This window comes from Paenibacillus sp. FSL H7-0716 (assembly GCF_038002705.1).
GTDB lineage: Bacteria > Bacillota > Bacilli > Paenibacillales > Paenibacillaceae > Paenibacillus_AQ > Paenibacillus_AQ odorifer.
The window spans coordinates 173,014-230,684 of the sequence record NZ_JBBODA010000003.1 but is presented as its reverse complement, the minus strand read 5'-3'; the positions used below and the strand labels follow the sequence as shown (position 1 = coordinate 230,684).

At 45.1% G+C, this 57,671-nt stretch carries 41 protein-coding genes and 2 pseudogenes (2 of these 43 only partly in view); 40 read left to right on the top strand and 3 right to left on the bottom strand.

Features of this window, described 5'->3' with window-relative positions; genetic code table 11:
• From MHH60_RS05755 to sigK, 23 genes are all read left to right on the top strand, one after another.
• Nucleotides 1-1,237: the 3' portion of an extracellular solute-binding protein gene (locus tag MHH60_RS05755; RefSeq protein WP_076136310.1), read on the top strand. Its footprint begins 395 nt before the window's first position; only the last 1,237 of its 1,632 coding nucleotides appear in the window; the start codon falls outside the window, past its left edge; it ends in the stop codon at nt 1,235-1,237.
• 218 nt (nt 1,238-1,455) lie between these two features.
• Nucleotides 1,456-3,240 (top strand): glycoside hydrolase family 66 protein, encoded by a 1,785-nt coding sequence (locus MHH60_RS05750; RefSeq protein ID WP_076136312.1) that lies wholly within the window; start codon nt 1,456-1,458, stop codon nt 3,238-3,240.
• Between the two features lie 48 nt (nt 3,241-3,288).
• Nucleotides 3,289-4,875, top strand: coding sequence for an ABC transporter substrate-binding protein (locus MHH60_RS05745; protein WP_076136314.1), 1,587 nt, complete (start codon nt 3,289-3,291; stop codon nt 4,873-4,875).
• Between the two features lie 97 nt (nt 4,876-4,972).
• Nucleotides 4,973-7,972 carry an extracellular solute-binding protein gene (locus tag MHH60_RS05740; protein WP_076136316.1) on the top strand — a complete coding sequence of 1,000 codons (3,000 nt, stop codon included), beginning with the start codon at nt 4,973-4,975 and terminating at the stop codon, nt 7,970-7,972.
• Entirely contained in the window at nt 7,962-8,906 is a 945-nt protein-coding gene (locus MHH60_RS05735; protein ID WP_076119311.1) for a carbohydrate ABC transporter permease, read from the top strand. Before MHH60_RS05740 ends, MHH60_RS05735 begins: the two co-directional genes overlap by 11 nt.
• Before the next feature lie 39 nt (nt 8,907-8,945).
• On the top strand, nt 8,946-9,806 hold the full coding sequence (locus MHH60_RS05730; RefSeq protein ID WP_076119313.1) for a carbohydrate ABC transporter permease: 861 nt from the start codon (nt 8,946-8,948) through the stop codon (nt 9,804-9,806).
• 1 nt (nt 9,807) lies between these two features.
• Nucleotides 9,808-11,844, top strand: a complete 2,037-nt coding sequence (locus MHH60_RS05725; RefSeq protein WP_076136318.1) for a YIP1 family protein — start codon at nt 9,808-9,810, stop codon at nt 11,842-11,844.
• The gene (locus MHH60_RS05720; RefSeq protein ID WP_076136320.1) at nt 11,838-14,120 is read left to right on the top strand and encodes a DUF5696 domain-containing protein; all 2,283 of its coding nucleotides are present in this window, start codon (nt 11,838-11,840) and stop codon (nt 14,118-14,120) included. The genes MHH60_RS05725 and MHH60_RS05720 overlap by 7 nt, the downstream gene beginning before the upstream one ends.
• Nucleotides 14,117-14,986, top strand: a complete 870-nt coding sequence (locus MHH60_RS05715) for a carbohydrate ABC transporter permease (RefSeq protein ID WP_076099587.1) — start codon at nt 14,117-14,119, stop codon at nt 14,984-14,986. Before MHH60_RS05720 ends, MHH60_RS05715 begins: the two co-directional genes overlap by 4 nt.
• On the top strand, nt 14,983-15,975 hold the full coding sequence (locus MHH60_RS05710; protein WP_076099586.1) for a carbohydrate ABC transporter permease: 993 nt from the start codon (nt 14,983-14,985) through the stop codon (nt 15,973-15,975). Before MHH60_RS05715 ends, MHH60_RS05710 begins: the two co-directional genes overlap by 4 nt.
• An 89-nt stretch (nt 15,976-16,064) precedes the next feature.
• On the top strand, nt 16,065-17,813 hold the full coding sequence (locus MHH60_RS05705; RefSeq protein ID WP_076136322.1) for a sensor histidine kinase: 1,749 nt from the start codon (nt 16,065-16,067) through the stop codon (nt 17,811-17,813).
• Nucleotides 17,814-17,819: 6 nt separating this feature from the next.
• Nucleotides 17,820-19,442 carry a response regulator transcription factor gene (locus MHH60_RS05700; protein WP_076136324.1) on the top strand — a complete coding sequence of 541 codons (1,623 nt, stop codon included), beginning with the start codon at nt 17,820-17,822 and terminating at the stop codon, nt 19,440-19,442.
• A gap of 75 nt (nt 19,443-19,517) precedes the next feature.
• Nucleotides 19,518-20,480, top strand: coding sequence for an ABC transporter permease (locus MHH60_RS05695; protein ID WP_081382504.1), 963 nt, complete (start codon nt 19,518-19,520; stop codon nt 20,478-20,480).
• Nucleotides 20,481-20,492: 12 nt separating this feature from the next.
• Nucleotides 20,493-21,371 (top strand): carbohydrate ABC transporter permease, encoded by an 879-nt coding sequence (locus MHH60_RS05690; RefSeq protein ID WP_076136326.1) that lies wholly within the window; start codon nt 20,493-20,495, stop codon nt 21,369-21,371.
• 80 nt (nt 21,372-21,451) lie between these two features.
• A complete protein-coding gene (locus MHH60_RS05685; RefSeq protein ID WP_042125256.1) occupies nt 21,452-23,026 on the top strand; it encodes an ABC transporter substrate-binding protein in 1,575 nt (524 codons plus the stop codon).
• A gap of 122 nt (nt 23,027-23,148) precedes the next feature.
• Nucleotides 23,149-24,864 (top strand): glycoside hydrolase family 66 protein, encoded by a 1,716-nt coding sequence (locus tag MHH60_RS05680; protein WP_081389046.1) that lies wholly within the window; start codon nt 23,149-23,151, stop codon nt 24,862-24,864.
• An 11-nt stretch (nt 24,865-24,875) separates the two neighbouring features.
• A complete protein-coding gene (locus MHH60_RS05675) occupies nt 24,876-26,507 on the top strand; it encodes a glycoside hydrolase family 13 protein (protein ID WP_076136328.1) in 1,632 nt (543 codons plus the stop codon).
• Nucleotides 26,508-26,631: 124 nt separating this feature from the next.
• Nucleotides 26,632-27,681: a Gfo/Idh/MocA family protein gene (locus MHH60_RS05670; protein WP_256715160.1), complete on the top strand. Its 1,050-nt coding sequence runs from the start codon at nt 26,632-26,634 to the stop codon at nt 27,679-27,681.
• A 15-nt stretch (nt 27,682-27,696) separates the two neighbouring features.
• Entirely contained in the window at nt 27,697-28,425 is a 729-nt protein-coding gene (locus MHH60_RS05665) for a ThuA domain-containing protein (RefSeq protein ID WP_042125259.1), read from the top strand.
• Nucleotides 28,426-28,602: 177 nt separating this feature from the next.
• Nucleotides 28,603-29,589 (top strand): LacI family DNA-binding transcriptional regulator, encoded by a 987-nt coding sequence (locus MHH60_RS05660; RefSeq protein WP_256715157.1) that lies wholly within the window; start codon nt 28,603-28,605, stop codon nt 29,587-29,589.
• 221 nt (nt 29,590-29,810) lie between these two features.
• Nucleotides 29,811-34,949 (top strand): glycoside hydrolase family 66 protein, encoded by a 5,139-nt coding sequence (locus MHH60_RS05655; protein WP_076136332.1) that lies wholly within the window; start codon nt 29,811-29,813, stop codon nt 34,947-34,949.
• A gap of 121 nt (nt 34,950-35,070) precedes the next feature.
• Entirely contained in the window at nt 35,071-35,268 is a 198-nt protein-coding gene (locus tag MHH60_RS05650) for a hypothetical protein (protein WP_341161118.1), read from the top strand.
• A 3-nt stretch (nt 35,269-35,271) separates the two neighbouring features.
• Entirely contained in the window at nt 35,272-35,841 is a 570-nt protein-coding gene (gene sigK, locus MHH60_RS05645) for an RNA polymerase sporulation sigma factor SigK (RefSeq protein ID WP_445667982.1), read from the top strand.
• A gap of 219 nt (nt 35,842-36,060) precedes the next feature.
• Here sigK and MHH60_RS05640 read toward each other — a convergent pair whose 3' ends face one another.
• A complete protein-coding gene (locus MHH60_RS05640; protein WP_081389137.1) occupies nt 36,061-39,219 on the bottom strand; it encodes an amidase family protein in 3,159 nt (1,052 codons plus the stop codon).
• Nucleotides 39,220-40,126: 907 nt separating this feature from the next.
• Between MHH60_RS05640 and MHH60_RS05635 the strand changes: the two are divergent.
• Nucleotides 40,127-40,560 (top strand): annotated as a pseudogene (locus MHH60_RS05635) (sigma-70 family RNA polymerase sigma factor); the annotation flags it as partial.
• Nucleotides 40,561-40,971: 411 nt separating this feature from the next.
• Here the strand turns inward: MHH60_RS05635 and MHH60_RS05630 are convergent.
• A complete protein-coding gene (locus MHH60_RS05630) occupies nt 40,972-41,937 on the bottom strand; it encodes an NAD(P)H-dependent flavin oxidoreductase (protein ID WP_076137944.1) in 966 nt (321 codons plus the stop codon).
• 307 nt (nt 41,938-42,244) lie between these two features.
• Here MHH60_RS05630 and MHH60_RS05625 point away from each other — a divergent pair.
• The 12 genes and pseudogenes from MHH60_RS05625 to MHH60_RS05565 form a co-directional block, all read left to right on the top strand.
• A pseudogene (locus tag MHH60_RS05625) lies at nt 42,245-42,505 on the top strand (sigma factor); the annotation flags it as partial.
• A gap of 377 nt (nt 42,506-42,882) precedes the next feature.
• Complete coding sequence (locus tag MHH60_RS05620) at nt 42,883-43,041, top strand: hypothetical protein (RefSeq protein WP_248547758.1); 159 nt, start codon at nt 42,883-42,885, stop codon at nt 43,039-43,041.
• The gene (locus tag MHH60_RS05615; protein ID WP_256719255.1) at nt 42,965-43,912 is read left to right on the top strand and encodes a Gfo/Idh/MocA family protein; all 948 of its coding nucleotides are present in this window, start codon (nt 42,965-42,967) and stop codon (nt 43,910-43,912) included. Before MHH60_RS05620 ends, MHH60_RS05615 begins: the two co-directional genes overlap by 77 nt.
• 501 nt (nt 43,913-44,413) lie before the next feature.
• Nucleotides 44,414-45,046 carry a carbohydrate-binding family 9-like protein gene (locus tag MHH60_RS05605; protein WP_076098916.1) on the top strand — a complete coding sequence of 211 codons (633 nt, stop codon included), beginning with the start codon at nt 44,414-44,416 and terminating at the stop codon, nt 45,044-45,046.
• 224 nt (nt 45,047-45,270) lie between these two features.
• A complete protein-coding gene (locus MHH60_RS05600) occupies nt 45,271-46,149 on the top strand; it encodes an ABC transporter ATP-binding protein (protein ID WP_256715216.1) in 879 nt (292 codons plus the stop codon).
• Nucleotides 46,146-48,605 carry a hypothetical protein gene (locus MHH60_RS05595; RefSeq protein WP_076137947.1) on the top strand — a complete coding sequence of 820 codons (2,460 nt, stop codon included), beginning with the start codon at nt 46,146-46,148 and terminating at the stop codon, nt 48,603-48,605. The genes MHH60_RS05600 and MHH60_RS05595 overlap by 4 nt, the downstream gene beginning before the upstream one ends.
• A complete protein-coding gene (locus tag MHH60_RS05590) occupies nt 48,602-49,294 on the top strand; it encodes a hypothetical protein (RefSeq protein ID WP_076137949.1) in 693 nt (230 codons plus the stop codon). Before MHH60_RS05595 ends, MHH60_RS05590 begins: the two co-directional genes overlap by 4 nt.
• A 26-nt stretch (nt 49,295-49,320) precedes the next feature.
• On the top strand, nt 49,321-49,914 hold the full coding sequence (locus MHH60_RS05585) for an RNA polymerase sigma factor (protein WP_076137951.1): 594 nt from the start codon (nt 49,321-49,323) through the stop codon (nt 49,912-49,914).
• Nucleotides 49,889-50,866 (top strand): hypothetical protein, encoded by a 978-nt coding sequence (locus MHH60_RS05580; protein WP_076137953.1) that lies wholly within the window; start codon nt 49,889-49,891, stop codon nt 50,864-50,866. Before MHH60_RS05585 ends, MHH60_RS05580 begins: the two co-directional genes overlap by 26 nt.
• Nucleotides 50,867-50,878: 12 nt before the next feature.
• Entirely contained in the window at nt 50,879-51,529 is a 651-nt protein-coding gene (locus MHH60_RS05575; RefSeq protein WP_076137955.1) for an ATP-binding cassette domain-containing protein, read from the top strand.
• A gap of 194 nt (nt 51,530-51,723) precedes the next feature.
• Nucleotides 51,724-52,083 (top strand): hypothetical protein, encoded by a 360-nt coding sequence (locus MHH60_RS05570; RefSeq protein ID WP_143766764.1) that lies wholly within the window; start codon nt 51,724-51,726, stop codon nt 52,081-52,083.
• A gap of 307 nt (nt 52,084-52,390) precedes the next feature.
• On the top strand, nt 52,391-53,050 hold the full coding sequence (locus MHH60_RS05565; RefSeq protein ID WP_256715217.1) for a YczE/YyaS/YitT family protein: 660 nt from the start codon (nt 52,391-52,393) through the stop codon (nt 53,048-53,050).
• Nucleotides 53,051-53,105: 55 nt separating this feature from the next.
• Here MHH60_RS05565 and MHH60_RS05560 read toward each other — a convergent pair whose 3' ends face one another.
• Nucleotides 53,106-53,522, bottom strand: a complete 417-nt coding sequence (locus MHH60_RS05560) for a MerR family transcriptional regulator (RefSeq protein ID WP_036675831.1) — start codon at nt 53,520-53,522, stop codon at nt 53,106-53,108.
• Nucleotides 53,523-53,642: 120 nt separating this feature from the next.
• On the opposite strand from MHH60_RS05560, the gene MHH60_RS05555 reads away from it, so the two are divergent.
• From MHH60_RS05555 to MHH60_RS05540, 4 genes are all read left to right on the top strand, one after another.
• A complete protein-coding gene (locus MHH60_RS05555) occupies nt 53,643-54,692 on the top strand; it encodes an NAD(P)-dependent alcohol dehydrogenase (RefSeq protein ID WP_076137960.1) in 1,050 nt (349 codons plus the stop codon).
• Between the two features lie 566 nt (nt 54,693-55,258).
• Nucleotides 55,259-56,662: an ABC transporter substrate-binding protein gene (locus MHH60_RS05550; RefSeq protein ID WP_076137962.1), complete on the top strand. Its 1,404-nt coding sequence runs from the start codon at nt 55,259-55,261 to the stop codon at nt 56,660-56,662.
• A gap of 76 nt (nt 56,663-56,738) precedes the next feature.
• A complete protein-coding gene (locus MHH60_RS05545; protein ID WP_081389140.1) occupies nt 56,739-57,659 on the top strand; it encodes a carbohydrate ABC transporter permease in 921 nt (306 codons plus the stop codon).
• Nucleotides 57,656-57,671, top strand: partial view of a carbohydrate ABC transporter permease gene (locus MHH60_RS05540; protein WP_076137964.1) — the start only. It continues 854 nt past the right edge of the window; only the first 16 of its 870 coding nucleotides appear in the window; it begins with the start codon at nt 57,656-57,658; the stop codon falls past the right edge of the window. Before MHH60_RS05545 ends, MHH60_RS05540 begins: the two co-directional genes overlap by 4 nt.

Genomic DNA, 57,671 nt, shown 5'->3' with positions numbered 1-57,671 from the left:
TTATGAGGAGTACGCCTCACCGATCATGAAACGCATTATTGAAGGCACTAACGCGGGACTAAAGGAAGACGTTATGATAAACGGAAAAATGCTTGCTTTACCTTCAGCTAATCCTGAAGATTTTAGCATGATGTGGATACGGAAAGATTGGCTGGACAGATTGGGATTGGCACCTCCATCCACAATGAAAGAATTGGAGAGTGTAGCGAAGGCGTTTGTTGAACAAGATCCTGATGGCAATGGGCAAAAGGACACAATCGGCATTGCCGCTGGAACTTCCCTTTATGACGAATACAATGCAGGGCCAGGAAGTTTTAACCTGAATCCAATATTCTCTGCCTATGATTCATACCCGGGTTTTTGGCTGAAAGGTAAGAACGGAATGCCAGTTTACGGATCGATTCAGCCGGAAACCCGAACTGCGCTGGCCGCACTTCGTGAGCTGTATGTCAAGGGGCTGATTGATCGTGAAATGGGAATCCGTGAGACGGAGGCGGAGGTCGTGATCGAGGGTAAGGCAGGCATATTCTTCGCTCCTTCCTTCGGGGGAGATTGGCCAATCCCGGAAGCGCTGAAGAATAATCCGCGGGCGAACTGGCAGGCTTACGCCTTGCCACTTGATATCGAAGGCAAATTTAATGTGAAGATATTCCGGCCGACGCAATCTTATATTGTTGTGCGCAAGGGCTATGAACATCCTGAGGCTATTATCAAAATTGCGAACTTGACATTGAGAGACAGGGAGAAATATGGGGATGTTTTTCAACCTTTACAGAATATGCTCGTACCACGGGATGAAGTTGCCTTTTCGGTAAGAGCTATTCAAGACGTGATGGCCGGAAGGCAGGAGGCGGGCAATTTTCAGGGGAAGGAAGAGTATCCGATGCTGGCAAGTGATCTGGAAACTATTTATAATGTCAAACGGCCTCCTTACGATAACACCGATATTCAATATTGGAATCTACGGGACGGTAATTTCAGACGTGCCTATTCCTTGCTGGTCGGAGGAAAGAACCTGTATGATCCGAATTTGAATAAGGTTTACAGCATCTACAATGAAGGCAGGAATTCTTTCGCGAAACAATGGAAGTATCTTGCGGATGAGGAGATGGATGTGTTTACACAAATCATTATGGGGGTGGTTCCGCTGGAAACGTTCGATCAGTGGGTCCAAAATTGGAAGCTCCAGGGAGGCGAGCAGATTACCGATGGGATTGCAAAGGCAATATCTCCTTAAGAGGATCTGAAGGTAGACATACGTCGCTCATCAGGAGGGGGAATGTCGTCTGGCACTAATCATTTATCCACCTTATCTCGGGACGGATTCCTATCTTAGGAATCCGTCCTTTCCTTGTATCCTTAATATATAGGAATCGAATTGAATTGAAAGCGATTGCAAAGCTGTTTTGCGGCTGCAGCAGTATTCCTTTATTAATATGAGAGGTGTTTAAATGGATGAAATTGCATCTGGCGAAAGTGAAACACTCCCGAATTTTGCTGGCCTGCTTCATGACGCTCGCAGTATCTGGATGCAGGCCGATCAGTGAAATTTACGCTGTGCAAGTGGTAAGTCAAGGAGGGGTGAAGGCTTTAACAACAGATAAGGCCAACTATAAACCCGGTGAATCTGTGAGCTTCTCCCTCCAGTTGAGTTCGCCGGCGCCTAAGGCGGAGCTGATCATCCAGTACCGGCATTTAGGTGAGAAGATTGGCAGTCAAAAGGTGAAAACGGATGAAGGTCAGGCCTCCTGGAGCTGGACTCCACCCAAGGAAGACTATAAAGGATACATGGTGGAAGTTTTTGTGTCCCGAGATTACAAGATTACAGATCAGATGAATATTGCGGTTGACGTTTCCTCGGATTGGAGCAAATTTCCGCGTTATGGTTACTTGTCTGATTTCCCGAGTATGGGTCAGGGACAAGTGGAGAAAGTCATTGAACGCTTGAACAGATTCCATATTAATGGAATCCAATTCTACGATTGGCAATACAAGCATCATGACCCGATCAAAACCTTTGACGGCAAACCTGCGAAAGAATGGGAGGATATCGCGAGCAGGAAGATTTCCTTCAATACAGTGAAAAGCTATATCAATCTGGCCCATAGCCGAAATATGAAGGCCATGAATTATAATCTCATTTTTGGCGCTTATGAGGATGCGGCCAAAGATGGGGTCAGTAAGGAATGGGGGTTGTTTAAAGACCGCGACCTAACTGATCAGGATAAGCATCCACTTCCGGGCTGGATCAGTGATATTATGCTGTATGACCCGAGCAATCCTGAATGGCAGAGCTATCTGATTGCGAAAGAAAAGGGAGTGCTTGAGCACTTGCCGTTCGACGGATGGCATGTTGATCAATTGGGAGACCGGGGAACGCTTTATAATTCGGAGGGGCAGATCGTCAAGCTTCCGCAAGCTTACGTTTCATTTCTAAAAGCAGCTAAAAAAGAGCTGGACGTCGATTATGTCATGAATGCGGTTGATCAGTACGGACAAGGATTACTGGCGGCATTGGCACCTGTTGATTTTCTCTATACAGAGGTCTGGTCCTATCCTGAATATGGGGATCTGAAAGAGGTTATTGACAGCAATAACCGCGCCGGCAGAAATAAATTAAATACGGTCCTAGCTGCTTATATGAACTATGAGCATTCCAAATCCGGACAGGGAATGTTCAATACACCGGGCGTGCTGCTGACGGATGCAGTGATATTTGCATCGGGCGGGTCTCATCTGGAGCTTGGGGAAAATATGCTGTCAAATGAATATTTCCCCAACAAAAATTTGTCTGTGCCGCCTGAGCTTGAAGCACAGCTGATTCGTTACTACGACTTCCTCACAGCTTACCAAAACATTTTACGGGACGGGCTGAAGAATTTGGAGCTTAAGGTCTCCGGGTCGGCAGACGTTGAAATCAAACCGGAACCTGAACAAGGGAGAATTTGGTCGTTCACAAAGCACAAGGCTGATACTGATATTATTCATTTCATCAATTTCATCGGTGCGACAACGATGGAGTGGAAGGACAATCAGGCGAAGCAAGCTGAACCGCCCGAGCTTGAAAAGGTGGACGTTGTCTTCCCTGCGAAACGGAAGGTAAGCAAAGTCATGTTTGCTTCCCCTGATTATTATCAGGGCTCCCCAATCATACTAAAATTTGAGCAGAAGGATGGAAACGTATTCCTGCAACTGCCGAAACTAAAATACTGGGATCTAATCACCGTCGAATACGAATGATGGAGCTTAAGCTTCAACGAAATCAATATGCAAATTATGGAGGGTCTTATGAAAAAGAGAATAACTGTTGTTTCTTCAATCATGTTAGTTTTCTCACTTCTGCTATCCGCTTGCTCCGGTAACGCTAACACGAACTCGGCAAATGTAAACAACTCGGAAGTCTATGGTGGAAATAATCAGAATACAGAAGGCCAGGAAGCCGAAACGAACTGGACAGACGAGGATGGAAACGGCGTAGCTGACTGGCAGGAAAAGCAAATTGAACTGGATTATGCCATGCGCTTCTACGGTGAAAATGATGATACGAACCCCATGTTCTTGAACATCCGCAAATTCATGGAGAAGTATCCGAACATCACGGTTGCCCGTGATTCCCAGTTCGCCATTGAGCAGTCAGATACGGATGAACTCGAAATTCTGACGGCGAGAGCGATGGAGGGAACGCTGCCCGATATTTTCTATTCGCCGCTGGCCGCCGAATCCTATGACCGTGAGCTTACGCTTGATTTAACATCCTATCTTGACAAAGACCCGGAGTCCAAATGGATTTCTGAAAATGCGAAAAGTTTTATGACCACGTATGACGGGAAGGGGATTTATGGGATTCCGTTCCAGTCTGTGTCCGAATTCCCTGCAGTAAACCTGAATCTGCTGAAGGAAAATAATATCGCTATACCGCCTTACAACTGGACCTATGCAGATTATGAACACCTGCGTTCGGAGGTCGCCAAACTTACTCCGAATAATCCGGTGTTCCCGGGAGGCATCGGTTTTATCGACCATGGCCCACACTATTTTGACGGTATTCCAAACGGCTGGAAAGGGTTTAACTCCGAAACCAAGAGATTTGATTTCGCGAACAGCAAGAAATACGGTATGTGGCTAGACCAGTTCGCAAAGGAAGATAAGCAAGGCTTATGGTTCTGGGATTTGCCGGAAGATGTCCGGAAGAAGAAGGTTGGCGAATCTACCAACCCTTGGGCAGACGGTTTGGAAGCGGTCGGAAACTTCTGGCTGTATTCACTGAGTACGGATGTGAATGAAATGATCAAAACCCGGAAAATGGATATCGATATTTACCCGATGCCGACTGCACCTGAGAGGGGCATCACGGATCTGCATGGATATTATGACACATTAAGCTTGTCCAGCGCACTGGATGAAGATCCGGTCAAAGCTGAAGCAGCCTATCAATTGCTTAAATGGCTGACCTACGGTGAAGAGGGGTTGAAATCCCGCTGGGAATTGATCGACGAGTATATGGGTCTTCCCGAAGATGCGCCAATACGGGCGGAGGATCAGCTGATGGACTTCATTCAGGGCTGGCCGGTTACGACCAATCCTGAAGTCTTGAAGAACCACCCCCTGGTTAAGGGCTTCCCGGAAGATAGTGAATTGGCCATCTTTAACTTCCAGGCATTCCAGAATGTCGACTTCCAGCAAATGCTGTCCAATCCGGTGCCTTACCCGAGACAGCTTCCGGGCGTCGTTAAAGCTTATGATACCTTGAACCCGTGGGAAATCAGAAATCAGATCAGAGACAAAGGCAAAAAGTACAGTGATGTCGCAGCGGAATGGGATTCAATGATGAACAAAACGCTTGATGATTACCTGGGCGAGTATAACGCTAAATAAAACAAACACTGCAATACCCATAACTACCGGTTAGGCGGAATCCGATCGGTAGTTATGGTCACTTTAGTAAAACTTGACGATGTAAGGTTGTGATCAAGTGCAAACCAAGGGAAAAATCGGGTATGTAATAGCCGGTTTTGGATTCATTGCAGTGGCTGCCGGAGTACTTGCCGTCAGCTTAACGGATAACGATGCCCGAACCGTGTTGTCGCAAGCCGAATCTCAACGGAGCATAGCGGCTGTCGAGGCCTATATGACCAACAAAAGCGGTGACAGTAACTACTACAATGTTCTCAAACAGTGGACCAAAGACCAGGTTGCTGCTCCGATACTGCCTGAGAGCATTCCAATGAAGCTTGTCAAGGGCGGGCAAATCTATAGTTCTTCGCGAAGTGAAGGCTATGGCGGCGATGTCCTTTACGCTGCACCAAAGGATGTTCTGACTTATGAAGTAGAGGTCCAGGACGAGGGTCTGTATGAAATTTGGCTCGACGACTATATTTTAGAGCAGTCTACTTTAAACCCTGAGCTCCAGGTAGAGATCAACGGCAAGAAGCAGTATAACGAAATGAATGAGCTGAAGCTCGCAATAGATTGGAAAACACAGAATACGGAGCACAAGGTTGACCGTTACGGGGACGAACTGACTCCCAAGTCGGTGATCTCTGCGTCCTGGCGGTATGAAGGACTTTCTGATCCTAACTTCTTTTATACGGAGCCCATGAAATTCCATTTGAACAAAGGCAAAAATCTCATTTCGTTCACGCTGAAGGAGGGATATGTGCTGATCGGGAAGGCGTGGTTGAACAATACGGCCAGTCCCGAGCTTTCTTATAATGAATATGCGGCGGCACATGGGGCAGAGAAGCCGGTTTCAGAACCTGTTGTGACGATTGAAGCCGAAGATATCGCCGTGAAAAGCAGACAAAGCATTCGGGCCAAATATGTCCGTAATTCGAGCATTACTCCCTATTCATACAAACACCGGCTGTTGAATGTGCTGGATGGTTATTCGTTCGGAGAAAGCGGTGACAAGGTCTCTTATCCGCTTGAGGTTAAGGAAAGCGGCTTCTATCATCTGACCTTCAAGTATTCCCAAGATACCAATAACGGGATGCCGACACACCGGCGTATTGAAATTGACGGAGAAGTTCCCTTCAGTGAACTGAAGTCTTATTCATTTGACTATTCCAGCGGCTGGACGAATGCAACTCTTCAGGATGAACAAGGTGTTCCTTATGAAATATATCTGGAAAAAGGGAAACATACCCTGTCGCTGTCCATTGATAATACTCGGATAAGAGATATTTATCATGAACTGCTCAAAACGGCTGAGATGATTGATTCCACAAGCCAAAGCGTTAACCGCTTGACAGGAGGGCTTGTCGATAAACAGAGGAAATGGAATATACAAAAATATATTCCTGAAATCTCAACCTATCTGGAAGGAATTTCTGCAAAGCTTGAGGAGCAGAAGCTCGCCCTGATCGAAGAGACAGGTAATAGGGATTTACCTGCGCTGTCACAGCTTGAAGTAGCCAAGCAATTGGTGGAGGAATTTATTGGGGATTCGAATGAGCTGCCCCATTACATGGGCAAATTTATGGGCGACCAATCCTCCGCTTACGGACGGATTAAATCGGTCCTGCCTATGCTGGTGTATAATCCGATGCATCTGGACAAGATCTATGTTGGCAACAGCGAGGAATTGCCCAAGGCAGATTCCGGCTTGCTTACAAGCTCTGTCGAGAATGTTAAAGCTTTCTTCTATTCCTTTGGCAATCCCCGGTATGCAAAGGCCGGAGAGATAGATGATGACACGGTTGAGATTTGGGTCAATCAGTCCAGATTGTATGTAGAAATTATGCAGCGGATGATCGATGAGGAGTTTACGCCTGCTACTGGAATCAAGATCAATCTGTCCATATTGCCGGACGAAAACAAGATCGTGCTCTCCAATGCGGCTAACAGCACCCCTGATGCAGCGATGGGTGTCAGCTTTGGCAAACCCTTTGAATTGGCCATTCGGGGAATTATTGAGGATTTAAGGGGTTACGACGGTTTTTACAAATTGGCTGAAGAGTTCCATCCTGGAGCATTTATTCCTTTTATTTACGATGAAGGTGTTTATGCATTTCCGGAAACTCAGGATGTCAAGCTGTTATTCTACCGGAAGGATATCCTAAAATTTCTGGGTGAAGAGCCTCCGCAGACCTGGGAGGATGTAGCGGGCCTTGTCCCAATGCTGCAGAAATATGATATGAACTTCTATACTCCGCTGGGATCAAATAATTCCTTTAAGGGATTCGATACCACGACGCCATTTCTATACCAGTTTGGCGGGCAATTGTACGATGAAACCGGAAGTAAGACCGCCATCAACAAAGAAGGCGCCTACAAGGGTTTTGAATTCATGACAGACCTATTCACGGTCTATAACGTGCCGATTACAACCTCAGAATTCTTCCAAAACTTCAGAAACGGGAAGGCACCAGTAGGAATTGGCGATGCTAATACCTACATTCAATTGAAGTATGCTGCACCGGATCTTGCAGGACAATGGGGAGTTCTTCCGATTCCGGGTGTCAGAAATGATGCGGGTGTAATTGAACGCTGGGATCCTACGTACGGCTCCTCCAGCATCATTTTTAAGAACAGTGACAAGAAAAAGTCGGCTTGGGAGTTTATCAGGTGGTGGGAAAGCGCAAATGTGCAAAGTGATTTCTCTTACAATATCAAATCGACCCTGGGAGAGAAGTTCCTCTATATGACTGCGAATTTGAAGGGCTTTGCCGACAGTGCATGGCCTTCCGATTCGAAGGACGCGATCATGGAGCAGTGGGAATGGATTCAAGCGACCGGGAAGGTCCCGGGCGATTACGTGGTGGAACGTGAGATCAGCAATGCATGGAATGCGGTCGTCTTTAGTAAGCAAAATCCGCGAACGGCTCTGGATAATGCGGTCAAAACCATCAACCGGGAGCTTGAAAGGAAGCTGAAGGAATTTGGGTACATTGCTGACGGGAAATTGGTCAAACCCTATAAGGTTCCGACCATTGATAATGTAGAGAATTGGGTGAGAGAAAATGGAAAGTAGCACCCCGATTAACCGGAGATTGAAGCCTGGCCTGAGCGGAAAAACCGAAAGCCGCTTTAAACGCGTAGCAGATTCTCCTTATCTGTTCATCATGCCTTATGCCATATTGTTTTTGTTGTTGATTGTACTTCCGGTAGTCATTGCCGCGGCGATGTCATTTACGTACTTTAATACAGTTGAATTCCCTAGATTTGTCGGGTTCCGGAATTACATCGACTTGTTTACAGGTGATACGGTGTTTCTCCAGAATGCGGTGCCGAATACGCTGCTGTACGGCATTATCGTAGGGCCCTTCGGATACATGCTGGCTTTTATGCTGGCATGGATGCTGTCCCAGGTGACTCACAGAATGAGAACCCTGTATACCGTTATTATCTATTCTCCTTCCATAACAGGCCCTGTCATGATGGCGGTTGTATGGAAAGTGCTGTTCAGCGGAGATCAGGCCGGCTATCTAAACTACTGGCTGCTGAAGCTGAACATCGTCCGGGAGCCGGTGCAATGGTTGCAGTCTCCGGAGCTGCTGATGCCGATCATGATATTTATCGCGCTTTGGGGAAGCATGGGTGTAGGCTTTCTGGCGATGCTGGCTGGTCTGCTCAATATTGACAGGACAATGTACGAGGCTGCTTATATTGATGGCATCCGCAACCGTTGGCAGGAGATATTCTACATTACGATTCCGTCCATGAAGCCGCAAATGCTGTTCGGTGCAGTGATGGCTATTATCGGCACATTTAATGCAGCGGGGATGGCCGCTACACTTAGCGGAGGGACACCGCCCCCCCAATACGTTGGATGGCTGATCGTTGACCATGCCAACGATTTCGGTTTTGTCCGTTATGAGATGGGCTATGCCTCTGCGGTTACTGTAGCTTTGTTATGCATTGTTATTTTATTCAACAAGGTCAGCTACAAGCTGTTCGGAGAATAAATAAATAGTGTTTATCCTTTCGTTAGTGTGGTGAGAAGAATGGTCAAGTTCAATCCCGATAAACTGCATAAAGACCAGCTGGGCTTTCATATATTTTTGCTTGTGTTGTCCATATTTATGGTCCTTCCGATTGTGTTTATCATTAATAATTCATTCAAACCGTTTACGGAGTTGTTTGCGTATCCGCCTAGGTTTTTCGTAAGCCAGCCGACTTTTGAGAATTTCCGTCTACTGCTTCATTTTTCCGCGGAATCAGGACTTCCGTTATCCAGATACGTATTTAACAGTGTCCTCACGACAACGATTGTTATTCTGTCGACGTTAGCGGTTAGTTCCATGGCGGCCTTCGGACTGTCGAAGCTGCATTTCAAAGGCAAGGAGACCTTTAACAAGATTAACACGCTGGCTCTGATGTTTGTGCCGGTCGCTGTAGCGATTCCGCGTTTTCTCATTATTGAGAAAATGGGTGTGTTCAATACCTACTTCGCGCACATTATCCCGATGCTGGCGATGCCAATCGGTATTTTCTTGCTCAAGCAATTTATGGATCAGGTTCCGGATGATCTGATTGAAGCCTCCAAAATGGATGGAGGAGGAAACTGGCGAGTATATTGGAGCGTGATGCTGCCGATGGTGAAGCCGGCCCTCGTGACTGTCGCGATATTGACCTTCCAGGCCAGCTGGGGCAATGCTGAGAGCTCTGCCAATTTCATGAACGATGAATCCCTGCGCACACTGCCCTTCTACTTGAACACCTTGGTGGCGCAATCGGGGAACATCGTTGCTGGGGCGGGATTGTCGGCCGTAGCCGGACTAGTCATGTTCCTGCCGAATCTGATACTGTTTATAATTTTACAAAATAAGGTCATGGATTCCATGGCTCATACGGGGATTAAGTGATATGGGAAAGTGGACAATGCAAAGAACGCTGAAATTGGTGACGGTTGCGCTGATCATGGTGTTTCTCAGTACGTCACAGGCTTATGCGGCCTCGGATGCTCCCTACTTCACTTACACCAGTGACAGTGAAGGTTATACGATCCGGACGCAGGACGCCTATACGCCAGTCACGCAGATTGGAGAAATCAACGGGCAAAGACTGGATACGCCCGAGCATGTGTTTGTGGATGAGCAAGACTACGTATATATTACGGACAGCGCATTGAACAAGGTATTTGTTTTGGACGGGAAATTACGCTTCTACAAGGAACTCACAAGTGATAAGTTCTCCGCGGTCCAAAGCACATTTGTAACGAAGGATTCCATCTATGTGGTGGATGCCGGGGCAGGACAGATTTATATCTTTGACAAATCCTCTTTCGCATTCAAAAAGGAAATCAGCAAGCCGGATTCGCCGATTTTTACTGAAGGCTACGATTTTAGCCCGACCCATATCGCGGTTGATTTAAGAGGCAATATTTACGTAAGAAGCGCTGGCTCGGTCAATGGTCTGATCATGTTGAACAGGGATGGAGAATTTATCACTTTCTTTGGAGGGAATCCGTTAAAGGTTCCTTTTCTTGATCAATTGCGTTCCAGTCTTCTGACCAAGACTCAGAAAGACAAACTGGAGAAGGTTCTTCCTGACGTTCCCAGCAATTTAGCGATTGACAAGAAGGGCTTTATTTACACTGTTACATCTTCTGTGGAATCTAACCCGATCAAGAAGTTCAATGTCTCGGGAACGAATTATTATCCGGATGGTATCATCGGGACCTATTCCATGGAAAGTGTATGGGTTGGAGGTCATAACACTGTCTATTCCGTGAGCTCGGATGGCTGGATCTTTGAATATGATGCCAATGGCAATCTGCTCTTTATGTTCGGAGGGAAGGATTTCAACTCCAGCCGCCTCGGGCTTCTGAATCGGCCTGTAAGCATTGCCTCCAATTCGACGGATGAAGTGATCGTAGTCGATCAAGGGATGAAATTGCTCCAAATCTACCGTTCGTCCGAATTCTCAAGTGCGGTACATCAAGCAATGGACGCCTATCAGAACGGGGAGTACGCCAAGAGCCAGAAGCTTTGGGAATATACGTTGAAATACAATTCAACTTTTGACAAGGCGCGAATTGGTCTGGGTGAGGCTTACCTTCGGGATGGAGAGGCTGGTGAGGCCTATGAAGAATTCAAGGATGCCCAGTACAAGGCAGGCGTATCGGAAGCATTCTGGGAAATCCGCCAGTCCTGGCTGCAGAACCATCTGGATGTTATTTTCGCACTGTTACTTAGTTTATTGATTATTGGATATGCCCATAAATTTACGAACCGGAAATATCAATATTGGACCAAGATTAAGGATCGGCTGAAGGTTATCTACAAGGTCAAAGTCATTAGCGATCTGATGTTCATCTTCACCTTTCTGAGGCATCCGCTGGATGGATTCTACCAAATTAAATATCAGAACAGAGTATCCAGAAAATCGGCCACTCTGATCTACATGCTGATATTCGCCGTATTCATTCTGCATCATGATCACACCAGCGGTCTGTTTGTTGAAAAACAAGGATACTTTCTTCATCAGTTATGGATCATTTTGGGGCTTGCGGTGTTATGGATGGTTTCCAATTATCTCATTTGCTCCATCAGCGATGGGGAAGGTAGATTCAGGGATGTCTATAATGCCACGGCATATGCGCTGAGTCCAATTCTGGTTGTTTTGCCTCCGCTTGTTTTGTTCAGCAACGGCTTGACGCTGGAACAATCGGTCTTCTATCACTTGCCGATTCAGGCCATGTTGCTATGGATTGCCTTTCTGATGTTTTTTATGATCAAGGACATTCACAGCTATGAGGTTGGAGAGACGGTTAACGTCGTGTTCAAGAGTACGTTTACGATGCTTATCATCGGATTGTTCCTGTTTGTATTGTACTCGCTGGGCAGTCAATTACTTGATTTCGGGTATGACGTGATTACGGAGGCGAGCAAAAAATGGTAAAGAGATGGTTGAAATACGGAATAGTTCTTCTGATTGCAGCGGCACTCGGTATAAATTATTTAATTGGCGACAGCCAGAAGGTCGAATACGGCATAGCTGCTGCCCAGAATGATTATAAAGATATTATTGTGAATAATGCACAGCAGACTTGCTTCAATAGCGGCGCTGCCGCCGGCAGTGCCGCTCCAATTCCGGCTGCCTTCAGGATGGTGGCCGGCAACGAGAAGCTGGAGCTTTATCTGGAGGAAGAAACGGCAGCCATAGCGGTTAAGGACAAGTGCAACGGCAGCACGTGGTTCTCTTATGATGTCAGTGTGAATACGAAAGGTAACAAGTACAGCAATGAGGTTGCAGCCTATATTAAATCCGGGATTTCCATTGTCACGTATAACAAATTCACCTCCGGCCGAAGAACTATATTGGGAGATAACGCGAAGCTGACTTACCAGTACAGGGACGAGGGCTTTACAGCAACGATAGATTTCACCAAGGCTAAGATCAAGTTTGACCTTGTTGTTGCACTGCAAGAGGGAGATTTAATTATTCATGTCCCGCGCAGAAGTATCGAGGAATATAACCCCAAGCTTGGCAAGCCGGGAAACAACGACATCCGGCTAAGCGAGATTATTCCATATCCGTTTTTTGGCAGTGCTACTCATAAAGAGAACGGTTATATCGTCTTGCCTGATGGGGCCGGGGCTATTGTGAAGCTGAGAGAAATTCCGAAGTATGCGACTGGCTATTCGGCACCTGTCTATGGTCCGGATCCGGGATATGATGATACTCCGGAGTTCACACCCAGGCGTACCGTTGTGAAGCCGCTTGAACGGATAACGCTGCCGATTTATGGCATTATTCATGAGGAAGGCCGCTCCGGCTTGCTTGTGATTGCCGAGGGCGGTGAGGGGTATGCGAATTATAATTATGTATCCCGTGATTTGCAGACGAATTTCTATCAGTCCTATTTTACTTATACCTATCGTACACAGTATGCGCAGGTGCAGAGTCGGACAAATCAGGAACAATCTGTTCTCAGCTTTCAGGAGGAGCCGAATCGGTTTGAGCTGGTGCAGCGCTATGTTTTTCTGGAGGGCGACCAATCGAACTATGTCGGGGTAGCCAAGGGCTTCCGCAGCTTCCTGATCCAGCAAGACGGGCTGCTGAAACAAGATAAGGGGAGGACACACGACCAGGTTCCGATGAAAATTGATTTCGTCAATAATGAATTGGCGATGGGAACACTGGGCGTGGAGAACGTGCCGGCAACAACCTATATACAGGCGCAGGAGCTCGTAAGGAAATTGAAGGAGAAGGGTTACTCAGAGCTGAGTGTTTCATTCAAGATGTTCGTCAAGGATGAGTGGGCTTATCGTTTCACCATGATGAATCAGCTTGGCGGAAGCAAGGCGTTTAAAGAAGCCGTGGATTATTTCTCCGTGAATGATATCAAGTTCAGCCATTATGTGGACTACGCGAGATCCTGGTACGAGAAGACGAAATATACGGCGAGCAAGTTAAACCGCAAGGATATGAGCGTGCTGAATGAAAACAAGGCACAGTATAATTATCTGAATAATCCTAAGTACTATTCCTTCCTCGCTGAACGGGATCTGGAGGCATTCAAGAAATATAAGATCGGCGAACTGGCCCTGGACGGATTCGGGAATAGTCCATTTACTCACTATGATCATGGAACAGTCGGTTATGCGAATGAGGGAATGGCGTACACTGAGAAGACTCTGAAGTATTTGAATGATAATGGAATTAAAACAGGCCTGTATATGCCTGATGCTTATCTGTTCAAATATGCCAGTGATTATTACGACACGTCGATCGTATCCTCCAATCTGATTTTCATTGATGCTACAGTTCCATTGGTGCCGTTAGTCCTGAGCGGTTATATGGATATGTATTCGCCTTACATGAACTTCTCATCCAATGATGCGGAGGCCATTCTTAAGCTGATTGAATTCGGGGTATTCCCTTCGTTTGTACTGACAGGTGAATCGACGTATGAGATCAAACGGACAGGTTCAAGTGATGTCTATGTCTCGCAGCTGAAGACTCTGGAGGACCGTATTGACAATTATTATTCGGTTGTTAGTGAAGCTCTAAATAATGTAATGGGTAGTGAAATGATCAACCATACGATCATTGACGACGGTGTTGTCCTTGTAGAGTACGACAACGGCAGCAAAATAGTGATTAATTACAAGGATACAGAGTATCGCTATCAAGACGTTAGAATTAAATCAAAAGGGTTCGTGATTCTATGAAATTGAGCATAAAAACCAAGCAAGGTTTAATGGGCGTTCTCTTTATAAGTCCCTGGATTCTCGGTTTTCTAGCCTTTGTCGCTTATCCGCTGTACAGAACGATCTATATGAGCTTCTACAAGGTATCCTTCGGATCGAAGTCCGGGTGGAGATACAATTGGGTGGGTATAGAGAACTACAAACGAATCCTGTTAGAGGAGCCAGACTTTGTCGTTGAAGCACAAAATTATTTTATCGGCACATTAGTGTATGTCCCGGTTATTATTGCTCTGTCCATTATTGTGTCGATGCTGCTTAACCAGAAAATAAGGGGAAAGGCAATCTACCGGTTGATGTTCTTCCTGCCAATTATTATTTTGAATGGGAAACTGATTGAGAATATGAGCACATATGGAGGCATGTCCATCACTGCCAATCACTTCATCCTTGAGACGCTGGGGACGATTATTCCATCTAAGGGAGCTTTGCTGCTGATTGTGAATCTGTTTGAGCTGATTCTGCAGTTGATGTGGTATAGTGCAGTGCCAATCCTGATTTTCCTCGCGGCGCTGCAAAAAATCAGCAAGGATATGTACGAAGCGGCATCCATCGACGGGGCATCGCCGTGGACTTCTTTCTGGAAGATTACCTTGCCCACCATTTATCCACTGGTAAGCATATGCGTAATTTATCTGGTGGTTTTCCTGGCAAATTTTGATTTGAATCCGATCAATACCATCATTATGGAGTCCAAATTCGACGGGTCCAGACGTGAAGGCTATGCTTCCGCGCTATCCCTGCTGTATTCCTTAATCCAAATCGCACTCATACTTATCCTGTATTTTGCGACCCGCAGCAGAAATTCCAAAGAGGGGGTGGCCAAATGACTCAACAACCGGTCCAAATCAAGCCGTATAAGCAATTGAAGCAGCAAATCGGAAGACGCACGCCTCCGCTCAAGAAGTTTCTGTTCGGTATGCAGATCAGCGACGGATTCGTATATAAGGCGGCAACCTATACGATTCTGACTATCTTCGGATTTATATTCCTGTATCCGCTGCTTTATATGTTATCGGCCAGCTTCATGTCAAACGTGGACTTGGTCGACAGCACGGTGAAATGGCTGCCGAGCAGTCTGTATACGTTCAACTATGAAATGACCTGGAAGGCATTGCAGCTGCCCGGCTCATTCCTGACAACGACTATGGTGGCGGGTGCTTCGACAATAAGTGTAATCATTTCTTCCGCTCTAGTGGGCTACGGACTAGCGCGTTTCCAGTTCAAAGGGAAAAATATCGTGTTGCTGCTGCTGTTGTTCACCTATATCGTCCCGAAGACTTTGTTTTTTATTCCGCGGTTTCAGATTTTTATGGAGCTCGGTCTGAAGGGGAATCTGGGTGCGCTTATTATACCGGCATTGACCGGACAGGGAGAGCAGGCGGCTTTGTTTATTTTGATCTTCTTCCAGTTCTTCAAAATGATTCCGAAGGCGTTGGAAGAGGCGGCATTTATCGATGGGGCAGGTGCATTTAGAACGTTCTGGAGAATCGCTATCCCTATGGCGGGGCCGGCCTTTATTATCGTAGGCGTCTATGCCTTCTCGCTCTATTGGAATGAGACCTTTCTGACTTCATTCTATCTGGACGGCAAAATTCGGACGGTTCCGATGCTGCTCGGAGATCTACAGAACACTTACGGCGCTGCGGTCAAAGCCAGTCAAAGCGGAGACTTCAACCAAAATCCGAATTTGAACTTTACGGAGGCGAAGGCCTTTGCGGGAACGTTATTATCCATTATTCCGCTCGTTACCTTATATCTGATTGTTCAAAGATGGTTTGTGGAGAGCATTGACAAGACAGGGATTACCGGGGAGTGACAACAGAAGGAAGAAGGAACAAATCTGTCGGGGTCACAATAGTGGCCCTTTCTTTTTGTTGTGGAACAAACAAACAGAAAGGACGAATTATGAAAAATAAGAAAAATTCGCTCGGTGTAAGGCTTATTCAACTGTTTGCTGCTATAACGATTCCGCTTCTTTCCGTTCTTTTTGCAGGGGGATACTATGCCAAGGAAAATGTATTGGCTCAGGTATCCAGATCCTATCAGAATTTGGTCAACTCCAATCTGAAAATGATGGAGAGAAGTCTCGAGGATATAACTATTAATCTGGTAGATATTGTTGATCATGACGAGAATTTCCTTCAATTCAACCGTCCAGGGCTGAAAGATTCCGATTATTATTTTGCCCGTATGGGAATTATGCAAAGAAATCAAGCCTATCAGGCCTATTATCATAGCGTGGATATGTTCTATCTGTACTCCGGCGTCAATGATATGTTGACATTATCCAATGTATTAGGGAACACGGAGGAATATATGGATGAAATCAGAGCCTGGATCACGGGCAAGGTTCACAATGAAGATAAAATGGAACCACTCCGGTACAAATGGACAATAGTTAATATAGCCGGGGATTACTATATAAACCGGACAGTCGGTAATAACCTGAGCAATCCCAGTTATATCGGCGCGCTCATCCGAATCGATTCTATGCGCTCACCGCTGGGCAATCTGAACCTGCAATCAGGCGGTGATGTGCTTATTGTGGATAATGAAGGAAATATCTTAACCAGTTCTTCGAAATCGATGGGCTACGACTTCAAGCTGCCACACGAGAAGATGAATCAGAATTCTTCATTTTCTTATATGCATGATGGCCGAAAATGGTTAGTTGTGTCTAGCCAGTCATCCACCCTGGGGATCAATCTATCTGTGGTAATCCCCGATTCCGAGCTACTCCAGGGCTTGAATACATTCCAAATGATTATTAATGTACTGCCCTTCTTTATTTTGATCATTTTACTGGTTTACTTATATTATTTTCGCCGTATAGTCATTCGTCCGATTCTGGATTTGTTGGGCGGCATTCACCGCATCAGAAAAGGGTCTATGGAAGCCCAGCTTCCTTCTTCTAACTTGTTAGAGTTTCAAGCGCTGAATCAGGCCTTCAATACCATGGTTGTAGAAATACAAAATCTGAAAATTGACGTGTATGAGGAACGGCTAAATGCTCAAAAAGCGGAAATGAAGCATTTGCAAATGCAAATTAATCCTCACTTTTTTCTAAATACGCTCAATATCATTTTCCAACTCGCCGATCTGAAACGCTTTGAATTAGTAAAAAAGACAGTACGGCATCTGGTGCAGTATTTCAGATTCATGCTTCAGGTAAAGGATAACAGCATTACTTTGGAACAGGAGCTTGATCATCTCCGCAATTATCTTGAAATTCAAAAGATGCGATACCAGCAGTCTTTTGATTTTCAAATCACAATAGATGAAGACATCATCCTCGCTTCTATACCGTCCTTGATTGTACAGCCCTTTGTAGAAAATGCCATGCTTCATGGCATAAGTTTGAAAGCAGAAACATTCTATCTGGAAATTTGTGCAGTCAAGTCAGAAGAGAACACCGATACAATGATTATTGAAATCTCGGATAACGGAAGAGGTAGTACTCAACAAAAACTACAAGACCTGAATTCACCTGATTATAGGCCAGAAACTGATGACGGCCACATTGGTATCTGGAATGTGAAACAAAGATTGGCTATGCGCTATCAGGGCAAAGCCAACATTCACTTCAGTGAAAATGAGCCGTCCGGATTCCGAGTGCGGCTTAGCCTGCCCATTGAATATATGGAAGGAGAATGATGAGAGATGCGTTTATTGATTGTAGATGATGAACAGTTCGCTGTGGAGGGGCTTCTCTACTGCTGCGAATGGAAAGCGTATGGGATTGAAGAGGTCTTGACGGCGAATAGAGCCGACAAGGCCAGGGAGATTATGAATGAACACAGAATAGAATTGCTGATTTGCGATATTGAAATGCCGGATGAAGATGGGCTTTCACTGGTTGGCTGGGTGAGGGAATATTCTCCCTGGACGGAATCGATATTTCTGACCTGTCATTCCGAATTTTCCTACGCCAAGAAAGCCGTTAACCTCGGGAGTTTTGATTATTTGCTGAAGCCTGTTGACACAGATGAGCTGTTGTCTGTCGTATCAGGTATGATAGCAGCCAACCGTGAGAAGGAAGAGTATGCGTCCTACAACCAAATGTATCATAAGTATCTAAATTTATGGCAAAAAGAAAAGCCGAAGCGTGTGGAACGTTTCTGGCAGGATTTGTTGTCCCGCAGTATCCTGTCTTTTGGGGATTTTGTTGACCGGGAGCTGGCGGAGGCTGGCGTGGGGTTAAATTCTGACGATCTGGTGCTTCCTATTCTGATCAGTATTGAGGAGTGGTCTAAACCGCTCAGTCCGCGGGATCAGGAAATCATGGAATATGCCGTGAAGAAAGCTGCGGAGGAATTTTTTACAGAAGAGCATCAAGGGGAGGCCATCTCAGACAAAAATGGGGTTTTGTTCATTCTGCTGTATGCCAAAGACGCGATGGGAGAACAGGCGACTAGGAAGCTCAGAATTCAGCAGCTCACGGACATAGGTAAACGTTTTATCAAAGCTTGCCGGGAGCTGTTCTACAGCATCGTAACCTGCTATGTCGGCTCATTCAAACCCCTTCAAGAGCTGCCGGGAATGTGCGAAAGCTTAAAAATCATGGAGCGTGACAATATTTCTCGCACACAATCGGTGCTTTTATACATGCCACAGGACCAGATGTTATTATCACCTAATTCGGATGATATCCTGCTCAATGATTTGATCTCTTATATGCTGAATGGCAAGCGTGAGTCCGCTGTGCAGTTTATTCATAATCTGACAGAGAAACTGGAAGCCAATCCTTGCTTTCAGGGAAGAAATCTAGACGCCTTGCATCAGGATACCTTGCAGATTATATATCACTTCTTGCAGGTAAGAGGAATCAATGCGGGAAGCATAGTCCTGTTTACAGACTGGACAACCGCCCGCATACGGGGACTGCTTCAGTACAGGCATTGGGCAGAAGGGATTGTATCGGCGGTCATGGAGGCGGAATTCGAGCGGCAGGAAAAGGGCGGTGTAATTGAGCGGTCCATTCGCTACATCCAGCAGAATATAGAGGAAGAGATCTCCAGAGTCAGCGTCGCTGATTATGTTGGATTGAACCCGGCGTATCTCTCCAGACTGTTCAAAAAAGAGACCGGCCAGAACCTCATTGATTTCCTGATCTCAGTGAAGATGAACCGCACCCGCGAGCTTTTGGATACCACGGATATGTCGGTAAGCGCGATAGCGCAGCAGGTAGGATACAGTAATTTTTCACATTTCACCAAAATGTTCCGCAAGCAGTTCGACGTCAATCCTCAGGAATATCGCAAAGTCACAAAACGATTAGACTGAGGTTATAAAAACGGCAGAGCAGTTGTTGGCATCTCCTTATAATAAAGCCATAACCCAATAAGAAGGTGTGGAACTATGGCTTCGGAAAAAGCAACACTGACACAATCTGGCATCTCGCAGCGCAACTCAAAATGGAAAACCATATGGAAGTACAGAGCCTTGATCGTTCTGGCACTGCCAGGTGTGCTGTTGATGCTGATCAATAACTATCTGCCCATGTTCGGTATTTTCTTGGCTTTCAAGGACTTGAATTATACGGCAGGGATATGGGGAAGCAAATGGATCGGACTGGACAACTTTAAGTTTCTGTTTGCTTCAAACGATGCTTGGCTGATCATTAGGAATACATTGCTGTACAACATTAGCTTTTTGCTTATCAATACGATATTGGCAGTGATGCTGGCCCTTCTCCTCAACGAGGTCAAGAATAAATTTGCCTCCAAATTCTTTCAGAGCACAGTGATCCTGCCTAACTTTATTTCCATGGTCATTGTCGGCTACATCGTTTATGGATTTTTAAATCCGGAACTGGGGTTCATCAATAAATTTATTCTGGAGCCCTTCGGGATAGATCCTAGAAACTGGTATGCGGAAGCGCAGCATTGGCCTTATATTTTGACCATTGTCAACACCTGGAAGGGTGTGGGCTACTCGGCCGTAGTTTACCTCGCAGCCATTGTCGGGATAGACTCTGAATATTATGAAGCAGCCGTCATTGATGGAGCCAGCCGCTGGAAGCAAATGACGAAAATTACGATTCCGCTGATTGCTCCGATCATTATCATCATGACATTGCTGGCGATTGGCCGGATTTTCAACGCCGATTTCGGTCTGTTCTATCAGGCAACCATGGCATCCGGGATGATCAAAGAGACAACTGATGTTATCGATACCTATGTATACAGGGCGTTAATGGTTACCGGCGATACGGGACTCGCCTCCTCGGCAGGGCTGCTGCAGTCTGTTGTTGGTTTTACACTTGTCATTACCGTCAACCTGATTGTCCGTAAATTCAGCAAAGAAAATGCTTTGTTCTAAAAGGAGAAAACCATGGAAAAAAAACGAACTAATCCCTTTATCATTATTTTCCTGTCTTTGTTTAGCCTTGCCTGCTTGATCCCGTTTTGGCTTGTATTCATGATCTCGGTTGCTGATGAAGACTGGGTAACTGTTAATGGATACAGCTTCTGGCCCGGCAAATTCAGTCTTGTCGCTTATCAGTATTTGTTTGAAGATGCCGAAAAAATATTGCGGGCTTATGGCGTTTCTGCCTCGGTAACGTTGATTGGTGTTGTCATCAGTTTGTTTGTGACTTCGGCAATGGCCTATGCGCTGTCGCGGAAAGAGTTTCCGCTCAGGGGGGCGCTGAGCTTCTACATCCTGATTACGATGTTGTTCTCGGGAGGCTTGCTGCCCTGGTATCTTATCTACACCCGGTTCTTGCATGTTCAGGATACGTTGATGGCCCTTATTATTCCGGGTTTGATCGGCGGCTTCAACGTTATCATCATGCGGACATTCTTCACGAACAGTATACCGCCTTCACTGATTGATTCTTCCCAGATAGATGGTGCAGGTGAATTCCGGACATACTTCAGCATTATTCTGCCGCTGTCCTTGCCTGTAATGGCTACAATTGGACTATTCACCACCGTATCCTACTGGAACGACTGGTTTACAAGCCTGGTCTTCATCCAGAATGAGAAACTGTTCTCTCTGCAATATCTATTGACCAAAACTTTAATGAACGCTTCGTTCCTGCAGTCGATTGCGAATAAGGCTTATAGTTCCACCGCACAGGTCACAACACCGCTGGAATCCATTCGGATGGCGATGGCGATGATTGCAATCGGACCGTTGGTGCTGGTATTCCCTTTCCTGCAGAAGTATTTCGTAAAAGGTCTTACCGTAGGCGCTGTGAAAGGCTGATCCCAGCATAATGCTGGATTAGTATATGCAAGTAAAGGATTTAAAGAAAAACAGAAGTATTCCAGGGAGGTCTACTATTTATGAAGTGGTTGAAAAAGAGTTCTGTTGTACTGACATCGTTGGTGCTGACTTCAGTTGTGGCAACCGGCTGTGGCGGAAATAATGCTGCGAATTCTCCGGCGGGCACAGCTCAGCCGGAGGGGACGGCCAGCTCCGAATTGAAGCCTTACGAAGTCGTAATGGTATTCCCCGATGCGCCTCAGAATGACAATCAGCTGGTACAGGATGCAATGAATGATTATCTGAAAAAAACATATCCGGAAATGAACATGACGGTCAAACTGAATCCCATCGACTGGGGCGCATGGAGCGATAAAACAAACCTGATGATGGCCTCCGGAGATAAAATGGATCTGCTGTTTACAGCGGATTGGCTCGGATTCCAGCAACAGGTGACAAAGGGCGGCTTGCTGCCGCTTGATGATTTGCTCGCCAAATACGGCCCGGATATCGAAGCTGTTGAGAAGGATTATCATGATCCGGCTAAACGCGGCGGCAAGCTGTACGGTATCCATACCCACCAAGAGCTGGGCGGCACACAAGGAGTTTATTTGAACAAAGAGTTGGTGGACAAATACAACTTTGATCTCAGTGTCTTGAAGTCCGGAAAGGTCGAAGATCTGGAACCGATGCTGCAGACAATCAAGGAGAACGAACCGGGGATTACGCCTTTGGTAGCGCCAAGCTTTCCGCTTGAAGCTTACTATTCATCTACGAATCTAGATTCCATTGCAAGCATTGCGGTTATTAACACCGTTGGAACAGCAAAAGATGACTATACTGTAATCAACTCGTTCACTACTCCACGTTATATGGAGCTTGCCAAGCTGACCAACAAATGGTACAAGGCGGGGTATATTAACAAGGACGCACTGACACCAGGTCTGGATGCCTGGAAAAAAATTCAAGCAGGTAAAGGATTTGCATTTGTTACTGACATGGATATTATCGCTGATATGGAGATTGGCAAAGCTGCCGTTTCACCGAATGGTTCGATTAAAGCGGGCCGCGAGATGCTGCAGATTCCGCTCAATATTGACCGTCTGCAGACCGGAAAAATGACGGCAACCATGTATGCGATTTCAAAAAGCTCTGAAGATCCGGAACGCGCCATGATGCTGCTTAATCTTTTCTATAAGGACAAGGAGCTTCTGACCCTTTTCAACTTTGGTATTGAAGGAACACATTATGTGCTTAAAGACGGACAAATTGCGCTGCCGGAAGGCAAAACTACAGAAAATGTCGGCTACTACCATGATATTATGTGGCAAGTGGGCAATCAAATGCTTAACTATACACGTGTAGGCGAAGACCCGAATAAATACCAGAACTATGAGAAATTCAACGAACAGATTACCGCAAACCCTTCGCGGATTTTTGGATTTATCTTTGATCCGGAGCCGGTCAAAAATGAACTAATCTCGATCGACAACGCAAATAAAACCTTTGTTGACGGGTTGAAGTCCGGCCAACTCGATCCTGAAGAAGCTCTTCCTAAGATGCTGGAAAAACAAAAAGCAGCGGGATCAGACAAAGTAATTGCGGAAGCGCAAAAGCAGTTGGATGCTTGGCTGGCTGAAAACGGCAAGAAATAAGCAGAGTGTGATCAATAATTTCATTTGTTAAACGGATCTGACGGACAAAAGGGGCATAATGCGTTAGTTATGCCCCTTTTGATTGTAATGGATCATACAGCGAAGAGGAGTGGAGTATTCATATGGAATATTCGATGCTGACTTATATAGATATGTATCCCGATCAAGCCCAGTACAAATCCGGCCAAGCAGGCAGTATTATAGTCGAGCTGGAGACCCAAGAGGATAGGGTTCTGGAACTGGTTGTTGAGTTCTACAAATTAGAAAAGCAGGTTGCTGAAGAAACATTTGAGATCAGCCTGGAAAAAGGATTGAGACAAATTGCGCGCATTCCCCTGTTCACTGAAGATACCGAGTGGGCTGGTTACGGGGTCAAGGCTACAGTTTTTTACGATAAATTTGCAGTGTCAACAGCTTATACTTCGTACGATATTGCCGATCATTGGAGTCGGGCGCCTCGGTATGGATTCTTAAGCGATTTTCGCAAGGAAGAATCCGAAGAATTACGTGACGTCGAAAGTATGAACAAATTCCATTTGAATGTTATACAGTTCTATGATTGGATGTACCGACATGATGATCTTGTACCGCATCAAGATGAATTTCTCGATCCGATGGGTCGAATGATGTCCTATAAAGTTGTTCGTGAAAAATTGGCAGCCTTGCACGATAAAGGGATGGCGGCCTTGGCCTATGGGGCTGTATACGCGAGCCTTAAGGACTTTTTACAAGCACGGCCGGAATGGGGGCTTTATAATCGCCTAGGTGAGCCGTTTCAATTAATAGACTTATTTTATATTATGGACATTACACCAGGGTCCCCTTGGACTGATCATATTGTTGAACAATTCCGTCAAGCAGTAAAGGTAGGATTTGATGGAATTCATATGGATCAATACGGTTTTCCAAAGAAAGGGATACGTAGGGTCGAAGGAAGGGAAGAATTGGTTGATCTGGCGGAATGTTATCCGGCGCTTATTGATCGAACCAGCGCGGCAGTGAAGGAAATAAAAGCAGAGGCTGGGGTCATATTCAATAATGTGGGTAATTACCCCATTAGCAAAACGGCATCTTCAGATCAGGAAGCACTTTATATTGAAGTATGGCCGCCAATAGTCCGATTGCGTGAGCTTAAAGGACTTATCGATAATGCAAGATCATTGGATAAAGACAAGCCGATTATCCTCTCCGCTTATCTTCCCTCTTTTTACCCGAAAGCTGGACATGACAAGGAATGGGCTGAGAACGGGGCGCTACTAACGATGGCATCTATATTTGCTAGTGGTGGATATCATCTCTTATTAGGTGAGGATAATGGAATGCTGACGATGCCTTACTATCCCGATTATGCAGTGATGCGGCCTGAATTTGTCGTTGAGGTGAGACGCTACTATGATTTCATAGTGCGGTTTGGTACTTTGATACACAATACGCAATTGGAAGATGTGTCCTACACCTATACAGCAGGGGTTAATACCGAAATCACCTTCGAAGGCAGAGTGCCATTTGCACCGAATGGAGATATTGGCTCCGTATGGACCATCATTAAACGGATGCAAGGTTATCACATCTTACAGCTAATTAACCTTGTTGGCCTTGAGGATGATTATTGGGAGCATGGCAAGAAAAAGCGTCCTGAAACTCAAGATGGAGTTGTCTGCACATTGCTGATTGAACAGCCGATTGAGTGCATCTTCACAGCCAGCCCTGATGATCATAACCAAGAAGTATGTTTTTTGGATTATGAAATTGTACCTCATGGACAAGGGCTAGCTGCCAGATTTACTCTACCGTCTCTGGAGGTTTGGTCCATGGTTGTAGTGAAATTAAGCGAATAGGAGTGCGTGATATGAATAATACAAGATGGTGGCAGACAGCTGTTATATATCAGATTTATCCTAGAAGTTTTCAAGACACGAACGGGGATGGAATCGGCGATCTCAGGGGAATTATCAACAGACTTGACTATCTCAAGCAACTCGGCATAACTGCAATATGGCTTAGTCCTGTATACAAATCACCGAATGACGATAACGGCTATGATATCAGCGACTACCAGGATATTATGACCGAATTCGGAACCATGGAGGATATGGATGATTTAATCGAAAGAGCCAAGCTACATAACATTCGAATTATTATGGATTTGGTTGTTAATCACACCTCCGATGAGCATCCCTGGTTCGTTGAAGCAAGTAAGGGAAAGGACAATCCCTATAGAGATTATTATATCTGGCGGGATCCTGTAGATGGCGGCGTTCCCAATTCCCTGCGTTCGACATTTAGCGGATCAGCTTGGGAATTCGACGAAGCGAGCGGTCAATATTATTTGCACTTGTTCAGCCGCAGACAGCCTGATTTGAACTGGGAGAACAGTAAAGTCCGGCAAGAGGTATGGGACATGATGAATTTCTGGCTGGATAAAGGCGTTGGCGGATTCCGCATGGATGTGATTGATCTGGTCGGGAAAATACCGGATCAGGAAATTACAGGAAATGGTCCGAAGCTTCATGAATATCTACAAGAAATGAACCGGGAGACATTCGGAAAGCATGATGTTCTGACTGTAGGAGAGACTTGGGGAGCGACTCCAGAAGTGGCGAAGCTATACTCCAATCCGGACCGTAAAGAGCTGTCGATGGTATTCCAATTTGAACATATTGGTCTGGATCAGCAGGATTGGGGAGAAAAGTGGGATCTAAAGCCCTTGGCTGTAAGCGAATTAAAACGGGTACTGGCGAAATGGCAAACTGAATTGGGAAACGAGGGCTGGAACAGTCTGTTCTGGAACAATCATGATTTGCCGAGAATTGTGTCCCGTTGGGGAGACGACAAGCAATATCGAGTAGAGAGCGCAAAGATGTTCGCGATTCTTCTACATTTGATGAAGGGTACACCTTACATTTATCAAGGTGAAGAGCTCGGGATGACCAATTATCCGATTCAGGATATCAGCGAAGCGCAAGATATTGAGACCATTAATATGTACCATGAACGGATTGCCCAAGGGTACAGCAAAGAAGATATTATTAATTCCATTAATGTGAAGGGAAGAGATAATGGCCGAACCCCGATTCAGTGGGATTGTAGTCCTAACGGAGGATTTACAACAGGAGAGCCATGGTTACATGTGAATCCAAATTATACGGAAATTAATATGGAAGCAAATCTGAAGAATCCAGATTCAGTTTTTCACTGCTACCGTAAATTGATTGAACTAAGGAAGAATAACCCAATCGTTGTATGGGGTGACTTTGAACTAGTGGCGGGCGTGCCGGATCAAGTATTTATGTATCTCCGCAGGTATGAAGAACAGATCTGGTTAATAGCAGCCAATTTTAGTGGAGAAATAACGAAGCTGGAATTACCAGAGCTGGGGCCGGTCAAAGAAATGATTATTTGCAATTATTCTAGAGATAACGTGGAATTTAAGCAACTACAATTACAGCCTTATGAGGCATTTTCTGTCAAACTCGCGTAGGTTAACTTGCCCGGTTTAGGTTTTTGGTATTGCTGCCTTCATAATTAAATTCTTCTATATATAGAAGAATTTCGTTAATAGCATGAAACAGAGGTGGAAGATTTTTTTGAGAAAGGATAGGGTGGTGAAATTGGCAAAGCTGAAAATTGGTGTAATTGGTTTAGGTGGAATAGCAGACATGCATATTTCCGGTCTGTTGGCGAATGAAGAGGCGATCCTATGGGCGATTTGTGATTGCAATGAAGAGGTACTAGCGAGAAGGGGAGAACAATTTAATATCCCGGAAGCACGAAGATATTTGAATTACAAAGAAATGTTATCGGACCCAGAACTTGAAGCAGTGACGATCGCTACGCCGAATTATAACCATTTTGAAATAGCCTGTGAGGCAATCAAGCATCGTAAGCCGTTTGCCCTAGAGAAGCCGGTGACTCTCGATGTACAGGAAGCTGCCGCGTTGCGTGATCTGCTGGCTGAGGCTCATCTACCGCATATGATTTGTTTCAGTTATCGGTACAAATCGGCAGTAAGATATGCGAAATGGTTAATCAATCAGGGCAAAATAGGAGAGATCAAGCATGTCTACGGTCAGTATTTACAAGGCTGGGGGCTTAACGAGCGGCTTCCGCTAGTCTGGAGATTCAGAAAGAAGCTGTCCGGTTCAGGCGCGCTTGGAGATTTAGGTTCGCATTTGCTCGACCTTCAACGTTTTCTTGTGGGCAATGTAGAACGGGTGATGGCAGATGCCGATACGATTATCAAGGATCGCACCCTACTTGAAGGCGATGGCATGGGCGAGGTGGATGTTGATGATTTCTGTCATGTGCTGGCTCGGCTTGAAGGGGGAGCCTCGTCCACGATGGCCATTTCGAGATTCGCATTCGGGCGGGGAAACTTTCAGCAAGTGGAAATTTTCGGCGATCGGGGAGCGATTCTTTATAACCTGGAAGAAGAGGATGTACTATATGTTAAGTCTTCTGAGGATGGCGGCGAGGTCTTCATAAAAGTAGATATTCCTGAAGAATTTCATGTGGATCAAATGACATCTTTTATTAATCTGGTTAATGGACAGGGCGACGGATGCGACGCCAATATGGAAGACGGATATATAAACCAACATGCCATTGATTCAATTATTGTCTCATTAACTGAACAACGGTGGATTTCAATATAACGGGGAGGGCATATCATGTCTAAAATCAAAATTACAGTATGGAACGAGTACCGCCATGAAAGACACAACGAAGAAGTTAAAGCTATATATCCAGATGGTATTCATATGGCACTTGCCAACTATTTGAACACACAAGAAGATATGGAAGCAAAAACAGCGGTTTTGGATGATCCCGAACACGGATTAACTGATGAGGTGCTAGAACAAACAGATGTATTGTTATGGTGGGGGCATTTAGCCCATGATGAGGTTAGTGACGAAATTGTGGAAAAGGTACGTCAAAAGGTGCTAAATGGCATGGGATTAATCGTTCTCCACTCTGGACATAACTCCAAAATATTCCAATCTTTAATGGGTACCAATACTGGTGCTCTGAAATGGCGTGATGAAGGTGAGAAGGAGCGAATCTGGGTCATTGAGCCGGGACACCCGATTGCCAAGGGCCTTGGAGAGTATATTGAAATTAACAAGGAAGAAATGTATGGTGAACGTTTTGAGATTCCGGCGCCGGATGAGCTTATTTTTATTTCCTGGTTCGAAGGCGGAGAGGTGTTCCGTAGCGGATGCTGCTACAAGCGAGGACAAGGCAATATCTTTTACTTCAGACCAGGGCATGAGACTTTCCCGGTATACCACCAGCCTGAGGTACTTCAAGTCATTAGTAACAGCATTCGTTGGGCGGCAAAAGATGAACTTCCTAAAGTTTCTTACGGACGTGTAGCCCCGTTGGAACTTATTCCTTAAAGCGTGAACAATGGTCACCATATCATGATTATTTTGTGTCAAGACTTTGCTCTCCCTTGATAAGGAGGGCAAGTCGTTTGTTATTGAGATTAAGGGCTCAGAGGATGCAACGTTTATTTTATAAATAAATGCATTCGCAAGAAGGAGGAAAGTGTCATTACTCCAACAATTAAAGATGTGGCTAAGGCAGCCAATGTTTCAGTATGTACAGTATCAAGGGTTATTCATAATCTAGAAGGTTACTCTCATAATACTAAGCTCAATGTACTTCAGGCTGTGGAAGAACTGGGTTATTATCCTAACGGAGTAGCTAGAGGACTCATTAATAAACAAACAAGAACTTTAGGAGTGCTTTTCCCCGGCGTAGCAAGTGATTTTTTTTGTGGTATTCTTCATGGGATTGAAAAGGCTGCCTATGATAAGGATTATATGGTCATTGTTTGCAATACTGGTGAGGATGGCAAAAGAACAAAAAACTGTCTGGAGATGCTCCAGGAAAAACAAGTGGACGGAGTAATATTTACAAGCGAAGTTTTGAAGGATGAATATTATCTTCAATTACGACAGAAGAAAACTCCCTTAGTGCTCGTCAATGCATATTCTTCAAAGTACACCATCCCTTTTGTAAAAGTAGATGATAAACTTGCTGCCTATCAAGCTACTTCCTATTTAATCAATAAAGGGCACTATAATATTGCTATGATTGCTGGAACGCCATCTGATATGATAGCGGGAATTCCTCGTGTGGAAGGTTACCGGCAAGCGCTCGAGGAACAAGGATTTATATTTAACGAGGCCAGAATAGCTTACGGAGATTTTCATATGGAAAGTGGCCGTGTGGCTATGGAAAAACTATTGAGTGAAGCCCCGCCGTTTACTGCAGTATTTGCAGCTAGTGATGAAATGGCAATTGGAGCCATGGGAAAGGCCTTTGAGAAAGGGTTGAAAATACCAGAGGATCTTTCTATGATTGGCTACGATGATTTGATGTTATCAAAAATTATATCTCCTCCCTTAACGACAGTACATCAATCGTTGGATCAAATGGGGCGATTGGCGGTGGAAAAGTTATTATCTCTGATAGAGAAACCTCTGGAATTACCAAACAGCACTCTCATGAATCATTATATTGTTGAGCGGGAAACAGTGCGTACAATAATTTGATTTTTATATTATTTATTGGGTAAACGTTTACATTCATTTCAGAGACATTCAGACGATGTGACATAAAGTTGTTTTCTAAATATAAATCTCGTCAAAATATAGTTTTTTATACTACGGTTGATCTAATTGCTGACGGAAAGACACTTGCTTCATAAACAATATAGAAGTAGGACTGGGCAATGTGTCCTATTCTAAATAAATCACAAGATGGAGGAAATATAATGGTGAACAAGAAGAAGCCTTACATTGCATTACTCACACTTATCCTTTCGGCGCAGTTAGCACTCCCTCTGTCTGCGGGTCCGCTGGGACCATCAACGGTGCATGCAGACAATGAGAGTGGGAGCACATTAAGCAATCAGTCAATTTTGAAAGCGATTACATACCTTGGGGTCAGTAAAGCTCGTTATTCCCCAGGTGAAGAGGCCGAACTTATCCTCAAATTGAAGGATGACGAACAGTGGCAGGGAAAGCTGAACGTTGAGATCTACAACCTGAATACGCTGATCGCCAAAGGGAGTAAACCGATTACCGTCTTGAAAGGACAAGGTGACTTGTCGATTAAATGGAAGACCCCTGATGATGATTTTACCGGTTATCTGGTAAAAGCGTGGGTAAGCGGAGCAGCTGATCATGATTATGTTACGGCGGCTATAGATGTTTCAAGTGACTGGAAGAGATACCCGAGATACGGGTACACAAGTGAATTCAGCAGTGAGACTGCAGCGCAGAGTGATGCCAAACTAAAACAGTTGTCACAAGATTATTATCTTAATGGTTATCAATTTTATGACTGGATGTGGAGACACGATGTGTCCGTTTACTCCAAAACTGATGCAGATGGTAAACCGCTAAAGGACAGTGAAGGAAATTTTGTCGATGAGGAGATCAACGCTGATACTCATTATCTGGATCTGTTAAACCGGGAATTGTATCCGCTTACGATTAAACAGCAGGTAGAGGCTGCCCAGAAATACGGCTCAGCGGCAATGGCTTATGAGATGAACTATGCGGCTCGGGAAAATTATGAAGACTATGGCGTTAGTCCGGAGTGGGGGCTTTATGGCAGTGAAAATATTGATAAAACCAATCCGCAGCAGAGCCAAAACGGTTATCACTTCGATTTCAACGGTAAAGAAACAGCCCTCTATCTTCAGGATCCTGGGAATGTAGAGTGGCAGAATTATATTACCAAACAGTTTGACCGTGCTGTAAATGTCTTTGGATTTGACGGCATCCATCTGGACCAATGGGGAGCCAATGATAATAGTCATCTCTATGATTACAATGGAAATAAACGCTATTATTCCCTGGATTATGACAAGCTGATAAACTCGGTTAAAAAATCACTGGTAGAAAATAATCCGGCAAAAAGTGATGTCACATTCAACATGGTGGGAGGGAATTTAGATTACAGTGCTGTGCCAGATCCGGATACAAAGACAGACTTTGATTACAGCGAAATATGGCATGACCGTAATCAGTACAGTGATCTTCAGAAGGTAGTGGAGGATACACGGGCGAAAAACGGCGGCAAGGCAATGGTAATTGCGGGTTATATGAATATGAAAGAGGCTACAGGTGTGAAAACACGTGGAACGGAAGCCGAGGATGTTCCTGCTGCTGTAAATTATCAATCCCGGATCTCCAAAGTTCAGGACAGCTGGGTGGGGAATTTCGGTCGCAAGGATACGGATGCGGTTACATTTACGGTTAATGCGCCTGCCACCGGTATGTATAAGCTTCTTCTCCATTATGGACAGGGTAACGGCTCAGGTTACCCTGAAGGAAAGCTTACTGTTAACAATGAAATTGCGGCTGCTGCAATTCCATTCAGTGCTAACACCGGTTGGGGGAATCCTTCGGCGACAGCCGAAGTGACGGCAACGCTGAAGGAAGGTAACAATACGGTTAAGCTTACACTGAATACGAACAGTTTGTGGCTTAATCTGCATAGTCTCGAGGTACAAGGACAAGACATTAAGCAATCTTACGATGCAGTGGATGCAAAACTCGATACTGTAAAGGTGGACCAGTACAGCCATGTTTACTATTTTGATACCAAAAATGATTATGTGACATTCCATGTACAGGTTCCTACTGAGGGTAACTACCCGCTCGGATTTAGTTACGCTTCCGATTGGCAGGAAGTCAGCCGTACACTCATGGTCAACAATGAATCCCAAGGCGAAGTTTCTTTCCTTGGACAGGGAGACTGGACAAAGTTTGCCCGCAAGGAGAATATGGCAAGCGTCTATCTGAATGCAGGCGTCAACACGATTACACTGAAGGCTCCCAAAGATGACTTGGGTATTAAGTTACGCTATATGACCCTTAATGGACAGCGATATGAAGCAGCTGAAGCTGAACTGCCGCAGACCAACAGCGTTACTTTCACGGAGAGCAAAACTGACAATTTCGGCCAAAGCGGCCAGACGGTAACATACTCGGTGTATGCCGAACAGCAGCTGAACACGTTGACGGTTATGTACCATGGAGGCAACAGTCCGGTTATGTCGGTGCTTGTTGATGGAGAGCCTGCTCCGGATGCCCAGAATATAACTTTTGCTAAGACGCCGGGAGAATGGGATGGTCCTATGCAAGCAAAAGAGTTGTTCGTAAACATTCCGCCCGGGAAGCACAAGATTACACTGAAGATGGAATCCTCCGGACAGTATATTAATGTTGGCGGGATTGTCGCCGGTGATTATGAATACAGTACAGGCGACGCAGAAATGAAGAATGGTGTAGTTGCGGTTGTCGGTTATGTCTCGGAGTTCAACAATGAGAATGACCGGATAGTATTCAATGTAAATGCGGTTGAAGCTGGACTGTATACACTCGGTTGGGTCTATCAGAATAATGGAGCAGCAACAGTCAGCCGCAGCGTGTATTCAGGCGATCCTGCAGGAACCTTGGCATCTTTTGCACCAACGTCAGGCAGCCAATGGGGGGAAACAGTCCAAACCGGAATTTCCCTGGTTCAAGGGTGGAATCAGATTGTGATTCAAATGACGGAAGGGACAGACAGCGGTATCAAAGTGGACAAACTGAAAGTAACCAGTGATGGGCCGGAAGCAATAACCAGAATGTACGAAGCGGAATCCACTCAGGAGAAAAATGATTCGGCCTTCTCCCTTTATAAGGATACGGTACTCAACTTCAGCGAGGTAGGACAGCAGGTTACTTATCCGATATCCATTCCTCAATCGGGAGAACAAAGCCTGATCTTTACGTACTCCAATGCCGGAGAGTATACAAACCGCTCCCTTTATATTGATGGCGTACGGGCGAAGGACAGCAATGGCAATGATCTTGACGTTGCATTTAACGGCACAGGCAGTCTGGACGATTATTCCGAAGAGGCCTATGTGATTGTACCGTATATGGAAGAAGGTAACCACAAGATCACGCTGAAAATGGAAGAGGATGACACAGCAGGCATGATCCAACTCCGGGGTGTGACTGCAGGCTATTTCAACGAGCCGTCCGTTCGGTTAATGGACGCTGCGCTCTCAGTTATGGGGGCAACTCATATTGAACTCGGAACGGCAGATCATATCGCTGAAGGGCCCAATATGCTTGCCAACGAGTATTATCCGAACCGCAGTAAAAAGGTGAATCAGAGCACCAAGACAATAATGAAGGATTATTACAAATTCTTTGCCGCGTATGAAAATCTCTTGTATGACAGCCAGGCAGTCAATGATAGAGAGATTGCTGTCAAAGATACCGCGGGACAGCAGGTTGAGCTGAGCCGAGACGGTTCAGAAAATACGCTATGGTACACTGTTCGATCTGACAATAAGAACGAGCGTTATCAATCCTATGATGTAGTCCATCTGGTGAACCTGCTGAACAATGACTCTAACTGGAGAAATTCAGCCAATGAGCCGGATGTGCAGCACAATTTGCAAGTGACTTATCCGGTTCGCCTGTCTGCTCAAGATGCTTCTGGACTCAAGGTTTTTGCGGCAACCCCTGATCTAAACGGGGGAACGATGCAGGAATTGGATTACACTTGGGATGGAGATCAGATTGTGTTGAATGTTCCAAGCGTCGAATACTGGACGATGCTTGTGGTCGATTATCAACCGCGGCAGTCAGAGGTTCAGAAGCTGTTCCCAGATGAAGGGAACGAACCTTCACCAACACCAGAACCTTCACCAACACCAGAACCTTCACCAACGCCAACAAATCCGGCAAAGCCAGGAACTTCGGCAGATGCAGCGCCGGTAGCGACTGCGGTGCAGATGGGTGAAACACGGATGATCTCCGAGCAAGAGCTGAAATCCGCTCAAGGTGAAACTGTTGATATTGTAATAAATGAGCAGATAAAATCCATACTGCTACCGCTAAATGCTGGAGAATTAATTGGCTCACGCAATTTGGTCATCCAAACAGATGGACTCTCAATGATTTGGAAGGCAGACAAGCTGAAGGAGATTGCCGCGGCAGATTCTAGCGGTAAAGGGGCTTATCTTGAGCTGAGAATAGGCAAGGCGGGGGCTCCGTCTAACGGTGTTTTGAGCCCTTCTCAGGAGTATACTCTGAAAAGCAAGGTGTACACACTCGTGTTAGGAATCAAAGATAAAAACGGAAAAAGCCTAGCGACGCCGGGATTGAGTCTGCAAGCGACTGTGAAACTAGAGGTAACGAATGCTAAGCTTAAGGGGAAATTGTTGGGGCTCTACATCATAGAACAGGGAGATGGGCTATATAGGTACGCAGGGGGAGTATTTGATTCTTCTGCCGGCACCCTGCAGGCCCAACTGAACAATCAAGGTGAGTTCGCTGTTTATGAGAGGTTGAAAACATTCTCCGATGTGCCTAGTACCCATTGGGCTTACGAAGCAATATCTTCACTGGTGGCCAAACACGTCGTTACTGGCAGGACAGCGAATCATTATTCTCCATCCGTAAGCATTACACGGGCGGAAGTTACAGTTATGCTGGTGCGTGCGCTGGGTCTTCAGACTAGCGGAGACAAGGCTGTATTTGCAGACGTGCCTGACTCCTCGTGGTACGCGGCGGAGTTATCAGCCGCTTACAGCAACGGACTAATTCATGGTCGGACGGCGGAGAAATTCTCACCTGATGCACCTGTCACACGCCAGGAATTGGCGGTCTTGCTTTTACGGGCGTATCAATATGCCGGAGGACAGGCTGCAGGCAATATTACTGCTGAGTATTCTGATGCTTCAGATATTGCTGAATGGGCTCGGCTGGCGGTACGTCTCGCAACTTCATCTGGATTGTTTGTAGGAAATACAGACGGTCAGTTTTCTCCTCTGAACCCAAGCACCCGTGCAGAGATTGCACAAGCAATTGATCGGATGCTGAATCTGATAAACCGATAGATTCTATTAATTTAAAGAAGCGGCAGAAATTGTTGCTGCTTCTTTTTTACTAGCTGTTCTGTTTAAAGATTCATTTACTTGTGGTCGCTTTTTACTAGCCCTCAGGTCATACGGACAAGGTATGGAGTATCATAGTGCTGCTGACAATTCAGGTCTAGGAGGCCGCTTTGAAGAAAAGATGCTTGAATTGCAGGCACCTTTTCAGAAGATCAGGGATCGCTTACTCGCCGCGATGATAGGTTTGAATTTATTTTTCGGAAAGCGAAGAATGTTGCCTAAAACTACTGGTAGAAGCTTCGGAGGGAAATTAGGGTGGTGACTACTGTTTTGTACGATCGAACACTCGAGTTACCTAATAAACTTGACATCGTATCATGTCCACAACCTCAAGAAATTCGATAATACCGGCGAAGACATGGAGGATCTGATCTCCATCGGCACGATCGGCTTGATTAAAGCTATCGAGAGCTACCGCCCGAACAAAGGCACAAAGCTGGCCACTTTTGCTGCCCGTTGTATCGAAAACGAAATTCTGATGCACCTGCGTTCGCTCAAGAAAACACGTAAAGACGTATCCCTGCACGATCCAATTGGGACGGACAAAGAAGGTAATGAAATAACACTTATCGATATCCTTGGCTCCGAGGCTGATGATGTCATTAAAGAAGTCGATCTTAAGATCGAGAAGAGTAAGATATATCGTAACCTAGATATTCTTGATGACCGGGAGAAAGAAGTTGTGGTGGGTAGGTTTGGGCTGGATACAGGTGGAGAAGAGAGGACACAGAGGGAGATTGCCAAAGAGCTGGGGATCTCGCGGAGTTATGTTTCGAGGATAGAGAAGAGGGCCTTAATGAAGCTTTATCATGAGTTTTATAAGGCGAAGCGGTAAGACTGATGACAATTACACAGTAATAATCTATTAATAATAAAACCTAAAAAGCGACTTATCTACGGATGAGTCGTTTTGTGTGTGGATAGGGTTCGCCCTACTTATGATACGGTTCATCGCACTATCTGTAACGGCAAGTTATAAGGCCATCCCTTTCGGGATGGCCCTTCCTGTAAACGTGGTTACTCAAGTACTCTGTCATTTATAATTGAACTTATTTTAATTAGTAGTTTCTAGTAATCTGGATACAATAGTTGCAAACTCAGCTCTAGTAATATCTTTTTCAGGTTTAAATGTACTGTCTGCGTACCCTGTAATAATATTATTGGATGCGAGTGCATCGATGGAATCATAATACCATGCATTTCTTTTAACATCTTTGAATGATGTGTTTCCAGTACCAGTTAGCTTAAAGGCTCGAGTGATTAGTGCCGCTAATTCACTACGGCTAATCTTCTCATCTGGACGGAAGCTTCCGTCGCTATATCCGTTCATCAAGCCTGATCCGGCAGCTGCACCGATAAACTTATTCGCCCAATGAGTTGAAGCTACATCTGTAAAGTTACTTTCATGTCCTTCAAGTCCCATGTGCGTTGCAATTACCTTGATGGCTTCCGCACGAGTCAAACCTGAATTTGGGCGGAATGTTCCATCGGAATATCCCGTCAATAATCCCTTAGCAATTAGTGCGTCAATGCTTGTTTTTGCCCAATGATTCATTGTATCTACAAAACTAACAACTTTCGGCTTATCTGCTGGTGTTATTGTTTCTGCAGGTGCCGGTGTTTCTATAGGCGTTGTTATTGCTGGAGGTGTCACTGTACCTCCTCCAGTATTTGGATGGGTTGGTCCATTATCTGTGTTTGGATCAGGATTAGTAGTGTTTGAAACGTATTGAAGTGCTGGAGCAAATGTTGTAAGTAGTCTAGCTTGACTTTGTTGCTCAAGAGCGTAGCTCATGCCTAAAACTTTTGCATCGTCCCATGCTCTACCAACCAGTTGCATAGAGATAGAATATCCGCTGTCATTCGTTCCTACAGGAACAACTACCGTAGGTAGTCCCATAGTAGAGGTTAATACGCCTGTGTTACGGTCTGAACTTAATTGAGAAGCTGCTGCGTCATTGTTATATACGTCGCTAATAAAACCTGCATAAACAACAGCATCAACACCATTCGCGTCCATCCAGCCTTTGATAACTTCCTTATAGTCAGTTCTATACTTAATGTAATCTTGTACAGCCTGTTCAGTCATACGAGTTGGGGTACTATATCCTCTTTGGTTATAGATAAGCACTTTATCTGAAGCTAGTACACTTGCTCCATCAATATAAGGGAAGTCCTTATGAAGCTCAATATAACGTGCCCAACCTTCAGTAGATCCATTAATACCTGAAGGACGACTAGGGCCTGATGGTACAGCTGACATTTCAACCATAGTCGCACCCGCTGCTTGAAGCTCTGAGAACTTATCCATCACTGCCTGTCCAGTATCATCATCAGCATATGCAGATACAAAGGATGCAGGAATGTATCCAATTTTCTTTCCTTTCAATGCATTAGCATCCAGAGATTCCTTCCAATCCACTGGACGCTTATGATCTGCATCAGCAGTGACTGTGAAAATATCCTGTGGGTCCGTACCCGTTGTAGCATTCAATATAATGGCTAGGTCAGTTACTGTTTTAGCAATGGGACCTGCATAATCTTGTCCCCAAGTGAGTGGCAGTACACCTGTAGTACTTGCTATACCGTCTGTACCCCGGAAGCTTTTTAAGCTAGCGCCTGTAGTTGGTGCATAGAGAGATACCCCTGTTTGCGATCCCATTGCTGCTGCTGCAAAATCAGCTGCAACAGATACTGCAGACCCGCCGCTTGAGCCAAAAGATGTTTTCGATGGATAGAGTGCATTCCATGTTTGCTGCCAGCCGCTTTCACTAAAGCTTCCGCTGTTAGCAAACTCAGAAGTATTTACTTTACCAATAATTACAGCTCCAGCTTCCCGCAGTTTTTTCACTTGGAATGCATCAGAATCAGGCTGCCAGCCTTCAAGAGCTTTACTGCCACCGGTAGTAGGCATATCCTTTGTATCATAAATATCTTTTATCGCAATTGGAATACCCAATAAATCACCTTGTACACCTTGTGCACGGGCATCGTCAGCAGCTTTTGCTTGGTTAAGCGCAGTTTCAGATACATGCAGGAATGCATGGAATCCCAATTGCCCCTCATCGTATACCTTGATTCTATCTAAATAGGCTTGAGTAATTTGTACAGAAGTGGTTTTGCCATTAATCATATCCTGCTGCATTTCTGCAATGGATTTATTCTTAACATCATACGGCGATGAAGTTACTAATTCTTTAGGTGCAGGAGCATTTGGAATAACCAGATGATCTCCAGTATCAAGTCCCTCTATAGCAGATATATCCCAGTTGCTAATTGAACGAATTTGTGCGTTTGTTAATCCGGTTACGTCTAGCAGACTATTAAGTCCATCTAGACTAGCAACCAGATTTTTTAATCCTTCTTCACCAGCTTCTCCAACTTGTACATAATTTACTAGGGACTTCGACTCACCCGGCCTAATATTTAATGTGTTAATGAACCCATAGAAATTCGCTTCATTTCCATGCTCAGCTAAGGGTATTGTGAATGGATCCTGTTGCTGATTACCTAGACCGGTTAATCCATTATCAAACGGCTTTGGAGATCCCACTGCAACGCCTAGCGGCTTATTGTTTTTGGCGCTACTATCTACAACAATCCATGAATCATCTGTAGTTACCTTTTGATCGCCTGAATAGGTTGCCTTAACTACTGAAGCATTTGTTGTTGTACCATATCCTAAAGAGCCACCGAATGATACATCAACTTTTATTGCCACATCATTTTTATTAGTGAAAGTATCAAAGAATCTCGTTCGATTATGAATAGTATCCACATACACCTCACGTGTTACAGTTACATTTCCTAGATTTACAGATTGAGCCGAAGTAAACTTATTAACGCCGTCATATTTCAAGTCAAACCCACGCATCATTTGACCATTCATCAGTGGAGCTGAAGGCGAGGACACTTTAACAAAGATATTGCCGAAACCTTGTACTTGTGTAGCACCAACTGTACGTAAACTTCCTGTGTCTAAGCTAGGAGCAAAAACATCGTGAATCTCCCATACTGTGCCACTTTCTGAAGTAACTCTAGTTAAAGCGTCAGCTGTTTGGAACGGAATTACACTCGTAGCAATAACAGATAACACAATTGAAGTAGCTATAAATTGTTTTTTACTCCAATTTTCTTTTGCTGGTGAATATTCAGATCGGGTGGAACCAGAATACTCTCTTTTAGTTTCACGTAGACGTTTGAACTTATCCATGTGCGTAATCTCCTTTTCCTGTATGTATTTTATTATTTAATGTTAGGAAATATAACACTAGTATTTATTTCAGTCAATGAATATTATGAATTTAATATATTTTAAGTTTGTAAAAAGAAAAAAACGGCTCTTTTAATTATTTTGTGTAATATATATGTAAACTATTGTGTTAAATATATTACATTTTATGATAGTTTTTGGAGAATCCATAGGATATTGAGTATCATCATCCAGCTGCATCACCAAAAACCTTGAATTTCACTTATCTCTATGTGAATTTGACGAAATAAAAAAGAAAAGGAACAGCTAAAAATTAACGGAGAATATTATGTTTTTCATTTCATGAAAGTGGAAGATTCTATATCGGAGTATGGCATAAAGCAGAATCACTGATGATTCCAGATGCATAGCCGTAAGATCACTAATGGGCATCCTGAAAAGAGTGAAGTTTCTGCTGGGAAAGAAGCCATAAGAATAGCCAGGTAGTGTATCTGGAATAAGTGGGATTTCATTGTGGAAACCATTTTAGCGGGTGGTAACGTTATAAGGCAGATGAGGATGCAAAGGAACAAGGCTTTGAAATTATTGTGTTTTATATGGGACTAGCAGATGTTCGGCTAAATATTGAATGTATCGCTCTACGTGTGAAAAACGGTGGCTATCATATTGAAACCGAGGATATTGTTAGACGCAATTTAACAAGTATGAATAATCTGATATCTCACTTAGAGTTGATTGATCAAGTAAAGTGTTATTTAAATGGATTACCAGGATGTACGCAAGAACTCAATCGGAAACTACAAATTAAATATAATATGCAAAAGGAAACCAATTCGAATCAGAATCGATCGTAATTGGCTTATTTTTTTGACATCACATCGTGTCCATAACCTCAAGAAATTCGTATAACACTGGGGAGGACATGGAGGATCTGATCTCCATTAGCACCATCGGCCTGATTAAAGCTTTTGAGAGCTATCGTCCAAACAAAGGAAGCAAACTAGCCACATTTGCAGCACGTTGTATTGAAAACGAAATTCTGATGCACCTGCGTTCGCTCAAGAAAACACGTAAAGACGTATCCCTGCACGATCCAATTGGGACGGACAAAGAAGATAATGAAATTACACTTATCGATATCCTTGGCTCCGAAGCTGATGATGTCATTAAAGAAGTCGATCTGAAGATCGAAAAAGAGTAAGATATATCGTAACCTTGATATTCTGGATGACGCAGCGGGAGATTGCCAAAGAGCTGGGGATCTCGCGGAGTTATGTTTCGAGGATAGAGAAGAGGGCGCTCATGAAGCTTTATCATGAGTTTTATAAGGCTAAGCGGTAAACTCATAATCACAAGGTAGTATCCGTTAACCGGCATACATAGAAAGCTTCAAGGACCATATTAGAATTTTTTAGAGAAGATATAGTTCAGCGAATTTTTGTATTAAACCAACTCATAAAAATACATGAGAAAGGGAGAGGGCGAATTGTTAAGTGGTGCTTTGAAAAGTACATATATCCAGTCATCTTTTGCGATTATCCTGGGTATTGGGCATATTGCATTTTGGCTGTGAAGATATTTAGCTGTTGTTGCAATTAAAAAGAAAGGTACGGAAATCTTTAGTAAAATACAACACAAAAGCTTATTAAATATAACTAAATTTGAGTATCAAGCGAAATGAAAAACCACTTATGCTCGGAAATCCCAAGCTTGCTTAAGTGGTTAATCGTGCTTTTGAATCTTATAACAACCTTAAGTTGTCGGGTTCAGTGCCCCTTGATACTCATTCATTAAATTGTCGATAATCTGCTGTACGGACAAAATCTCTTTAATCTCATGAACTCTGGACCCAGCAAAAACCAATCCGTTCTTAACATCTCCTCTAAGGGAAGTGAGCAGGGATTCCATTGTACAGAAGCGATGTGAACAAACCTTTAGACAATTATAGCATTTGACTATCTTTAATTTGGCATCATTACTGATCCGGTCCGTAAATTCATTCCGAATCGCTCTACCTTCTAGACCCACAGTAGACTTGATTAGGACAGTATCTCCTTGCTGAGCATCTACATACTTTTGCTTGAAGGCTAAGGGAGCATCACACTCAAGGCTAGCCACAAAACGGGTACCCATTTGAACACCAGATGCGCCGATCCGAAGGGCTTTTGCGATATCATCCCCTGTTAGAATTCCACCGGCAGCAATAACAGGAATCGAAACGGTCTCTAAGACTTCAGGAAGGATATCAAACATGGATCTGTCTGTACCTAAATGGCCTCCAGCTTCGAACCCTTCCACAACGACTGCGGAGGCACCAAGTCTTTCGGAAATTCGGGCTAATTTGGCGGATGAAACAATAGTTACGACAGGAGTACCATATTCTTTACCCCAAGCATAAATATCTCTAGAAATTCCGGCTCCGGAAATAATAAAGTCAACCTTTTCCTCCAAAGCAATCTTCATTTTTTCGGCAAAGTCCTTCACTGCGAATAGTACATTCACACCGATGTAGCCATTCCCTTTAGAGAGTTCTCTTGTTTTGCGAATATGCATTCTCAGCTCATCAGGAGTGATCCCTGTACCAGAGATGGTGCCGATCCCGCCTGCATTGGCTACAGCAGCGGCTAGTCCACTTAAGGATATGCCTACACCCATTCCACCTTGAATAACAGGAACTCTCGATTTAATATGTCCGAATTGGATTGTTGGAAGTTTCAATTACACACCTCTTTTGCAAGTTGTTGACATTATTAATACTCCTCTAGAGTAATAAGATATATCGTAACACAGCTAATTCTTTCCCGGATGTGACTGTAAACATGTTCAAACTATGTTAAATATCATGTCTTTCAACTGTTTTCTTTAAGTTGTTGATATCAAGTGAAAATTTAAGAAAACGAAGTGACTATTAAAAAAGGACAATGAATAACAAAAAAGAGCCATCCATCCGGTAAAACCTTCATACTTCTATCAACGCTTTTCTATCAAGAAAGTGGATTTTGACATCGTATCGTGTCCACAACCTCAAAAATTCGATAATGCCGGAGAAGACATGGAGGACTTAATCTCCATCGGAACCATTGGTTTGATTAAAGCCATCGAGAGCTATCGTCCGAACAAAGGAACCAAACTAGCCACATTTGCAGCACGTTGTATTGAAAACGAAATCCTAATGCACCTACGTTCGCTCAAGAAAACTCGTAAAGATGTATCTCTGCATGATCCAATTGGGACGGACAAAGAAGGTAATGAAATTACACTTATCGATATCCTTGGCTCTGAAGCTGTATCATGAGTTTTATAAGGCGAAGCGGTGAGGATATTAGATAATAACTTAAGATTCACTATAGAGTGTTTTAAAAGCGACTTGCAAAAAGGGAGTTGCTTTTTTATGTGCGCCCAGCATTGGCGATCTATAGGGTTGAAGTTCCGCATACATCGTACAAAAATGGCAGACCTTGCGGCAAACGATAGAAGAAAGAACCTATGAACCGAGCCCCTCCCCTACATAGAATTAGAAGGAATAACGGAATCGTGCAAAAAGTAACTTTCTTTGCTAAATAAAAATATCCATCATTCCTATATAATAAAGGTGACAAGGTATCATAACAAGGAGCTTGGATCAACATAAAATAACCTCCGCGAGTGAGAAGGATAGGATGGATGCATCATGAAAAGGTACGGGGCGGTCGTGATAGGCTGCGGTTATATGGGCTCTCTCCACTTGGACGCGATATCACGACAGGTGCGGGTCCGGTTGATCGGCGTGGCGGATTGGAACCGGGACAGGGCCTCCTTAGTGGCAAGCCAATACGGAGCTGAGTGTTGGAGCACGGATTACCGGGTCTTGATAGAGCGTGATGATGTGGATCTGGTCATTATCGCCACGTACCCGTCCTCCCATCTGGGGATCGCAAAAGATTGTCTCGCTGCAGGGAAGCATATCCTATGCGAGAAGCCGATGGCGGGCAATGCACGGGAAACACAGGAATTCATGAAGCTGGCCCGTGGAGCTAAAACCAAGGTGCTGATCGGTCACATCCTTCGCCATAACACTACGTACCAGGCGGTTATGAAGATGATCCGGGAGGGCGCCATCGGCTTCCCTTTGGTCATCCGGCTATCCCAATTGAAGCCCTCCAAAAATTGGGCTTCCCACTTATCCCTGCTCCGGGACGTCTCGCCGATCGTGGATTGCGGCGTCCATTATATCGATGTGATGCGTTGGGCTACAGGGGCGGACGTAGTAAGCGTCAATGGGATCGGGCAGCGTCTCTACGAAGAAGTCCCGCCGTATACTTACAATTACGGACTCATGACCCTCCGTCTGTCGGACGGCTCCATCGGCTACTTTGAGACAGGGTGGGGCAAGGGACTTCCGACTGATAACCGGAAGGAATTTATCGGACCGGCAGGCCGGATTCGCATCATATACAAGAACGAACGACCGCGAGAGGATCAGCATCTGGGGAATCTGATCGAGGTCGAAGACTACCAGAAAGGAGCGGTCCGGCAGATCAATATGGACTTCTCCGTAAAGCCTACGGGTGCCCAGCTGGACTATTTCCTGTCCATGCTGGAGAACAACTTGCCCCCTATACCGGCAATGGAGGAAGCCTGCCGGGCGATGGAGATCGCTCTCTTAGCCGACCGGGCGATCCATGAAGGAATTACGTTACCTTGCGCGAAATAAGGGTTGACCAACATGGTGGTGGTAACAGGGGATGAACCGGTGCATGGTGTACACCTGCTGAGGAATAAATTGTCCACACCCATGCAAAGTACGGCAGCCGACATCAGTCAGTCGAACTGAGGGATGTATACGGTGCCGTCGGGTACCACCCGCTGGATCATCAACGGATTGCAGGGCTAGTAAGCTCCGGAGCCATATTCCGGGAGGTTCCATTCGGCGAGGTGAAGGTAGATTTCGACGCCTATTTCGCCGCATTGCAGGAGAACGGATACGGGGGGATCTGACCATCGATCGGGAAGTGGGGGATGCGCCCGAGGGGATATAGAGTGTGCAGTTCCATCATCCGCCAATACAGGTAACGGCAGACGGCCGTGCGAAATTTCGGGGATTGAGACTGCGTATTGGAAAACCGGTAAGTCGCGGGTCTAAATAATCAAGTTAATTAATAGGGTTGTTTTGCTGTGTTAGCCTAGTGGGATTTCCAACCGAAGGGAATGAACCATGGAAAGAAAATTAGAAACCTTAGTGATTTCCCGCCTGATAAATCAGACGGATGTTTCAGTTACAGAAGATTTCCAGATCATTAAACAGTATCAATGGCTTAAAGGATATAACCCGGTCGTTACAGCAAGATTAAATTACAGTCAGGAGGATCTGAAGCTTCAGTTTAAGGTTTACGAACAGAATCCAATACGAACATATAGAAACATGAATGATCCTGTGTATAAGGATAGCTGCATCGAGTTCTTTTTTCAGCCTACTCCGGATTCGGACCAGCGCTATATGAATTTCGAATTTAATGCGAATGGCGCAATTCTCTTGCAGATAGGAGCGGATCGGTATGATCGCTTCCCAATCACTATCAATCCAGCACTTTTCCAAGTCCTATCCACCACGGATCAGATTAATGATAAAGGGGAAGCGTATTGGGAATTAAGCTTTTCGATCTCATGGGCATGGGTACAATCTTATTTTTCGGATTTTCGGGCAGTGCCGGGGAAAAGGATAAGAGGAAACTTTTACAAGTGCGGCGATGAAACGGTTTATCCGCACTTTGGAACATGGAGCAAAGTTCATTCGAACAAACCAGAATTTCATAGAAGCTGTGATTTTGGGATTCTGTACTTAGAGTAACTGCGAAATGCAGGTTAATGAATAACTTCCGAAGCCGCATATACGGGGTTGGAGGTTTTTTTGTCGTAGTAGACACATCGAACAAATGTCATATTGGCAGCGCAAGGATACTATTATTTTAAAAAATCACCTGTTTTTTAAACTTTTAGAAGGGAGTGTCGTTATACTGTTCGACAATCTACTCGTGCGCACGGTAGTTGGCCAAGTACGAATGGAGGCAGGTAATGATGCATGTAGTTATCCAGCAATTGTGCAAAAAATATGGCAGTAAACAAGTACTGAACGGAATTAACCTGACATTGGGTACGGGTATGTTCGGCTTACTCGGTCCCAATGGGGCGGGAAAATCAACATTAATGCAAATATTGGCAACAGTAATACCGAAAACATCAGGGGATGTACAAATTGGACATTGCAAGCTTGGGCGGGATGAACGTGAAATTCGTGGCTTGCTTGGCTACCTGCCACAAGAGTTTGGCGTATATCGCAAGTTGACAGGCGCAGAATATCTCGATTATGTCGCGTCCATGAAGGGCATTACAAATGGAAAAGCCCGGAGGAAAGCAGTAGCCGAAATGTTGCGCCGAGTCAATCTGGAGGAGAAGCGCCATGTGCGTATAGGCAAATATTCTGGCGGGATGCGGCAGCGCATCGGTATTGCCCAGGCGTTGCTAGGTGATCCGCAGTTCATTATTGTGGACGAGCCTACGGCAGGGCTTGATCCCGAAGAACGCATGCGATTTCGTGATATGCTGACTGAGCTGGGTAAAGATCGTACTGTGCTACTGTCTACACATGTCGTCGCCGATATTGATAATAACTGTAAGAGTATGGCGATTATGAGCGGAGGGCGCATCGTATTTCACGGTACGCAAGAACAATTGCTCCAGCGTGTGCAGGGACAAGTGTGGACGGTCCAAGTGGGTGATGAGAAGCTTGCAGAGCTCAAAGAAACTGCAGCCATCGTGACTGCAAAGCGTTCAGGAGCCGGCTATGAGGCGCGTGTTCTTGCCAGTTCTGTCCCATTACCTGGAGCAGTCCAGGCAAAGGCAGGACTTGAGGACGGATATATCGCGTTCATGAGAGCGGGGAATAGCCAATGAGCCTGATTCGCTATTACAAAACAGAGTGCAAGCTACTGCTGCGTGGCCCAGGCTTGTATCTAATGCTGGCAACTGTGGTCGGCATCCTGTATTTGATGTTTCAGACCGCCGATGCCAAATTGGATCGTGCAGTATACGTGATGGATATTTCTGAGGTGTATTGCCTTGTAGCCCTCATTATTTTGCCTTTGCTGGCAACAGCGATAGCACGGCGGGATGAAGAATGGAAGACAGCAAACATGATGGCTACCTTTCCGTATCGAACATGGGAAATGGAGGCTGCACGCTTGCTCTGTGCTGTAACCCTTCCGTTAGCAGCTGCGCTCGTGCCGATGGGGGCTTATGTATGGTTGGTCGTAAATGATGGCATCTCATGGGGAATGCGTGAATGGTATACCTCTGCTGTATTGGCTTCCTTTGCCATCCCGATGTTATTTGCAACTGTAATTGCCTACTTAGTAGGTATCCTTATCCGCAAGCGATATAGTTACTTGATCAGCTTCGTCCTGTTGCTTAGCTTGGCAATTATTTTACCGGAATTTTTTAAGACCGATCGCCCTTCTTTTTCATTACCCCCTCATACGCAGATTTGGTTCGATTATTCACTAGTTAAATATATTGGTAAGTCTTACTCACGTATGTGGGGATTTATATATGATCCGGCATTTTGGCTGCATCGCGGCATCGTTGCAGCTTTAGCAGCAGGAATGGTCATGACTGTTCTACTTGTAGTATGTAGACGCAGGCGGGAACGGGTCAAGGCATGGCTGGTCTATCCCACGATGCTGATTCTAGGTGCAGCATTGTTATGGGCAGGTAGTGCGATGTACGGATACCTGCAGGAACGGGCAGATATTGCGGATGCCAATGAACGTTTCTATCGCGAACGTCTTACTTCAGCCAATGATATCACGCAACAGCGTGAATTGGAGCAACTGCTCGTTGCTGGAATTGCAGCGGGTAAATATTCGGAGGCGGATATTGAGGAAATGTCTCGGATCACCCTTAACACAAACGGGAATACCAGCAATCCGCTCTCGGTATCGCATATTAAAGATCTGCTTGTCGGAATGAAGTTCCAGGATCTACACATTAACAGCTACAAGCTGAAGTTGGAATTACTGCCGCGGCATGGGTTAGAAATACAGGCGACGATGCAAGCAAGCAATGGACAAGCGGCAACACTAGAGCGATTCCCAATCATGCTGCGACATATCTTTGATGTACAGGAACTGAAGGTGAACGGTGCTGCTGCTGCCTATGAGTGGGAAGAGGCTACAGATGTACTTTGGATCAAGCCTGCAACGGATGTTATGCCAGGGGAGCATCTGGAGATCGAGATGACATATAGCGGTACCCTAAATGATTGGCGGCATTATTATTCCGTCGCTCCTAGCAGGGATAGCTGGGAGCAGATCGCTGTTGTCGACGATAACAGGATTTTCCTGCCAGCTTTCTATGGCTGGTACCCTGTTATCGGCAATAGCCGGCTATCGGAATTGCTTACCGATCACTACGAATGGGGGCGTCACGCTACAGATATTCTGGACACACAATTGCCGCGGCCTATGGCGGGCTTTGAAGTTGCTATCACAGGGCCAAGTGGCTTAAAACTGTTCTCTAACGCCTCTGTCATTACTAGTAAGATGGCTGGAGAGAAGGGAGCGACAGTCACGCGCCTGGAGCTGGATGAAGCAAGCGGACTTACATTATTTGGGGGCGATCTGCAACTTGCAGAAGCGACAGCAGACGACAAGACGTTGCGTCTGCTGGCATCTGGTCAATTGCCTGCCCGTTCTGTCGAAGAAGCAGCACAGTTCGCAGCCAGGCATTACGCCCAAGCAGCGCGTACTTTGAAAATGTTGGATGGAGAAGCTGCAACGAGCTTTCCCCAGACGGTTACTATGGCACTTGCCGATTATCCGTATTATAGTTTGAATATGGTGAGTATGAGTACCCTGGGCATGGTAGATGCAGCAGTTGGAGGTCCGGAAGCTCGCGATATCCACTTTTTGTCTAAGTTGTCTGAGTTAAGTTATTTTGGGACGGAAATTGAGCGAGGGAAGAATGGGAACATTCAACTGAGAACGGGGCAATACTGGCTTGATTACAGTGCCAAACGTAGAGAAATTAGAAATGCGAGAATGTTAAATTTAAACGCCCAATTTACACTGAACAACTTTTTTCAGGCTTATAACGAGCTCAAGCTGGTCGGAGAGGAACTGCCAGATCGACTGTTCGAACCTGTTAGCAGCTATTTTTTGAACGGTACACCGAATCAGGTTTATGACCTTATGAATACCATATACAGCCAGTACGGTATTGAAAGTGTCTACGATGTCATCAAGCTTGTCTATGACAGTATTGGCACAGAGCAGCTAATCGAGGACAGTGATGAACAAATGGAAGCGCTTCTGCGAGGCTATTTGCAAAGGAAAATGGAGGGAGGACAATGAAGGTTGCCCTCATTCTTTTGTCCCGTGCAAAATATGCTTGGCGCATCCTATGGGGCGGCTACTTGCTAGCTATAGCTATTATTGCGGCGCTGATAGCAGCTGGTTGCCTCATGCTGCCAGAGTTGTTACCATCTCCAGGTTTTTATCAAGTCAAAATGGTTTATATTTTTATTCTGCCTTTACTTACGATTGCTTTAAGTGCGGCCTTGTTCGCCGATGATTTCGGTGAGGGTACTTTTGCCCATCATTTCAGCTATCCATATTCACAATTACTCGTGTTCGCCGAGCGAGGAGCGGTCGCTGCGCTATTGCTAGTTATCTATGAAGCAGCGTTGCTCTGGGCAATTGACCGCTGGGCGATCGCTTTAAGTACGGCACAACTAGCTTACATAATTAAACATAGCCTCAGTGTGAATATGTTCCTTGGCGGTCTGGCGGCATTGGGCAGTCTGCTAGGGCGCAATATGGCTGTCGGGCTAGGAGTGGGGGTAACGGTGTGGCTGCTGGAGTATTTTATGTCCAGTATGCCGCTCAATCGGTACTATTTATTTCAAGCCGCCTGGCCGGTGAGCCGGTTCGCAGATAAATCGCATAACGCTAACGCATTATTTGCGGCAGCTGGAATACTGCTTTTCTGCTGTATGCTTCTATTGGGGAAAGGCAGAGGTTGGCTCGTGTGCAGTCAATAGTGCTGAGCGAAAAAGGAGGGAGTCAAGTGAACAGCAGGGCTGTTGTTACGGATGAGCAACTGCTCGAGCAATACAAGCAAGGGAATACAGCCGTGCTGGAGTTGTTCGTCTATCGGTATCATCAGACCATCTATGCGTATTTATACCGACTGACCAGCAAGCGTCAGCTCGCAGAAGATTTGGTGCAAGAGTGTTTTGTCAGAGTATTCACGGCTTTGCAAGATGGTCGGTTGCCTGAACGGTTTCGACCATGGATTTATCGAATTGCGACGAACCTGTGCCGTGATGTATGGAAGTCCGGAGCTTATCGTTATGAAGTAGCGGCTAAGGATACCGGAGTGTATGATGCGGCAGATGGCGGTAAGGATACGGTAGCGTCTTTTTTAGACAAGCAATATGAGCGTGAAGCAGTCATTGCTGCCCTTGGCGCTTTGCCTGAGGAGGAGCGGCAAATTGTTATTTTGCGTTTTTATGAGGAGCTCAAGCTGGATGAAATAGCCGAGTTGCTGGAACTGCCGCTTGGAACGGTCAAGTCCAAGCTGTATCGGGCGTTCAGGCGACTGGCCCATACATTGCAGAAAGGGGAGGATCAGGATGAGTTACATATCCGGAGCCGGTAGCGCCGATAAGGCTAGTCGCGACAGTCAACTGCACAGGGAATTGCAAGAGCAGCGGCAACTAGAGGAAAAGGGTGAAGCAGCAGCGGATCGATGGGAGCATGACCAGATCGGAGCCGTATTCAGCCAACTGGATCGCTATACCGTCGATGGTCCCAGCGGCCAGCAGACGGAATCTCTGCTGGCGCTTGCCGCCACATATGCCACACAGCCTGAGTGGGCGGTTGCTGTACCCTCTTCCAAGCGAGTGGCAAGACACGACAGGCCTGGGCGGCAAGCAACTGTCGCTATATCTTTACCAGTAAGGCTTATGCAACGCATGGCAGCTCAGGTAAGGACGATGCATTGGCTGTTTTGGCTTACATCAGCGCTTATGATTGGCATAGGAGCAGTCGTTGAGGGGCTGGTAGCAAGTGAATGGTTCAGTAGCTCTGCCAAGCCGGATGTATTTTTATTTACGATTCTGTTGCTTCCTGTAGCCAGTGTGGCCTATTCACTCCGATCCATGCATACGCCAATGAGTGAGCTTGAGGCGACCTTTCCTGTTACACCCGTACAGCTTATGGTAGCCAGAATAGGAACCATACTGCTATATGACCTCCTTCTAGCGCTGTTGTTTTATGGAATACTCGTTATGACGGGTACCAGTGGTGAATTCGGATCTAACACTACTTTACTGATCACAGATCTATTACTGCCGATCTGCCTGAGCGCTTTTGCAGCGCTGGCTGCAATGCTTCGTTTCGGGACATGGCCTGGTACCGCGGTTGTCCTCGCAGTGGGCGTCATCCAGTTTTCCGCTGGCGAGAGGCTTGGCGTATTTCAATTGTTCAGCGAATACGGGTCCGAACACTGGCTTGCAAGCAAGCTTGTTGCTGTTAGTCTGGCAATAGCGCTGGGTGTTATAACAAGTATTTTGCTGCGCCATCGGCATTATTACAAGCAATATGGATAGGAGGGAAGAGTGGTGCGAGGAGCTGAGCTAAAACTTACCGCGGTTGAACTTCTTGCAGATAATGGTCACCTGCTGCTAGGGGATGTGAATCTGGCTTTGCCGCCAGGCTGGTATGGTCTGGAGGGCGCCAATGGCAGTGGGAAAACAGCATTGCTCAAAGCGATAGCTGGTCTATACCAGCCTGTACGCGGCCTGATTACCTATCAGCTTCATGGCGTGGAGTTGTCAGGGAATGCTTTCAAGTCATATCTGGGCTACAAGCCACAGCAGGCAGCATACTATGACAATATGAACGTCGAGGCGTACTTGCGTTATGTGGGTGAGATGAAGCTGATGCCACGGGCGACCATTGAGGAACGATCTCGTGAGCTATGTGAACGTCTCGGGCTTACTCCCGAGTGGAAGATGCCCATACAGCAGTTGTCAGGCGGCAACAAGCAACGGCTTATGATTGCTCAGGCGATGCTTGCTGATCCATGGTTTCTGCTGCTGGATGAGCCTCTCTATGGCATGGATATCGAGATTCGTTTCCTGCTGCTAGAAATGTTGTACGAAATGACACCTGGCACAGTCGCTATCTTTTCAGGTGCATTGGAGGGCCTACAGGGAGGTTGGCTGGATGCTGTGATCAAACTTGACAATGGTACAGCAGCGCTGCACTGATGCAGCGCAGTTTTCTATATTAAATTATCCTGTTGCGGCTGCGATACTTGCCTGGCGGATAGCCAGACACTTGTTTGAACCATTTGCTGAAGGGATGGATAGAATCGGCCTCTAGCTGGCGGGCAATGGAGACTTTTCTACCCTTATCATTGGCAAAGAACGGGGAGTTTTGAACACAAATAAAATAATGAGAAGTGACAGATTGCTTGGGTAGTGTTGATTATAGACTGTTCAAAATAAAGGAAACAGCTATCGTTCAATTTTTTGTAACGGACGCATTTAAACAACTAGTGGAACTCCATGACCTTAAGGGCTTAGATTTCTCAGAGGTATACGATTCAGCTTTTACTGCAGAAAAAGAAGAAGAGCAAGAACGTAATTACCAAGCTGCCCTTGATTTCATAGAGCGCAATAAAGGAATTGAAGTTTCATATGATGAGGCTCGTTTCCTTATGGAGCAGGAAAAAGTTGTTGCCAGCGGAAAGTGGAGAATGCAACTAGATGAGAATGGGGAGCTATGGCTTGCGAATTTGACAGCTTTTTCAATGGCATGAAGTAGAGAAGTCTGAAATTAACTTATAGAACCCGGTGGAATGAAATATACTCTTATGAAGCTTTATCGTGATTTTTAAAAGGCTAAGCGCTTAGCTTAAAGTCATAAGTTAGATCCATTAACACTAAAGTTTTACAAAGGCGACTTATCTGCGGACGGGTTGCTTTTGTTTTTTTCAGTTCCCATCAAAACAATATAGTCCTGACCGATCGGCTTGTCCAAGTCATTGAATACTATCAATAAAGATAACCGTCAAACAATAGAATATATGATATAATGACGTGGTTGTTGTAAGGTGCAATTTTAATATGAAAAATAGGATGGGCAATATGAAGGGTTATCTTTATAACGTTGATAAAAAACGATTGATTATTATGGTTATCGGCAATGTATTTCTGGGTATGGGAATCAGTATTTTTAAGCTGTCCGGTATGGGGAATGATCCCTTTAGCGGCATGGTAATGGCACTTGCAGAGTGCGTGGGTATAACATATGCGAATTTTCTGATCTTGCTGAACCTGGTATTGTTTGTAATCGAATTCATAACCGGACGAAGGTATATTGGAGCAGGGACTTTTGTAAACGCAATCTTTTTGGGGTATATCGCTACGTTCTTTCATAGTACTTGGCTATCTCTGTTGGGCGAACCTCAGCTGTTATGGCAGCGGGTGGTCGTCGTAGCGATTGGCGTGGTGGTATGCAGTTTTGGGGTATCCCTGTATCAGACATCGGCTGTGGGAGTAGCTCCTTATGACAGCTTGTCCCTGATTATGAGGGATAACGTCCCGAAAGTATCTTATTTTTGGCACCGGATGTTTACGGATGCTCTTTGTGCTTTGATTTGCTTCCTGGCAGGAGGCGTTATAGGCTTAGGAACTCTAGTGTCTGCACTTGGTCTGGGACCCATTATTCATTTTTTTGATGTGAATTTTACGGAGAAGCTGCTGGCAAAAAAACGTCCAAATTAAGAAAGGCGGGGCAGACCAATCTGCCCCGCCTTTAGTGTAATTTGAAGGTCCATATTTAATGAGTAAATGCACTCTTAATGTTATTTTTTTTATGAACATCCTCCGTACCGCTATCCAAGGCGGTCTTGTAGTAGAAGCATTTATGTTCTATGACTTCCATCGTTTTTCTCAATTCTTCCATCTGTGCTTCTACAGAAGCTTTCCGCTCCAGGAACATGTCATATCTCTGCTGCAAGGTGGAGTCCCCTTCAGAGCACCACTCAATGAAATGTTTTATTTCCTTAATCGGCATCCCGGATGACTTCAGGCATTCAATTACTTTTAAAGCGTCCATATCCGTTTCTTTGAAAACGCGTTTCCCGCTGGGGGTTCTTTCTATAAAAGGCAAAAGCCCCTCCTTGTCATAGTAACGCAGGGTATGTGATGTCATATTAAAATATTCTGCAACTTCACTTATGGAGTATGTCTTCATCATCTATCTCCAGTCTTAATTATATTTTGTGCTTGACTTAGAGTTAACTTTAAGTAATAACATAGGTTTTGTAAAGTCGGCATTACAGTTTTTTATATTAACTAGAAGAGAGGTTTCACTATGATGAAAGTTAATGCACGCGCTACATTCAGTCAGGAAGGCCCGTTCAAGCTAACTACAATCGAACGCCGGAATCTGCAGCCGCACGATGTTCTTATTGAGATTAAATACGCTGGCATTTGCCACTCGGATATTCATACAGCCCGCGGGGAGTGGGGACCGGTTAAGTATCCACTTGTTCCAGGGCATGAGATCGCCGGTATTGTCAGCCAGGTCGGTTCCGAAGTTACAAAGTACGCAGTCGGCGATCGTGTAGGGGTCGGTTGTATGGTTGACTCCTGTGGAGAGTGCAGTAATTGCCAAAAAGGTGAGGAGCAGTATTGCCTGAGTGGAAATACGGGCACCTATGGAGCTATCGACCGGCACGGTCATTATACTCAGGGCGGATATTCCACGCACATCGTTGTAACAGAAGACTTCGTGGTCCGGATTCCTGACGCTATTCCGCTTGACGCGGCTGCACCGCTTTTGTGTGCAGGAATCACCACCTATTCACCGCTGCGCCATTGGGGAGCCGCTCCGGGAAAAAAAGTAGCTGTAGTGGGTCTTGGCGGGCTTGGACACATGGCTGTGAAGATTGCTCATGCCATGGGAGCTGAGGTTACTGTGTTATCACAGTCACTGAAGAAGAAAGAAGACGGATTGCAATTAGGAGCGGATCATTATTATGCGACCAGTGACCCGGAGACATTTAAGCAGCTTGCCGGTTCATTCGATCTTATTGTGAATACAGTAAGCGCACAAATTAATATTGATGCCTATCTTTCACTTCTGGCATTGGATGGTACATTAGTCAATGTTGGTGCGCCCGCTGATCCATTGGCAGTTAACGTATTCTCGCTGATCGGCCACCGCCGTTCGTTTGCCGGATCGATGATTGGCGGAATCCGTGAAACGCAGGAAATGCTTAATTTCTGCGCTGAACATAATATTGCATCTGAAATCGAGGTCATTTCTGCTGACCGGATAGATGAAGCCTGGGAGCGTGTGCTTGCTTCAGATGTCCGTTACCGGTTTGTCATCGACATCAGCACGATGGGGAACGAATAAGAGACGTCCTCTTTCTTGACGTCGGTTCGTGTCCACAACCTCAAGAAATTCGATAACATAGCGGGAAATCGCTAAGGAGCTGGAGATCTCACGTAGTTGTGTTTCTAGAATAGAAAAACGGCGTTGCTTCATACAGCAGCGTAGTGTATAAATGCTAAATAGGCAGAGTAGTGCTTCTACCATTGGGGTAGGAGGGCGGCTCTGCTTATTGTCGTTACTGCAAGTGATATTTTGGATCAGCTGATTCTGCTGTTTTATAAAAAAGATGATTCTTTAAAGGTTGGAATTTTTAAAAATCAGGTTGAAAAATGCTATTTTCCCTAATAGAAAATCATGACACAATAACAATAAAGCGCTTACTTCATTAAAACATCCCAAGTTCATGAAGACTCTATACCACTTTTTGAAAATATTTACGATATTAAAAGTCGTATCCGCTGGCCGAAATTTCGGATTCCAAGCAAAGGTTGAAATTATTAAAAAAGTTGGTACTAAACGTTTAACTCAATCACTTAGGGGGTCAAACGGTTGGACATATCTATGTAATTATGAAGGGGGAGAGGGAAATGAAAGTAGGTAAAGCATTCGGGGTAGGTATTCTTTCAACTGCACTAGCATTAAGTGTCATTGGCTGCGCGAAAGAAGAGACAAACACAGCAACCAAGGCAACTGATGCATCCAAAGCATCTGAGAACGCAACCTCCAAGCCTGAGGAGAAGGTCAAGATTATCTATTCGATGTGGGGAAGTGCGGAAGAAGGAAATGTAACCCAGGGAGTGGCGGATAAGTTTAATGCTTCTCAAGACAGAATTGAAGTAGAAGTACAAGCAATTCCTTGGGAAAACTACATGACCAAGCTGAATACAATGGCTACAGCAGAGCAATTGCCTGATACAGGGATGCTCAGAGAAGATGGGGTCGTTCAGTGGTCTACCCAAGGCATGCTGAATGATGTAAATACAATGTACGAAGGAAGCGACAGCAAACCACTCGATAGCTTAGCCTACAAATATCAAGGGAAAACCGTAGCCTACGCGGCTGCCAATGAAATCTTACTCCTCTATTACAACAAAGATATGTTCGACAAAGCCAATGTACCCTATCCCCCTGCCGCTTTAGACCAAGCGTGGACATGGGACGAATTTGTAACAACAGCAAAGAAGCTGACCCTTGATAAAAATGGTAAGCATCCTGATGAGAGTGGCTTTAATGAGCAGAGTATCGTACAGTTTGGCGCATCTGTTGAAAACTTACCATGGCAGCTTGAGACCTGGGCGCTTGGTAATGGTGGTGGATTCTACTCGGGTGATGGGACTGAAGTGAGAATTGGAGAAGACGCCAGTATAGAGGGAATTCAGAAGGTTGCAGATCTTTACTTGAAGGATCATGTTGCTCCGTTGTCTGTCGGACAGACTGATGATGGCATTCAACGAACCATCATCGCGGGAACTGTTGCCATGGCTACTAACGGTGCGTGGAACGTGGGAACTAGTCTGAATACGGCCAAGAATGAAGGCTTGAACTATGGCGTTGCAGTATTGCCTTACATGAAGGAAAAGGTTACTCTCAACACGGGTGGCGCCAATGTCGTCTTCTCCCAGACTAAGCATCCAAAAGAAGCGATGGAATGGCTGAAATGGTACAACTCAGAAGAAAATAACTGGGGCCTCATTAGCTCGGGGATCTGGATGCCGACGCTGGAGAAGTGGTACACGGATGAGACCCTTACGCGTAAATGGGTCGAAAATCCTAACTTCCCTGTTTATGACGAATATAAATCTGCAGTAGTCGATTATGCGCAATCACCTGCTGTGAAGCCCGCAGCGTGGTTCTATACGAATCATACGACGGAGTTTAACACCTTGCTCGGGTCGGTTCTAGGGGATGTATGGACTGGAAAGACGACCGCTAAGGATGCTATTTCTAAAAATCTCGATGCGTTGAAAGCAGCCCATTCAGGCAATAAATAAAGCCCGTAAAAGAATGGCCGCTGCTAAGCTCACACACGTGGCGGCCATATTATGATCTTCAGGTGGGGAGATAGAGATGGAAATGATTAAATCTCCGAAACGTAATTCACGTATTCATGCAGGTGAGGCACGAGCCGCGTATATATTATTGATCCCTGCCTTCATTGGCCTGATCTTTCTAACGTATCTACCTCTTATTGGGGTGCTCGGGATCAGCTTAACGAATTGGACGGGACTTTCAGACCCCAAATTTGTTGGCTTCGAGAATTATATTAATCTATTTACCACTGATCCTTATATTAAAGATTCTATTATAGCTACGGTCTACTTTGCCGTCTTATCGGTAGTTGGAGGTATGATTTATTCACTTTTTATTGCGATGCTACTGAATCGTAAAATTCCGGCAAGAGGGTTTTTCCGAGCTGTTTTCTATGTACCGTACGTTTTGCCGGCAGCCGCAATATATGTAGGATGGTCTTGGTTATACGAAGCTAATTTTGGATTTTTTAACTTTATTCTCTCTGAGATTGGTTTGAACAAAGTTTCTTTTATCGCGGATTCCAGCTATGTCATTCCATCTCTATCCTTGATCTCGGTTTGGCTGTCAGGTAACTTAATTGTTATTTTCTTAGCTGGGCTGCAGAATGTTCCGGTCGTCTACCATGAAGCGGCTGAAATGGATGGTGCGAATGGGTGGAAACGATTCTTGCATATCACTTTACCGTGCATGTCGCCCATTATCTTTTATAATTTGCTAATGAGCTTGATTGCCAATCTCCAAATTGTTACGCCGGCTCTTTCATTAACGAATGGCGGTCCGGGTAATTCTTCACGATTTTTAACTTATCTGATGTATGATCAAGCTTTTGTAAATTATAAATTGGGTTATGCTTGTGCGACAACGGCCGTTATTTTTGTTATTCTTGCAGGCTTTACTGGTGTATTATTCAAAACCTCCAACCTATGGATCTTTAATGAAGGAGGCGATGATAAATGAGTGTAGCCACAT

Excerpts from the sequence above, each read along its gene's own strand:
- MHH60_RS05750 (WP_076136312.1), top strand. The coding sequence starts at position 1,456 with ATGAAATTGCATCTGGCGAAAGTGAAACACTCCCGAATTTTGCTGGCC.
- MHH60_RS05745 (WP_076136314.1), top strand. The coding sequence starts at position 3,289 with ATGAAAAAGAGAATAACTGTTGTTTCTTCAATCATGTTAGTTTTCTCA.
- MHH60_RS05735 (WP_076119311.1), top strand. The coding sequence starts at position 7,962 with ATGGAAAGTAGCACCCCGATTAACCGGAGATTGAAGCCTGGCCTGAGC.
- MHH60_RS05730 (WP_076119313.1), top strand. The coding sequence starts at position 8,946 with ATGGTCAAGTTCAATCCCGATAAACTGCATAAAGACCAGCTGGGCTTT.
- MHH60_RS05725 (WP_076136318.1), top strand. The coding sequence starts at position 9,808 with ATGGGAAAGTGGACAATGCAAAGAACGCTGAAATTGGTGACGGTTGCG.
- MHH60_RS05720 (WP_076136320.1), top strand. The coding sequence starts at position 11,838 with ATGGTAAAGAGATGGTTGAAATACGGAATAGTTCTTCTGATTGCAGCG.
- MHH60_RS05715 (WP_076099587.1), top strand. The coding sequence starts at position 14,117 with ATGAAATTGAGCATAAAAACCAAGCAAGGTTTAATGGGCGTTCTCTTT.
- MHH60_RS05710 (WP_076099586.1), top strand. The coding sequence starts at position 14,983 with ATGACTCAACAACCGGTCCAAATCAAGCCGTATAAGCAATTGAAGCAG.
- MHH60_RS05705 (WP_076136322.1), top strand. The coding sequence starts at position 16,065 with ATGAAAAATAAGAAAAATTCGCTCGGTGTAAGGCTTATTCAACTGTTT.
- MHH60_RS05700 (WP_076136324.1), top strand. The coding sequence starts at position 17,820 with ATGCGTTTATTGATTGTAGATGATGAACAGTTCGCTGTGGAGGGGCTT.
- MHH60_RS05695 (WP_081382504.1), top strand. The coding sequence starts at position 19,518 with ATGGCTTCGGAAAAAGCAACACTGACACAATCTGGCATCTCGCAGCGC.
- MHH60_RS05690 (WP_076136326.1), top strand. The coding sequence starts at position 20,493 with ATGGAAAAAAAACGAACTAATCCCTTTATCATTATTTTCCTGTCTTTG.
- MHH60_RS05685 (WP_042125256.1), top strand. The coding sequence starts at position 21,452 with ATGAAGTGGTTGAAAAAGAGTTCTGTTGTACTGACATCGTTGGTGCTG.
- MHH60_RS05680 (WP_081389046.1), top strand. The coding sequence starts at position 23,149 with ATGGAATATTCGATGCTGACTTATATAGATATGTATCCCGATCAAGCC.
- MHH60_RS05675 (WP_076136328.1), top strand. The coding sequence starts at position 24,876 with ATGAATAATACAAGATGGTGGCAGACAGCTGTTATATATCAGATTTAT.
- MHH60_RS05665 (WP_042125259.1), top strand. The coding sequence starts at position 27,697 with ATGTCTAAAATCAAAATTACAGTATGGAACGAGTACCGCCATGAAAGA.
- MHH60_RS05655 (WP_076136332.1), top strand. The coding sequence starts at position 29,811 with ATGGTGAACAAGAAGAAGCCTTACATTGCATTACTCACACTTATCCTT.
- MHH60_RS05650 (WP_341161118.1), top strand. The coding sequence starts at position 35,071 with ATGGAGTATCATAGTGCTGCTGACAATTCAGGTCTAGGAGGCCGCTTT.
- MHH60_RS05640 (WP_081389137.1), bottom strand. The coding sequence starts at position 39,219 with ATGGATAAGTTCAAACGTCTACGTGAAACTAAAAGAGAGTATTCTGGT.
- MHH60_RS05620 (WP_248547758.1), top strand. The coding sequence starts at position 42,883 with ATGCATCATGAAAAGGTACGGGGCGGTCGTGATAGGCTGCGGTTATAT.
- MHH60_RS05605 (WP_076098916.1), top strand. The coding sequence starts at position 44,414 with ATGGAAAGAAAATTAGAAACCTTAGTGATTTCCCGCCTGATAAATCAG.
- MHH60_RS05600 (WP_256715216.1), top strand. The coding sequence starts at position 45,271 with ATGATGCATGTAGTTATCCAGCAATTGTGCAAAAAATATGGCAGTAAA.
- MHH60_RS05595 (WP_076137947.1), top strand. The coding sequence starts at position 46,146 with ATGAGCCTGATTCGCTATTACAAAACAGAGTGCAAGCTACTGCTGCGT.
- MHH60_RS05590 (WP_076137949.1), top strand. The coding sequence starts at position 48,602 with ATGAAGGTTGCCCTCATTCTTTTGTCCCGTGCAAAATATGCTTGGCGC.
- MHH60_RS05580 (WP_076137953.1), top strand. The coding sequence starts at position 49,889 with ATGAGTTACATATCCGGAGCCGGTAGCGCCGATAAGGCTAGTCGCGAC.
- MHH60_RS05565 (WP_256715217.1), top strand. The coding sequence starts at position 52,391 with ATGAAAAATAGGATGGGCAATATGAAGGGTTATCTTTATAACGTTGAT.
- MHH60_RS05560 (WP_036675831.1), bottom strand. The coding sequence starts at position 53,522 with ATGAAGACATACTCCATAAGTGAAGTTGCAGAATATTTTAATATGACA.
- MHH60_RS05555 (WP_076137960.1), top strand. The coding sequence starts at position 53,643 with ATGATGAAAGTTAATGCACGCGCTACATTCAGTCAGGAAGGCCCGTTC.
- MHH60_RS05550 (WP_076137962.1), top strand. The coding sequence starts at position 55,259 with ATGAAAGTAGGTAAAGCATTCGGGGTAGGTATTCTTTCAACTGCACTA.
- MHH60_RS05545 (WP_081389140.1), top strand. The coding sequence starts at position 56,739 with ATGGAAATGATTAAATCTCCGAAACGTAATTCACGTATTCATGCAGGT.